52 protein-coding genes and 2 tRNA genes (2 of these 54 cut by a window edge) are annotated in these 56,885 nt (G+C 72.5%); 41 read left to right on the forward strand and 13 right to left on the reverse strand.

The genetic code is table 11. From position 1 onward, the window contains the following. A protein-coding gene (locus ACVUH9_RS04215) for an MFS transporter (RefSeq protein ID WP_475754251.1) crosses the window boundary here: on the reverse strand, positions 1 to 579 show its beginning. The gene continues 684 nt to the left of window position 1, outside the view; only the first 579 of its 1,263 coding nucleotides appear in the window; the start codon lies at positions 577 to 579; the stop codon falls past the left edge of the window. A gap of 46 nt (positions 580 to 625) precedes the next feature. On the opposite strand from ACVUH9_RS04215, the gene ACVUH9_RS04220 reads away from it, so the two are divergent. The 9 genes from ACVUH9_RS04220 to ACVUH9_RS04260 all read left to right on the forward strand — a co-directional run bounded on the left by ACVUH9_RS04220 (position 626) and on the right by ACVUH9_RS04260 (position 8,032). After that, on the forward strand, positions 626 to 955 hold the full coding sequence (locus ACVUH9_RS04220) for an ArsR/SmtB family transcription factor (RefSeq protein ID WP_475754253.1): 330 nt from the start codon (positions 626 to 628) through the stop codon (positions 953 to 955). Positions 956 to 1,043: 88 nt separating this feature from the next. Beyond that, on the forward strand, positions 1,044 to 1,604 hold the full coding sequence (efp, locus tag ACVUH9_RS04225) for an elongation factor P (protein WP_475754255.1): 561 nt from the start codon (positions 1,044 to 1,046) through the stop codon (positions 1,602 to 1,604). Positions 1,605 to 1,673: 69 nt separating this feature from the next. Then, on the forward strand, positions 1,674 to 2,075 hold the full coding sequence (gene nusB / locus ACVUH9_RS04230; RefSeq protein ID WP_475754257.1) for a transcription antitermination factor NusB: 402 nt from the start codon (positions 1,674 to 1,676) through the stop codon (positions 2,073 to 2,075). Between the two features lie 121 nt (positions 2,076 to 2,196). Next, entirely contained in the window at positions 2,197 to 2,388 is a 192-nt protein-coding gene (locus ACVUH9_RS04235) for a hypothetical protein (protein WP_475754259.1), read from the forward strand. Beyond that, a complete protein-coding gene (locus tag ACVUH9_RS04240; protein WP_475754261.1) occupies positions 2,385 to 3,326 on the forward strand; it encodes a polyprenyl synthetase family protein in 942 nt (313 codons plus the stop codon). The genes ACVUH9_RS04235 and ACVUH9_RS04240 overlap by 4 nt, the downstream gene beginning before the upstream one ends. A 3-nt stretch (positions 3,327 to 3,329) precedes the next feature. Continuing rightward, positions 3,330 to 5,306, forward strand: a complete 1,977-nt coding sequence (gene dxs / locus ACVUH9_RS04245; RefSeq protein WP_475754263.1) for a 1-deoxy-D-xylulose-5-phosphate synthase — start codon at positions 3,330 to 3,332, stop codon at positions 5,304 to 5,306. Between the two features lie 109 nt (positions 5,307 to 5,415). Continuing rightward, on the forward strand, positions 5,416 to 5,940 hold the full coding sequence (locus ACVUH9_RS04250) for a DUF4333 domain-containing protein (RefSeq protein ID WP_475754265.1): 525 nt from the start codon (positions 5,416 to 5,418) through the stop codon (positions 5,938 to 5,940). Positions 5,941 to 6,353: 413 nt separating this feature from the next. Further along, the gene (locus ACVUH9_RS04255; RefSeq protein ID WP_475754267.1) at positions 6,354 to 7,166 is read left to right on the forward strand and encodes a TlyA family RNA methyltransferase; all 813 of its coding nucleotides are present in this window, start codon (positions 6,354 to 6,356) and stop codon (positions 7,164 to 7,166) included. Positions 7,167 to 7,192: 26 nt separating this feature from the next. Further along, complete coding sequence (locus ACVUH9_RS04260; RefSeq protein ID WP_475754269.1) at positions 7,193 to 8,032, forward strand: NAD(+)/NADH kinase; 840 nt, start codon at positions 7,193 to 7,195, stop codon at positions 8,030 to 8,032. Between the two features lie 8 nt (positions 8,033 to 8,040). On the opposite strand, the gene ACVUH9_RS04265 is transcribed toward ACVUH9_RS04260, so the two are convergent. Then, positions 8,041 to 8,937: an alpha/beta fold hydrolase gene (locus ACVUH9_RS04265; protein ID WP_475754271.1), complete on the reverse strand. Its 897-nt coding sequence runs from the start codon at positions 8,935 to 8,937 to the stop codon at positions 8,041 to 8,043. Between the two features lie 194 nt (positions 8,938 to 9,131). Between ACVUH9_RS04265 and recN the strand changes: the two genes are divergently transcribed. Both recN and ACVUH9_RS04275 read left to right on the forward strand, forming a co-directional pair. Then, positions 9,132 to 10,805, forward strand: coding sequence for a DNA repair protein RecN (recN, locus tag ACVUH9_RS04270; protein WP_475754273.1), 1,674 nt, complete (start codon positions 9,132 to 9,134; stop codon positions 10,803 to 10,805). Positions 10,806 to 10,850: 45 nt separating this feature from the next. Next, positions 10,851 to 12,095, forward strand: a complete 1,245-nt coding sequence (locus tag ACVUH9_RS04275) for a GNAT family N-acetyltransferase (protein WP_475754275.1) — start codon at positions 10,851 to 10,853, stop codon at positions 12,093 to 12,095. A 66-nt stretch (positions 12,096 to 12,161) separates the two neighbouring features. Here ACVUH9_RS04275 and msrB read toward each other — a convergent pair whose 3' ends face one another. Continuing rightward, positions 12,162 to 12,596, reverse strand: a complete 435-nt coding sequence (gene msrB / locus ACVUH9_RS04280) for a peptide-methionine (R)-S-oxide reductase MsrB (RefSeq protein ID WP_475754277.1) — start codon at positions 12,594 to 12,596, stop codon at positions 12,162 to 12,164. A gap of 232 nt (positions 12,597 to 12,828) precedes the next feature. On the opposite strand from msrB, the gene ACVUH9_RS04285 reads away from it, so the two are divergent. The 6 genes from ACVUH9_RS04285 to mutM all read left to right on the forward strand — a co-directional run bounded on the left by ACVUH9_RS04285 (position 12,829) and on the right by mutM (position 19,570). Beyond that, positions 12,829 to 14,496: a CTP synthase gene (locus tag ACVUH9_RS04285; RefSeq protein WP_475754279.1), complete on the forward strand. Its 1,668-nt coding sequence runs from the start codon at positions 12,829 to 12,831 to the stop codon at positions 14,494 to 14,496. A gap of 9 nt (positions 14,497 to 14,505) precedes the next feature. After that, positions 14,506 to 15,744 (forward strand): M20/M25/M40 family metallo-hydrolase, encoded by a 1,239-nt coding sequence (locus ACVUH9_RS04290; protein ID WP_475754281.1) that lies wholly within the window; start codon positions 14,506 to 14,508, stop codon positions 15,742 to 15,744. Between the two features lie 19 nt (positions 15,745 to 15,763). Then, a complete protein-coding gene (locus tag ACVUH9_RS04295) occupies positions 15,764 to 16,315 on the forward strand; it encodes an NUDIX hydrolase (protein WP_475754282.1) in 552 nt (183 codons plus the stop codon). 105 nt (positions 16,316 to 16,420) lie between these two features. Next, entirely contained in the window at positions 16,421 to 17,386 is a 966-nt protein-coding gene (locus ACVUH9_RS04300; RefSeq protein WP_475754284.1) for a site-specific tyrosine recombinase, read from the forward strand. A gap of 3 nt (positions 17,387 to 17,389) precedes the next feature. After that, positions 17,390 to 18,577: a phosphopentomutase gene (locus ACVUH9_RS04305; RefSeq protein ID WP_475754286.1), complete on the forward strand. Its 1,188-nt coding sequence runs from the start codon at positions 17,390 to 17,392 to the stop codon at positions 18,575 to 18,577. Positions 18,578 to 18,718: 141 nt separating this feature from the next. Beyond that, on the forward strand, positions 18,719 to 19,570 hold the full coding sequence (gene mutM, locus ACVUH9_RS04310) for a bifunctional DNA-formamidopyrimidine glycosylase/DNA-(apurinic or apyrimidinic site) lyase (RefSeq protein WP_475754288.1): 852 nt from the start codon (positions 18,719 to 18,721) through the stop codon (positions 19,568 to 19,570). 21 nt (positions 19,571 to 19,591) lie between these two features. Here mutM and grxC read toward each other — a convergent pair whose 3' ends face one another. Beyond that, complete coding sequence (gene grxC / locus ACVUH9_RS04315) at positions 19,592 to 19,846, reverse strand: glutaredoxin 3 (protein ID WP_475754289.1); 255 nt, start codon at positions 19,844 to 19,846, stop codon at positions 19,592 to 19,594. 24 nt (positions 19,847 to 19,870) lie between these two features. Between grxC and recO the strand changes: the two genes are divergently transcribed. From recO to dnaG, 4 genes are all read left to right on the forward strand, one after another. Then, entirely contained in the window at positions 19,871 to 20,596 is a 726-nt protein-coding gene (gene recO, locus ACVUH9_RS04320) for a DNA repair protein RecO (protein WP_475754291.1), read from the forward strand. A gap of 59 nt (positions 20,597 to 20,655) precedes the next feature. After that, positions 20,656 to 23,331, forward strand: coding sequence for a pyruvate, phosphate dikinase (gene ppdK / locus ACVUH9_RS04325; protein ID WP_475754293.1), 2,676 nt, complete (start codon positions 20,656 to 20,658; stop codon positions 23,329 to 23,331). A gap of 191 nt (positions 23,332 to 23,522) precedes the next feature. Then, positions 23,523 to 24,644, forward strand: coding sequence for a dGTP triphosphohydrolase (dgt, locus tag ACVUH9_RS04330; protein ID WP_475754296.1), 1,122 nt, complete (start codon positions 23,523 to 23,525; stop codon positions 24,642 to 24,644). 10 nt (positions 24,645 to 24,654) lie between these two features. Beyond that, positions 24,655 to 26,652 (forward strand): DNA primase, encoded by a 1,998-nt coding sequence (dnaG, locus tag ACVUH9_RS04335; protein ID WP_475754298.1) that lies wholly within the window; start codon positions 24,655 to 24,657, stop codon positions 26,650 to 26,652. Between the two features lie 86 nt (positions 26,653 to 26,738). Here the strand turns inward: dnaG and ACVUH9_RS04340 are convergent, their stop codons facing one another. The 4 genes from ACVUH9_RS04340 to ACVUH9_RS04355 all read right to left on the reverse strand — a co-directional run bounded on the left by ACVUH9_RS04340 (position 26,739) and on the right by ACVUH9_RS04355 (position 29,737). After that, a complete protein-coding gene (locus ACVUH9_RS04340) occupies positions 26,739 to 27,089 on the reverse strand; it encodes a hypothetical protein (RefSeq protein WP_475754299.1) in 351 nt (116 codons plus the stop codon). A gap of 108 nt (positions 27,090 to 27,197) precedes the next feature. Continuing rightward, a tRNA-Asn gene (locus ACVUH9_RS04345) sits at positions 27,198 to 27,269 on the reverse strand. Between the two features lie 156 nt (positions 27,270 to 27,425). Next, positions 27,426 to 28,586, reverse strand: coding sequence for a glycosyltransferase (locus ACVUH9_RS04350; RefSeq protein ID WP_475754301.1), 1,161 nt, complete (start codon positions 28,584 to 28,586; stop codon positions 27,426 to 27,428). 107 nt (positions 28,587 to 28,693) lie between these two features. Continuing rightward, the gene (locus tag ACVUH9_RS04355; RefSeq protein WP_475754303.1) at positions 28,694 to 29,737 is read right to left on the reverse strand and encodes an LLM class F420-dependent oxidoreductase; all 1,044 of its coding nucleotides are present in this window, start codon (positions 29,735 to 29,737) and stop codon (positions 28,694 to 28,696) included. A 127-nt stretch (positions 29,738 to 29,864) separates the two neighbouring features. Between ACVUH9_RS04355 and ACVUH9_RS04360 the strand changes: the two genes are divergently transcribed. After that, positions 29,865 to 30,476, forward strand: coding sequence for a hypothetical protein (locus ACVUH9_RS04360; RefSeq protein ID WP_475754304.1), 612 nt, complete (start codon positions 29,865 to 29,867; stop codon positions 30,474 to 30,476). A 55-nt stretch (positions 30,477 to 30,531) separates the two neighbouring features. Here the strand turns inward: ACVUH9_RS04360 and ACVUH9_RS04365 are convergent, their stop codons facing one another. Then, on the reverse strand, positions 30,532 to 30,819 hold the full coding sequence (locus ACVUH9_RS04365; RefSeq protein ID WP_475754306.1) for a hypothetical protein: 288 nt from the start codon (positions 30,817 to 30,819) through the stop codon (positions 30,532 to 30,534). 320 nt (positions 30,820 to 31,139) lie between these two features. Between ACVUH9_RS04365 and ACVUH9_RS04370 the strand changes: the two genes are divergently transcribed. The 5 genes from ACVUH9_RS04370 to pdxT all read left to right on the forward strand — a co-directional run bounded on the left by ACVUH9_RS04370 (position 31,140) and on the right by pdxT (position 34,553). Continuing rightward, positions 31,140 to 31,640: a hypothetical protein gene (locus ACVUH9_RS04370; RefSeq protein ID WP_475754308.1), complete on the forward strand. Its 501-nt coding sequence runs from the start codon at positions 31,140 to 31,142 to the stop codon at positions 31,638 to 31,640. Positions 31,641 to 31,779: 139 nt separating this feature from the next. Continuing rightward, positions 31,780 to 31,852, forward strand: a tRNA-Ile gene (locus ACVUH9_RS04375). Positions 31,853 to 32,033: 181 nt separating this feature from the next. Continuing rightward, the gene (locus tag ACVUH9_RS04380) at positions 32,034 to 32,912 is read left to right on the forward strand and encodes a MurR/RpiR family transcriptional regulator (RefSeq protein ID WP_475754309.1); all 879 of its coding nucleotides are present in this window, start codon (positions 32,034 to 32,036) and stop codon (positions 32,910 to 32,912) included. 187 nt (positions 32,913 to 33,099) lie between these two features. Next, the gene (gene pdxS, locus ACVUH9_RS04385; protein WP_475754311.1) at positions 33,100 to 33,984 is read left to right on the forward strand and encodes a pyridoxal 5'-phosphate synthase lyase subunit PdxS; all 885 of its coding nucleotides are present in this window, start codon (positions 33,100 to 33,102) and stop codon (positions 33,982 to 33,984) included. Then, positions 33,978 to 34,553 (forward strand): pyridoxal 5'-phosphate synthase glutaminase subunit PdxT, encoded by a 576-nt coding sequence (pdxT, locus tag ACVUH9_RS04390; RefSeq protein ID WP_475754313.1) that lies wholly within the window; start codon positions 33,978 to 33,980, stop codon positions 34,551 to 34,553. Before pdxS ends, pdxT begins: the two co-directional genes overlap by 7 nt. A gap of 65 nt (positions 34,554 to 34,618) precedes the next feature. On the opposite strand, the gene ACVUH9_RS04395 is transcribed toward pdxT, so the two are convergent. Both ACVUH9_RS04395 and ACVUH9_RS04400 read right to left on the reverse strand, forming a co-directional pair. Then, complete coding sequence (locus tag ACVUH9_RS04395) at positions 34,619 to 35,686, reverse strand: MBL fold metallo-hydrolase (RefSeq protein ID WP_475754315.1); 1,068 nt, start codon at positions 35,684 to 35,686, stop codon at positions 34,619 to 34,621. Between the two features lie 26 nt (positions 35,687 to 35,712). Beyond that, a complete protein-coding gene (locus ACVUH9_RS04400) occupies positions 35,713 to 37,113 on the reverse strand; it encodes a phosphomannomutase/phosphoglucomutase (protein ID WP_475754317.1) in 1,401 nt (466 codons plus the stop codon). A gap of 197 nt (positions 37,114 to 37,310) precedes the next feature. Here ACVUH9_RS04400 and ACVUH9_RS04405 point away from each other — a divergent pair, with 197 nt between their 5' ends. Continuing rightward, positions 37,311 to 38,558, forward strand: coding sequence for an NADH:flavin oxidoreductase/NADH oxidase family protein (locus ACVUH9_RS04405; protein WP_475754319.1), 1,248 nt, complete (start codon positions 37,311 to 37,313; stop codon positions 38,556 to 38,558). 105 nt (positions 38,559 to 38,663) lie between these two features. Here the strand turns inward: ACVUH9_RS04405 and ACVUH9_RS04410 are convergent, their stop codons facing one another. Beyond that, positions 38,664 to 39,920, reverse strand: a complete 1,257-nt coding sequence (locus ACVUH9_RS04410; RefSeq protein WP_475754321.1) for an acyl-CoA dehydrogenase family protein — start codon at positions 39,918 to 39,920, stop codon at positions 38,664 to 38,666. 114 nt (positions 39,921 to 40,034) lie between these two features. Here ACVUH9_RS04410 and ACVUH9_RS04415 point away from each other — a divergent pair, with 114 nt between their 5' ends. The 12 genes from ACVUH9_RS04415 to ACVUH9_RS04470 all read left to right on the forward strand — a co-directional run bounded on the left by ACVUH9_RS04415 (position 40,035) and on the right by ACVUH9_RS04470 (position 54,876). Further along, positions 40,035 to 40,706: a TetR/AcrR family transcriptional regulator gene (locus tag ACVUH9_RS04415; RefSeq protein ID WP_475754323.1), complete on the forward strand. Its 672-nt coding sequence runs from the start codon at positions 40,035 to 40,037 to the stop codon at positions 40,704 to 40,706. Beyond that, a complete protein-coding gene (locus ACVUH9_RS04420) occupies positions 40,703 to 41,428 on the forward strand; it encodes an SDR family oxidoreductase (protein ID WP_475754325.1) in 726 nt (241 codons plus the stop codon). The genes ACVUH9_RS04415 and ACVUH9_RS04420 overlap by 4 nt, the downstream gene beginning before the upstream one ends. Positions 41,429 to 41,558: 130 nt before the next feature. Then, on the forward strand, positions 41,559 to 42,311 hold the full coding sequence (locus tag ACVUH9_RS04425) for a sugar phosphate nucleotidyltransferase (protein WP_475754327.1): 753 nt from the start codon (positions 41,559 to 41,561) through the stop codon (positions 42,309 to 42,311). Positions 42,312 to 42,357: 46 nt separating this feature from the next. After that, complete coding sequence (locus ACVUH9_RS04430; RefSeq protein ID WP_475754329.1) at positions 42,358 to 43,386, forward strand: NAD-dependent epimerase/dehydratase family protein; 1,029 nt, start codon at positions 42,358 to 42,360, stop codon at positions 43,384 to 43,386. 60 nt (positions 43,387 to 43,446) lie between these two features. Next, positions 43,447 to 44,196: a YebC/PmpR family DNA-binding transcriptional regulator gene (locus tag ACVUH9_RS04435; RefSeq protein ID WP_475754331.1), complete on the forward strand. Its 750-nt coding sequence runs from the start codon at positions 43,447 to 43,449 to the stop codon at positions 44,194 to 44,196. Between the two features lie 123 nt (positions 44,197 to 44,319). Continuing rightward, positions 44,320 to 44,814: a crossover junction endodeoxyribonuclease RuvC gene (gene ruvC / locus ACVUH9_RS04440; protein WP_475754333.1), complete on the forward strand. Its 495-nt coding sequence runs from the start codon at positions 44,320 to 44,322 to the stop codon at positions 44,812 to 44,814. After that, on the forward strand, positions 44,811 to 45,416 hold the full coding sequence (gene ruvA / locus ACVUH9_RS04445; RefSeq protein WP_475754335.1) for a Holliday junction branch migration protein RuvA: 606 nt from the start codon (positions 44,811 to 44,813) through the stop codon (positions 45,414 to 45,416). Before ruvC ends, ruvA begins: the two co-directional genes overlap by 4 nt. Next, positions 45,413 to 46,495, forward strand: a complete 1,083-nt coding sequence (gene ruvB, locus ACVUH9_RS04450; RefSeq protein WP_475754337.1) for a Holliday junction branch migration DNA helicase RuvB — start codon at positions 45,413 to 45,415, stop codon at positions 46,493 to 46,495. Before ruvA ends, ruvB begins: the two co-directional genes overlap by 4 nt. 119 nt (positions 46,496 to 46,614) lie before the next feature. Then, positions 46,615 to 49,626: a protein translocase subunit SecD gene (gene secD, locus ACVUH9_RS04455; protein ID WP_475754339.1), complete on the forward strand. Its 3,012-nt coding sequence runs from the start codon at positions 46,615 to 46,617 to the stop codon at positions 49,624 to 49,626. A gap of 43 nt (positions 49,627 to 49,669) precedes the next feature. Then, positions 49,670 to 49,939 (forward strand): hypothetical protein, encoded by a 270-nt coding sequence (locus ACVUH9_RS04460; RefSeq protein ID WP_475754341.1) that lies wholly within the window; start codon positions 49,670 to 49,672, stop codon positions 49,937 to 49,939. A 63-nt stretch (positions 49,940 to 50,002) separates the two neighbouring features. Then, on the forward strand, positions 50,003 to 52,432 hold the full coding sequence (gene recJ, locus ACVUH9_RS04465) for a single-stranded-DNA-specific exonuclease RecJ (protein WP_475754343.1): 2,430 nt from the start codon (positions 50,003 to 50,005) through the stop codon (positions 52,430 to 52,432). Further along, positions 52,384 to 54,876: a RelA/SpoT family protein gene (locus ACVUH9_RS04470; RefSeq protein WP_475754345.1), complete on the forward strand. Its 2,493-nt coding sequence runs from the start codon at positions 52,384 to 52,386 to the stop codon at positions 54,874 to 54,876. Before recJ ends, ACVUH9_RS04470 begins: the two co-directional genes overlap by 49 nt. A gap of 286 nt (positions 54,877 to 55,162) precedes the next feature. Here ACVUH9_RS04470 and ACVUH9_RS04475 read toward each other — a convergent pair whose 3' ends face one another. Further along, positions 55,163 to 56,152, reverse strand: a complete 990-nt coding sequence (locus ACVUH9_RS04475; RefSeq protein WP_475754347.1) for a diacylglycerol/lipid kinase family protein — start codon at positions 56,150 to 56,152, stop codon at positions 55,163 to 55,165. 48 nt (positions 56,153 to 56,200) lie between these two features. On the opposite strand from ACVUH9_RS04475, the gene ACVUH9_RS04480 reads away from it, so the two are divergent. Beyond that, positions 56,201 to 56,885: the 5' portion of a class I SAM-dependent methyltransferase gene (locus ACVUH9_RS04480; protein WP_475754349.1), read on the forward strand. 8 nt of this gene lie beyond the right edge of the window; 685 of the gene's 693 nt are visible here — the first part of the coding sequence; its start codon is at positions 56,201 to 56,203; the stop codon falls past the right edge of the window.

Consider the following 56,885-nt stretch of genomic DNA (forward strand, 5'->3'; position numbering starts at 1 on the left):
GACCGGCTCGTGCATCAGCAGTGCCCCGACCAGCAGCACGCCGAAGACCGTCATCAGGACGAGGTAGGGCAGCTTCTGCGGGATCGGCCCGTACTCGACCAGCAGCGAGGAGAGCAGCGCCCCGGTGCCCATCCCGGCGGCGCTGACGACGCCGTTGACGAGACCGGCGTTGTGGCTGTCGCGGCGGGGGTGGAGGTCGAGCAGCGCGGCGCTGGCGGCCCCGAGCGCGGTGCCGGTCGCGAGCCCCTGGAGGGCCCGGGCCGCGAACAGCCAGGGGAGCGAGTCGGCGACGAGGAACAGCGCGGTCGCGGCGAGCAGCGCGGCGAGCGCGGCGACGAGCACCGGCCGGCGTCCAACCTCGTCCGAGATCCGGCCGACCAGCAGCAGCGCCGCGAGCACGCCGAAGGCGTAGACCGCGTAGACGAGCGTGAGCACGAACGGGGAGAAGCCCCACTCGGCGCGGTAGATCTCGTACAGCGGTGACGGCGTCGCCGACGCGAACAGCGCCAGGCCGATCACGGCGGCCACCAGCACGTAGGCGGCGGTTGGGGAGAGGGCGCGTGGCGTGAGGCGGGACATCGAAAGTAGTTCCAAAGTTCTGGAACAATCGTTGTATCATAGGGTCGTGGCCGTTCAGTCCCCCCGCGACACGATCCATCACCCGCCGACGGCGAGCCTCGACCTGGCGCAGATCCTGCGGACGGTCGGCGACCCGCTGCGGCTGCAGATGGTCCGGCTGCTGAGCGAGCAGGACGAGGTGCCCTGCGGGTTCCTGGCCGCGACGCTCGGGATCCCCAAGTCGACCAGCTCGTACCACGTCCGGCTGCTGCGGGAGGCGGGTCTGACGCGGACCCGCCCCGAGGGCACCGAGCGTCACATCTCGCTGCGACGCGACGACCTCGAGGCCCGTTTTCCGGGGCTGGTCGGCGTCCTGATCGCCACGCCCGAGGCCTGAGCCCGAGGAGCGGTGGGCGGATGCCGGCCGGTCGCCGATCGGGAACGATGACGCGCGAACGCGGCGGGCCGTACACTGGTCCGCGCGCATGATCTCCACGAACCAGTTGAAGAACGGGAACCACATCGAGGTCGATGGGGTCGTCTACAAGGTCCTCGAGACGCAGCACGTCAAGCCCGGCAAGGGTGCGGCGTTCGTGCGCAGCAAGCTCCGCCGCGCGAGCGACGGCAACGTGATCGACAAGACCTTCCGCGCCGGTGAGAAGTTCCGCGCGGTCCACACCGAGGCCCGCTCGATGCAGTACCTCTACGAGGACGGCACCGACGCCCACTTCATGGACACCGCGTCCTACGAGCAGCTGGCGATCCCGGTCGAGAAGGTCGCCTCGGCGCTCCGCTTCATCCTGGCCAACGACACGGTGCCGATCCTCTTCATCGACGACCAGCCCGCGGACATCCAGCTGCCGGCGTCGGTCGAGCTCGCCGTCTCGCACACCGAGCCCGGTCTGCGCGGCGACACCGCGTCCGGTGGTGGCGACAAGCCGGCCACCCTCGAGACCGGGGCCGAGATCCGCGTCCCGCTGTTCGTCAACGTCGGGGACCGCGTCAAGGTCCAGACGGAGACGGGCGCCTACATGTCCCGCGCGTGAGCCGCACCGTGCCCTGCGTCGACGACCGGTCGCCGGTCGGCGACCCGGTCGCGTAGCCTTCCCCGCTGCATGTCTCGTCGTAGCGACCAGCGGCGCGATGCCGTCTTCACCGTCTATCAGCACGATCTGACCGGACGGCCGCTCCACGAGCTGTTCGATCGCGATGCTGCGATGTTCACCCGTTCGCTGGCTCACGCGACGACTGACCATCAGGAAGAGCTCGACGCGCTGATCAGCAAGCACTCCAAGGGCTGGGCGCTCGACCGGATCGCTCCGCTCGAACGCTCGATCATGCGGGTCGCGTTGCTGGAGATGCTGCACCCCGACGTCGTCCCGGGCGATACGCCGATCCCGCCCGAGGGCGCGATCTCCGAGGCGGTCGAGACGGCCAAGAAGTTCTGCAGCGCCGAGGCGCCGAAGTTCGTCAACGGGATCCTCGCGGCGATCCTGCGCGAGCGCACCGAGGCCTAGGTCAACCGAACGCGCGGTTGATTCCGGTCGCAGCTCGCGGCCGGCCCGGGGAACCCGGCGAGGGGCCGCGTCGCGGTCGGCCGCCGCCCCGGAGCACCGCCCGATCCTTCACACTGTCGGCATGAGTGACGCGGACGTCGGTCGCGAGTTGCAGATCCAACTCGCACGGTTGGAGCACGCGCTGGGACGCGTCGCCGACGATGCTGCCGAGCCGGACGAGCAGGTCGTCGCGGCCGAGCAGGTCGCCCAGACCGCGGCCGACGCCGGTGGCGCCTTCGACCGGATGCTGCGCGAGAGCGGGGGCGTCCAGTGAGCACCTCGACCGCGGTCTACCCCGACGACCTCCGCCTGCTGGTCGACGACTACCTCGACGGCCTCCGCTTCCCGGCCCGCAGTGCCGGTGTCGCCGGGCTGGAGGAGGCGATGCGCTACTCGCTGCTGGCCGGTGGGAAGCGGATCCGTCCGGTCCTGTCGCTGGCGACGGCGCGGGCGCTCGAGCTCGACGAGGCCGCCGTCCTGCCGCTGGCCGCCGCGGTCGAGCTGATCCACACCTACTCGCTGGTCCACGACGACCTGCCGGCGATGGACGACGACGACCTCCGCCGTGGCCGCCCGACCTCGCACGTCGCGTTCGGGGAGGACGTGGCGATCCTGGCCGGCGACGCCCTCTACGCCGAGGCCTTCCACCTGCTGCTGCGGATGCCCAGCGGCGGAGCGGGCAGCGCCGGTGCCCCGTCGTTCCCCGCCGAGCGGATCCTCGCCGCGGCGACCGAGCTGGCCGATGCGACCGGCGTCGACGGGATGGTCGGCGGCCAGTTCCTCGACGTCACTGCCGAGCGCGCCGACCCGGCCGAGCTGGACGCCCGCACCGCGGCCGACCTGCGCGTGCTCCACGAGCTGAAGACCGGCCGTCTGATCGGGGCCTCGGTCGGATGCGTGCTGCAGCTCGCCGGGCTGAGCGACGAGGAGGCGGCGCCGTTCCGCAGCTACGCGGCCGATCTCGGGGTCCTCTTCCAGATCGTCGACGACATCCTCGACGTGACGGGGACCGATCAGGACCTCGGCAAGCCGCAGGGGAGTGACCAGCGTCACGGGAAGCGGACGTACGTGACCGAGTACGGTCTAGATGGTGCACGTCGCATGGCGGCGTCCCATCACGACGCGGCCTCCGACGCCCTCCGGTCCGCCGTACCCTCAGGAGCGATGGACTTGCACACCCTCACCGCCTTCATCCACACGAGGACCAGCTGAACCGTGACCCGGCTGCTCGACAACATCGACCGTCCCCAGGATCTGCACGGCCTCTCCGAGGAGGAGCTGCAGCAGGTCGCGCAGGAGGTCCGTGAGCACATCATCGACACGGTCGGCCAGATCGGCGGCCACTTCGGTGCGAACCTCGGGACCTGCGAGATCGCGGTCGCGCTGCACTCGTTGCTCGACAGCCCACGGGACAAGATCCTCTGGGACGTCGGCCATCAGGCGTACCCGCACAAGATCCTGACCGGCCGCCGCGACGAGCTGGCGACGATCCGCAAGTACGACGGCCTCGCGCCGTTCTGCGCGATCGCCGAGTCCGAGCACGACATCATGGGTGCCGGGCACGCGTCGACCTCGATCGGCTACGGCGTCGGGCTCCGCGAGGGCATGCGCCTGCAGCAGGAGAACGATCCGAGCCATCCCGAGCCCGGCCGCGTGGTCGCGGTGATCGGCGACGGCGCGATGACCGGCGGCGTGGCCTTCGAGGCCGCCCACCAGGCCGGTGGGCTCGGGACGCCGCTGGTGGTGATCCTGAACGACAACGGGATGTCGATCTCGCCGAACGTCGGCGCGCTCTCCCGCTACTTCCAGGGCGTCCGGTTGCGCCCGAAGCTCTGGCACGGCCGCGAGAAGGTCGAGGGCGTGCTCTCCGAGCTGCCCGGCGTCGGCAGCCTGGTCGAGCGGGTCGGTCCGCCGATCAAGGGCTCGATGAAGCTGCTCAACGCCCAGGGCGAGCTGTGGGAGTCGCTCGACTGGGCCTACGTCGGCGTCGTCGACGGGCACGACGTCCACGCGCTGCGGCAGGCGCTGCGGCAGGCGTTCAACGCCGATCGCCCGGTCGTGGTCCACGTCACCACCGTCAAGGGCAAGGGCTTCGCGCCGGCCGAGGACGGCGGGCTCGAGGGCATGGAGCAGTGGCACGCGGCGAAGCCGAACAGCATCGTCGACGGCTCGCCCGCCCCGAAGGTCGCCGCCGATCCGGACGCGCCGGCCAAGCCGCCGACCTACACCCAGGTCTTCGGCGAGCAGATGATCGAGGAGGTCCGGGCCGACCGTCGCGTCGTCGGGATCACCGCCGCGATGAACTCCGGCACCGGCCTGAACCTGCTCCAGGAGGCCGAGCCGGACCACTACTTCGACGTCGGCATCGCCGAGCAGCAGGCACTGCTGTTCGCGTCCGGTCTGGCGCTCGAGGGCCTGAAGCCGGTCGCGGCGATCTACTCGACCTTCCTCCAGCGCGCCTACGACCAGATCGTCCACGACGTCTGCCTCCAGGAGCTGGACGTGGTCCTGGCGATGGACCGGGCGGGGCTGGTCGGCGACGACGGTCCGACCCACCACGGCGTCTTCGACATCGCCTACCTGCGGTCGCTGCCCAACATCGTGCTGGCCGCCCCGCGCGACGAGGCGCAGCTCGCGCACCTGCTGCACACCGGCATCGCCCATCCCGGCCCGTTCGCGCTGCGCTACCCGCGCGGCGAGGGCGCGGGAGTGCCGATGCCCCGGGCGCCCGCGACGATCGGGATCGGCAAGGGCGAGGTCCTGCGCCAGGGCGATCGGGTCGCGATCCTCGGCTACGGCTCCGGGGTCGGGGTCGGCCTCGACGCCGCCGCGCTGCTGCGCGAGGGCGGGATCGAGGCGACCGTCGCCGACGCCCGCTTCGCCAAGCCGATCGACGTCGAGCTGGTCCGTGACCTCGTCGCGCACCACGAGCTGCTCGTGACCGTCGAGGAAGGCGTCCTCCAGGGCGGATTCGGCTCCGCGGTCTGGGAGGCCGGCGAGGAGCACGGGATCGACTGGGGCAACAGCTCCGGCGGCTGCCGGATCATGCGGGTCGGCCTGCCCGACCGCTACGTCACGCACGGCAAGCCCGCGCTGCTGCACGCCGAGGTCGGGTTCACCGGCCGCGACGTCGCCGACCGGATCGCGGCCAGCCTCGGCGTCCCGCTGGTCGGGGCCCGGGCCAAGGCCTGAGCGGAGCGGAGGTCCGTTTGGCGTCGCCCGCGCGCGCCAAACGGACGTTCGGCCGAGGGGCGGTGAGGCACGACCCCGGAATGCCGTTAACCGGCTACCGTCGCCCACGATGAAATCCGCCCTGCGCCCACTCACCGCCATCACGCTCGTGGCGACCGCCGCCCTCGCCCTGTCGGCCTGCGGCACCGAAACGCTCGACACCAAGAAGGTCGAGAGCACGATCGTCAGCCAGTTCAAGGACCAGGGCATCGACCTGACCGACACGAGCTGCGAGAAGGTCGACGCGGAGGTCGGGTCCCCGGTCCGCTGCACCGCCCTGAACCCCTCGGAGACCAAGCTCTTCATCGAGGGCAAGGTCACCTCCCGCGATGGCGACAAGGCCCACTTCGAGGTCAAGGCCGTCCGCGGCGAGGCGAAGGGGACCGAGATCGCCAAGGGCGCCCGCGCCCTGCTCGAGGAGCAGGTCGGCGAGACCGCCGAGGACTTCACCTGCCCGGCGAAGGTCGTGATCCCGACCACGAAGCCCATCCGCTGCGTGATCACGGTCGACGGGGGCACGCGCTACGCCGTCGCCGTCGAGGTCGACGGGGACAGCAAGGTCAGCGCCGAGGTCGACGACAAGCCGATCAGCTAGCGAGCCCTCTGGGGTGTGCCGGGCTCGCCTGGGAGCCCGGCCCTCGCGCGCCGGGCGGCGACGCGGACGAGCGTGATCCGCGCGGAGATCGGCGGCGAGCCGCTGACCTCGGCTGACCTCGCACGCTCCCAAAGAAACGACCCGCACGAGGCGGGCCGCTTCCGAGGAGAGTGCTGCCGAAGCAGCGTTTCTGGTGTGCCACGAGTACTACGGGAAGGCGGGGGCCCGGTCGTGCTCGGACGTGGTCCGGAGCATCGGTGGGGCAGTGGCGTCGCGGCGGTGGCAACTCGCAGGGAGTGGCGTCGTCCGCTGCTGACGACAAGAGGAATGGTGCCGGTCGCAGGCCGTTCTGGGTGTGGGGTCGATCACAGGGGTGCCGGGCCGCCGGTGGCGAGCCGGTACCGTGCTCCCGGATGGCCAAAGTCCGGCTCGACACACTCCTCCACCAGCGCGGGCTCTACGGCTCGCGATCCGCGGCCGCGGCCGCGATCCTGGCCGGCTCCGTCCGGCTCGGAGGACCCAACGCGAATCCGCACGCACGGCAGCTGAAGCCGGGCCTCCAGGTCGAGGAGGACGTCGAGGTCGAGACCGCGGAGGCACCACGGTTCGTCTCCCGCGGGGGCGTCAAGCTCGCCAACGCGCTCGAGTTGCTCGAGATCCCGATCGTCGGCCGTCGTGCGCTCGACGTCGGCGCCTCGACCGGTGGCTTCACCGACTGCCTGCTCCAGGGCGGTACGGCGACGGTGATCGCCGTCGACGTCGCCTACGGCGAGCTGGCCTGGTCGGTCCGGAACGACGAGCGGGTGACCGTGATCGAGCGGCAGAACGCCCGCGAGCTGACCCCGGAGATGCTGCCCTACGCGCCGGACCTGGTCGTGGCCGACGTCTCCTTCATCTCGCTGACCAAGCTGCTGCCGGCCCTGCGGGAGGTCGTCGCCCCGCGCTTCGACGCGCTGCTGATGGTCAAGCCGCAGTTCGAGCTCGGTCGCGGGCGGGTCGGACGCGGAGGCGTCGTGAGGGAGCCGGCGCTGCGCCGTGAGGCGGTCGTGACCGTCGCCAACGCGGCCCGGGCCGTCGGCTGGTCGGTCGTCGCCGCGGCCTCGTCGGGACTGCCGGGGCCGAAGGGCAACCGCGAGACCTTCCTGCACCTCGCCGAGGGGGCGCGCGGGGGACACGAGGACATCGAGGCGCTCGCTCTGGCCGTCGAGCCGGAGACGCCCGCGTGAGGCCCTACGGCAAGGCGGCACGGACGGTGTCGGTGCTGACCCACGGTCGCCCCGGCCACTCGGCGGACGCCCTCAATGCGCTGCGGAAGGCCGCGCGCGAGGCGGGCAGCGAGCTCTGGTTCGACGTCGAGGAGACGGCCAAGCACCGTCTCAGCGCCGAGCCAGGGATCGTCGTCGACGCCCCGTGGCGGGCCGACGCGGACCTCTGCGTCGTGCTCGGGGGCGACGGGACGATCCTCAAGGGCCTGCGGCGGCAGGTCCGTACCGGCGTCCCGGTCTATGCGGTCAACCTCGGTGAGATCGGCTTCCTCGCGACGGTCGACCCGGAGGAGCAGGAGGATGGCCTGCGGCGGGCACTGAGCGGTGACTTCGAGGTCCTCGGCCTGCCCGCGCTCGAGGTCGCCCTGCCCGACGGCAGCATCCACTCGGCGATCAACGACGTCAGCGTCCACCGGCGGACCGGCGACCGGGTCGCCGCGCTGCGGTACCGGATCGACGGCGAAGAGGTCGGTCACGTCCGCTGCGACGGCCTGGTCGTCGCGACCCCCGCTGGCAGCACCGGCTACAACCTCGCCAACGGCGGCCCGGTCCTGGCCTGGGGCGTCGAGGGCTACGCCGTCTCGTTCATCGCGCCGCACACGCTCTCGGCGCGGGCGCTGGTCGTCGCCCCGGACGGCGTGCTCGAACTGCACAACGGGTCGTCGACGGCCGTCGAGCTGGGCGTCGACGGCCGTCCCCGCGGCGTCCTGGCCGACGACGGGGTCCTCCAGGTGCGCTTCCGGCGCGAGGCGGCGCTGCTGGCCCAGAGCCCGGGGACGAGCTTCTACCGCCGCCTGCGCGAGAAGTTCGGCCGGCTGGCCGGCTGAGCGGCCGCTCAGCGTCGCAGCGGGGTCAGCGGGGAGCTCCGCCAGCTGCGGCTCGCCGCCCGGGTGCCCGCGGTGTGCTCGAGCAGGGCGGGCACGAAGCGGTCCCAGAGCGGCGCGGGGAGCTCGTGGCCGGCCTCCGGCAGGGTCAGCAGCCGGGCGCCGGGGATCCGGTCGCGCAGGGCCTCTCCGTGGGCGAGCGGGAAGACCGGATCGCGCTCCCCGTGGACGACCAGGGTCGGGGCCTCGATCGCGGTCAGCATCCGTGGGTCGGGGCGGCCCATGTCGATCACGAAGTGGTTGGTCAGGCAGGCCGCGATGTCGTTCGTGCGGGCAATGTCCCGCTCGACCAGCGCGCGGGTGGCCGCCTCGTCGTAGTAGGGCGAGCCGCCGGCGTAGACCCGCATCAGGCCGGTGACGAACGCGATCACCGCGGCCGGGTCCGTCGGGTCGGGATCGCCGCTGCCGACGTAGCCGAGGAGCTCGTCCGACATCGGCGGCAACCCGGTGCCGCCGGGGGAGGTCGAGACCAGGGTCAGGGAGCGGACGCGGTCGGGACGGCCGAGCGCGGCGCGGACGGCGATCGCGCCGGCCATCGAGCGCCCGACGACATGGGCGCACTCGATCCCGAGCGCGTCGAGGATCCCGAGTGCGTCGTCGACCATGTCGGTCAGGGCGTAGCCGGGTCGTCCCGCCGGGTAGCTGATCGAGCGGCCGGTGTCGCGGTTGTCGAAGCGGATCACGTGGCGGCCGCCGGCGGCGATCCTGGTGCAGAGCTGCTCCTCCCACCACAGCATCGAGGCCGAGGCGCCGTGGATCAGCAGGATCGTCGGGTCGGCGGGATCGCCGAACGTCTCGACGCAGAGCGGTACGCCGTTGGCGGTGAGCAGTCGTTCGCCGTGAGACATCGGTGCGTCCTTCCGGGCCGGGATGGCGGTCGTGCGGCGGCCACCGTAGGGCGGTGGCGGTACGGGTGAGACGCCGGCCGAGCCCCGAACTCATCGGTCACGGAACCGCGTCGGACCGTGACGCAGGCGTGCCGTTCTCGTGCCGATCGGGACCCGCGGCGCTATCCGTCCTGTCGGGATGCGAACCTACGTTCGTGTTGCTCGAGCTGCGCGTCGAGAACCTGCTCCTGATCGAGCGGGCCGAACTGGACTTCGTCCCCGGACTGAACGTCGTGACCGGGGAGACCGGCGCGGGCAAATCGGTGCTCGCCAGTGCACTCGATCTGCTGCTCGGGGCCAAGCCCAAGAGCGGGATCGTGCGCCCGGGAGCGAGCGAGGCCTGGGTCGAGGGGGTCTTCTCGCTCGACGCCGACGGCCTCGCGGCGCTCCCGCCGGAGATCGCCGACCGGCTGCCCGCCGACGCCGAGGAGCTGGTGCTCGCCCGTCGCGTGACCGCCGAGGGGCGCTCGCGGGCGTTCCTCGCCGGCCGTTCCGCCACGGCGGCCGACCTGCGCGAGGTGGGGACCACCCTGCTCGCCTTCCACGGCCAGCACGAGGCCCGCCGGCTGCTCTCCCCGGCGGCACAGCTGGGGTTGCTGGACGGCTTCTGCGAGACGCTTCGTGCCGGTCACCTCGATCGCCGCGAGGCGCACGCAGCGGCCCACGCGGCCGAGCGCGACGCGCGCCGCCGCCTCGAGGAGCTGCGCGAGGCGGCAGGGGTCCGCGAGCGCGAGCTCGACCTGCTGCGGTTCGAGCTGGGCGAGATCGACGAGGTCGCTCCGGTCGAGACGGAGCGCGACGACCTGATCGCGATCCGCGAGCGGCTGCGGCACGTCGAGGCGCTGCGCGAGGCGACCTTCCTGGCGAGCGAGGCCCTCGGCGCCGAGGACGGCGCGGCGGGCGCCGGCCTGGCGGTCGGCGAGGCGGCGCTCGACGGGATCGCCGGGGTCGACGCCGAGCTCGACGGTCTCGCCGAGCGGCTGCGGTCGCTGCGGATCGAGACCGACGACCTGGCGGCCGAGCTGCGGCGACACCTCGACGCGCTCGACGCCGACCCGGCCGAGCTGGAGCGCGTCGACGAGCGGCTGGAGGCGATCGCCCGGCTCGAGCGCAAGCACGGCGGCACGGTCGCGGCGGTCCTGGCCCACGCCGAGACCTGCCGGACCCGCCTGGCGGAGCTGGAGGGGATCGAGGGCGCCACGGCTGAGGCCGAGGCGGACCTCGCCGACGCCGGGATCAAGCGGGCCCGGCTGGCCAAGGAGCTGGCCAGCGCGCGCCGCAAGGCCGCGCCGAAGCTGGCGAAGGCGGTCGTCGTCCGGCTGGCCGCGCTCTCGATGCCGGCCGCCCGGCTCGAGGTCCAGCTCGAGCCGCGCGATCCGGGACCGAGCGGCGAGGACCACTGCGAGCTGCTGCTGGCCCCGAACCCAGGCGTGCCGCCGGCGCCGGTCCGCGACGCCGCCTCGGGCGGCGAGCTGTCCCGCGTGATGCTGGCCCTGCTCGCCGTCTCCGGCGACGGCACCGACGCGACCCAGGTCTTCGACGAGATCGACAGCGGCGTCGGCGGCCAGACGGGTCGGTCGGTCGGGGAGCAGCTGCGGAGCCTGGCCGAGGGCGGGCAGGTCCTCTGCATCACCCACCTGCCGCAGATCGCCGCGCTCGCCGCCCGCCACTTCGCGATCGAGAAGGACACCACCGTCGAGCCGGCCCGGACGGTCGTGCGGCGACTCGACGATCCCGAGGTCGTCGGCGAGCTGGTGCGGATGCTCGGGGGCGACAGCGGCGACGAGGGCGCGCTCCGCCACGCCGAGGAGCTGCGGAGCGCCGCGTAGCCCGCCGGCAACGGGTTCGGGCCTGCGGAGCCATAGGCTGATCGGATGCTCGACGACCTGACGTTCCGGCCGGTCGCGGCGGACGAGTCGCTGGATCCGCTCTTCGCGCTCGACGAGACCACGTTCCATCAGACGGTCGCGGCCGACGAGCGGGCCAGCGCCGCCGCGCTGATCGACCGCCGGGGGAGCCTCTGCGCCTACGACGGCGCGACGCTCGTCGGGACCTCCGCGGCCTACGACCTGCGGCTCTCGGTCCCGGATGGCGACGTGCGCTGCGCGGCGATCAGCTGGGTCTCGGTGCTGCCGACGCACCGGAGGCGGGGGATCCTGCGGCGGATGATGGCCGGCCAGCTGCTGCGCGCCCGCGAAGAGGGCATGCCGGTCGCGGCGCTCTGGGCGTCGGAGGCGGGGATCTACGGCCGGTTCGGCTTCGGTCCCGCGACCGAGTCGCACGAGACCGAGGTCCGCGTCCTCGAGGCCGGTTCGCCGGCCGGTCCGGACGCGGGGGCGGACGGACTGCGGGTGCGGCTGATCGAGCGGGTCGGGGCCGAGGCGGTCGTCGCCGCGATCTACGAGCGGGCGCGAGCGGGCCGGGGCGGCATGCTCAGCCGGGACGCCGGCTGGTGGACCCACGACCCCCTGGCCGAGCCCGAGAGCCTCCGTGAGGAGCGCGGCCCGCTGCGGGTCGCGATCGTCGGCGACGGGGACGAGGATCGTGGCTACGCCCTCTATCGGACCCGCTATGACTCCGGAGCGGACGCCGACGTCGGCGGGATCCTCCAACTCGACGAGCTGGTCGCCACCAGCGCCGTCGCCGAGCGGACGCTCTGGCGGTACCTGCTCTCGATCGACCTGATCCACCGGCTGGAGGCCGAGAGCCGTCCGGTCGACGACGTGCTGCCGCTGCTGCTCGCCAACCCGCGGGCCGTCCGCCGGCGGGTCGAGGACGCGCTCTGGGTCCGGCTGGTCGACCTGCCCGCGGCGCTCGCCGCACGAACCTGGGCGGCCGACGTCGCGCTGACCGTCGAGGTCGAGGACGACCTGCTGCCCGGGAACGCCGGCCGTTGGCACCTGCACGCCGGCCCCTCCGGCTTCACCTGCGAGCGGACCGGGCGCGAGCCCGACCTGCGGCTGCCGATCGCCGCGCTCGGCAGCGCCTACCTCGGCGGCCTGCCGTTGACGCGGGCGGTGGCGGCCGGCACGGTCGAGGAACGGACGCCGGGAGCGGCAGCGGCCCTCGACCGCGGACTGCGCCCGGCGCGGGCGCCCTGGAACGTCAGCGTCTTCTAGGCCGCGGCGGCCCGTTGGGGGCCTGCGCCATCGTCGCTGGTCCGGCCTCCGACGGGTCCGCGCTCGCTACGGCTTGCGCTCGTCGAGGTCCAGCGCCGTCGAGTTGATGCACCAGCGCTGGCCGCTGGGGCCCGGGCCGTCGGGGAACACGTGGCCGAGGTGGCCGCCGCAGTTGGCGCACTTGGCCTCGATCCGGACCATCCCGTGCGAACGGTCCTCGTGCAGCTCGACCGCGTTGGCCACGACCGGATCGGTGAAGCTCGGCCAGCCGGTGCCGGAGTCGAACTTGGTGTCGCTGGCGAACAGCTCGGCGTGGCAGGCCGCGCAGCGGTAGGTGCCGTCGGCCTTGGTGTCCCAGTACTTGCCGGTGAAGGCGGGCTCGGTGCCGCACTGGCGGAGCACGGCGTACTGCTCCGGCGTGAGCTCCTGCTTCCACTGCTCGTCGTCCTTGACGGGCGGGTCGCTGGCGGGGGAGGACGGGGAAATCGGCGAGTCGGACACGGGTGCTCCTCGGTCGGAGGCGGATCGGCGGCGGCCGCGGTCCGGCCACGGCCACCACCCCGATGGTGTCACGTCGGGTCCGCGAGTCCAGCGCGAACGGCGATCGAACGGGCGGCAGGGTCGGCGTCCGCCGTACCCGGTACCGTCCTAGACGGTCATCGACGGCGTGGGGCATCCGCCCGGCCGGAGTCTCGAGGCCACGCTCCAGCGACATCAGGTGAGGATTCAGCACGTGCCAGACCGTTCCCCGACCAAGTACGTGTTCGTCACCGGGGGGGTCGTCTCGTCGCTCGGCAAGGGCATCGCCGCCGCCTCGATCGGTCGGCTGCTGGTCGCTCGCGGCCTGACCGTCGCCCTGCAGAAGCTGGATCCGTACATCAACGTCGATCCCGGGACGATGTCGCCGTACCAGCACGGCGAGGTCTTCGTGACCGAGGACGGGGCCGAGACCGACCTCGACCTCGGCCACTACGAGCGGTTCACGAACACGAACACGTCGAAGGCGTCGAACGTCACGACCGGCGGCATCTACGACACGGTGATCCGCCGTGAGCGTCGCGGCGACTACCTCGGCGGGACCGTCCAGGTCGTCCCGCACATCACCAACGAGATCAAGAACCGGATCAAGCTCGCCGGCGAGTCGAGCGACGTCGACGTCGTGATCTGCGAGATCGGCGGCACCGTCGGCGACATCGAGTCGCTGCCGTTCCTCGAGGCGATCCGCCAGTTCCCGTCCGACGTCGGACGCCGCAACTGCATGTACATCCACCTCACCCTCGTGCCGTTCATCAAGCACGCCGGTGAGCTGAAGACCAAGCCGACCCAGCACTCGGTCAACGAGCTGCGCCGGATCGGCATCCAGCCCGACATGCTGCTCTGCCGGTCGGAGGCCGTCCTCAGCAAGGACATCCGCTCGAAGATCGCCCTCTTCACCGCGCTGCCGGACGACATGGTGATCTCGGCCAAGGACGTCGGCGACGTCTACGAGATCCCGCTCTGGTACCGCGAGGAGCGGGTCGACGAGCGCGTCCTCGACCACTTCGGGATGGATGCCCCGGCCCCCGACATCAGCGACTGGGAAGAGGTCATGCGGCGCGTGCGGTCGGCGACCGGCACCACCCGGATCGCGATCGTCGGCAAGTACGTCAAGCTCGAGGACGCCTACAAGTCGGTCGTCGAGGCGCTGAAGCACGCGGGCGCCTGGGACGGCACCGACATCGAGATCGACTGGGTCGACTCCGAGCACCTCGAGTCCGAGCAGGCCGCGATCGACCGCCTCTCCGGCGCCGACGGCATCCTCGTCCCCGGCGGCTTCGGCGGCCGCGGCATCGAGGGCAAGATCCTCGCCTGCAAGGTCGCCCGCGAGCTGCGGATCCCGTACCTGGGCATCTGCCTCGGGATGCAGATCGCCGTCTCCGAGTTCGCCCGCCACGTGGCCGGCATGCCGGGTGCGAACTCGACCGAGTTCGACCCCGAGACCGAGTGGCCCGTGATCGACCTCCTGCCCGAGCAGAAGGAGGTCCGTGACCTCGGCGGCACGATGCGCCTGGGCGCGGACCCGGTCAGGCTCCAGTCCGGCACGCGGATTCGCGAGCTGTACGCGGAGGAGACCGTCTACGAGCGGCACCGTCACCGCTACGAGGTCTCGATCACGCTCCGCAAGAAGCTCGAGGGGGCCGGACTCGTCGTCGGCGGCACCTCGCCGGACGGCCGTCTGGTCGAGGCGATCGAGCTGCCGGAGCACCCGTTCTTCGTCGCGGCCCAGTACCACCCGGAGTTCAAGAGCCGGCCGGAGCGGCCTTCGCCGATCTTCCAGGGCTTCGTCAGCACTGCGCACCGTCGGGCCCTGGGCGCGGACGAGGTCAGTGCCGTGCACGAGAGCGACCGGACCCAGGTCTGAGCGGCGGCCGTGCCCGCCGCTCCGCCCCGCCGCGCCTCCGCTGAGGAGCGCGCGGACCTCCAGCGGACGTTCGGGGCGCTCTGCGCGATCCTGAGCCCGTCCGGCCACGAGCGGGCCTGCGCGGACCTCGTCGTCCAGACGCTGACCCGGCTCGGGTTCCGCGTCGACGAGGACCGGGCCGGCGCGGCCCTCGGCGGCGACGCCGGCAACCTGCTCTGCCGTCTGCCGGCCGCGGGCGGGGACGACGAGGATCCCGATCGCGGCGGAGCGGTCCCGACGGTGCTGCTCTGCGCGCACCTCGACACGGTCCCGCCGCTCGGACCGGTCATCGAGCCGGTCTGCCGCGACGGGGTCTGGAGCGACGCCCGTGGCGGTCTGATCGGCGCGGACAACAAGGCCACCGTGGCGGCGCTGCTCGCGGTCGCGGCGCGCTGGGCGCGCGAGCCCGCGGCCGCTCTCGCCGTCGAGCTGCTGTTCAGCGTCCAGGAGGAGCCGCAGCTGCGCGGCATCCACCAGTTCGACCGGACCCGGCTCCGGGCACGTTGCGGCTACGTCGTCGACCACCCGACCCCACTCGGCGGCCTCGTCGTCGGCGCTCCCGGGCACGTCCAGTTCGACGCGAGCTTCCGGGGAAGGGCGTCCCACGCCGGGATCGCGCCCGAGGAGGGACGCAGCGCGCTGCTCGCGGCCGCCCGCGCCGCCGCGCGCCTGCCGGCCGGACGGCTCGCCTCGGGGGCGACGGTCAACGTCGGCCACCTCGCGGCCGGCGCGACCGCCGACGGACCGGCCGTGACCAACGTCGTCCCGCCCTACGCGCGGCTGCTCGGCGAGGCCCGCGGACCGGACGCCACGACCCTCCAGGAGACGGTCGACGTGGTCGAGGCGATCCTGCACGACGCGGCCCACGACCCGGCGGGGCCGGTCGACCTCGACCTGCTGCTGGAGGCGCGCTTCTCGCCCTACACGCTGTCCCCGTCAGCGGTCCCGCTGCGCCACGCGACGGCGGCGCTGGAACGGCTCGGGATCGCCCCGCGGCCGTTCGCGGACGCCGGGGGCAGCGACGCCAACGTGCTCAACGCGGGCGGCCTGCCGACCGTCAACCTGGCCGGCGGCAACGAGCGCGCGCACGAAGCCGGCGAGCGGATCGCGGCCGCGGCCCTCGACGGCACGCTCGACCTGCTGCTGACGCTGCTCGACGAGCACGAGCGCTCGGCGGCGGACGACCGTGCCAGGATGGGCGACGCATGAGTCACGACCGAGGAGTTCGATGAGCACCGCCGAGGAACGCCGGTTCGAGCGGATCGGGGGCACCGTCCTCTACGACGGGCGGATCGTCCACCTGGTCGAGGACACGTTCCGCTTCGCCGACGGCAAGGAGGTCCAGCGCGAGATCATCCGGACCACCGGGGCGGTCGGGATCCTCGTCCACGACGGCACCGACCTGCTGCTGACCCGCCAGCCGCGCGAGGCGATCGGGCAGCCCAACAGCCTCGAGATCCCCGCCGGACGGCTCGACAAGCCCGGCGAGCCGGAGGTCGACTGCGCCAAGCGCGAGCTGGCCGAGGAGATCGGCTACAAGGCCGCGCACTGGCAGCCGCTGTTCACGTTCCAGCCGTCGATCGGGATCCTCGACGAGACCGTCCACCTGTTCTGCGCCTGGGACCTGTCGCCGGAGCACGCCGACAGCGGCGAGGACGAGCGGATCGAGCTGGTCCGCTGGCCGATCGCCGACCTCGACGGCGCGATCGCCGCGACCAGCGACGGCAAGTCGCTGCTCGCGCTGCTGTGGGCGAAGGCCAACGGCCTGCCCGGGACCTGAGCCTGGATCCGCCGGCGCCGCTCGCGCACGAACGCGTGCAGCGGGCGCACGGGGCGTTGCAGCGCCAAGGGTCCGGCGGCTCCGGGCGCAATCCGGTCAGCGTCCATGTACCCACTCGCCGCGCCCGCCCCGCCACGACAGATCACCGGACTGGTGCTCGACTTCCTGGCCTATCTGGAGTTCGAGCGAGGGCTCTCCCGCAACACGCTCGAGGCCTACCGGTCTGATCTGCACCAGTACGGCGCCTTCCTGGACGCGCGCGGGGTCGAGGTCCTGGGGGCCAGCGGCGAGGACGTCACGGCGTTCCTCGACGGCCTGATGGCCGGCGGCACGAAGACCGACGGCAGCCCCCGCCGTCCAGCGGCTGCCGCCACGATCCAGCGGAAGGCCGCCTGCCTCCGCAGCTTCTACCGTCACGTCCGCCGCGAGGGCCTGCTGGAAGCCGATCCCACGGCCGAGGTCCGCGGTCCCCGCAAGCGCGAGCAGCTGCCGAAGGTGCTGACCCGGGCCGAGGTCGCCAAGCTGCTGGCGATGCCGGGACGCCACGGCGACGCCGCCCCGATCACGCTCCGCGACGGGGCCATCCTCGAGCTGATGTACGCCTGCGGACTGCGCGCGAGCGAGGCGACCGGGCTCGACGTCGGCGACGTCGACCTCGAGGAGGGGATGCTGCGCGCCCGCGGCAAGGGCAGCAAGGAGCGGATGGTCCCGATCGGTCGTCGTGCGATCGACGCCGTCACCCGCTACATCCGCGACGCGCGCGCCGCGCTGGTCGGCGAGGGCAGCGAGCGCTCGCTGTTCGTCAACGCGCGCGGGGGCCGCCTCAGCCGCCAGGGGCTCTACAAGATCGTCCAGCGCCACGCGCTCAGCGCCGGCCTCGAGGGGCGGATGAGCCCGCACACGCTTCGGCACAGCTTCGCCACGCACCTGCTCGCCGGCGGCTGCGACCTGCGCACGCTCCAGGAGATGCTCGGCCACGCCGACATCGCCACCACCCAGATGTACACCCACCTCTCGGCTCAGCGGCTCCAGGACGTCTACCGCGGCGCTCACCCGCGGGCACACCACTAGGCGATGGCACGACGAGCGTTCGTCATCGTGCTCGACGCCTGCGGCGTCGGGGCGCTGCCCGACGCGGCGGCCTACGGTGACGCCGGGAGCGACACGCTCGGGCACCTGGCCGAGATCGAGGGCGGCCTGGAGCTGCCCACGCTCGCGTCCCTCGGGCTCGGCAACGTCACCCCGATCCTCGGCGTGCCGCCGACCCCCGACCCGGCGGTGCACGGCCGGCTCGCGGCGATCGGCCCCGGCAAGGACTCAATCGTCGGCCACTGGGGCCTGATGGGCCTCGTCGCCTCCGCTGCGCTGCCGACCTGGCCGGACGGGATCGGCGACGACGAACGGCGCCGGATGGGGGAGATCGCCGGCACCGTCCTCCTGGCCGGCGCGGTCAGCGACGGGCTACACGCGCTCGACCGCTGGGGCACCGAGCACCTCGCCACCGGGCACCCGATCCTCTACACCTCCGCCGTCGACTCGGTCCTCCAGGTCGCCGCCCACCAGGACCGTTGGAGCACCGGGGAGCTGCACGAGCTCTGCGCCCGGCTGCACCGCGGTCTGCCCGACGGCATGCGCCCCGCGCGGGTGATCGCGCGGCCGTTCGCGGGCGGGCCGGACGGGTTCGTGCGGACCGGCGGACGGCGGGACTTCGCGCTCGATCCGCCGGGTCCGTCGTACCTCGATGCGGTCCGGGCGACGGGCACCCGGGTCCACGGCGTCGGCAAGGTCGTCGACGTCTTCTCCGGGCAGGGCTTCGACGCCGTCCACCCGGGCGCGACCAACGACGAGGCGCTGCGCTCGACCGCGGCGCTGCTCGACGACCCCGATGCCGGTCTCGTCTTCGTCAACCTGATCGAGACCGACGAGCGTTACGGCCACCGCAAGGACACCGCCGGCTTCCACCGCGCGCTGCGGGAGATCGACGCCGCGGTCGCCGTCTGGCTGTCGCGGTTGGGGCCCGACGACCTGCTGATCCTGACCGCCGACCACGGCGTCGACCCGGCCGCGCCGCACCGCTTCCACACCCGCGAGTACGCGCCGCTGCTGGCCCGGTTCGCGGTCCCGGATCCGGCCGGCGAGCACGAGCCGGTCTGGGCGAGTGGTCGCCACGACGGCAGCCTGGCCGACGTCGGTGCCTCGGTCCTGTGGTGGCTGGCCGGGACCGAGCCGGCCCACCTGCCCGGACGCACGTTCGTGCCCTGAGGGGCGCGCGCCGCCACGTCGGACCGAAGCGTCGCCCGTGGGCCGGGAACGCGCCGGAGCTGCGGCTCGCGTTCGACGGGCGACGGCCACGGAAGCCCCTGGGAAGGCAGGCGACCCCGGCCGTCCGGCAGGCTATGGGTGATGCCCGAGCTGCCCGAGGTCGAGACCGTCACCCGCCAGCTTCGGCCGCACCTCGTCGGGCGCCAGCTCGAGGGGGCCGAGATCCTCGACCCCCGTTGGTGCCAGCCGACCCCGGCGCCCCGGACCGAGGCGGCGCTGATCGGGCGGACGATCGTGGCCCTCGAGCGCCGCGGCAAGCACATGATCTGGCGGACCGACGCCGGCACGCTGCTGCTGCATCTGCGGATGACCGGGGTCCTGCTGGTCGACGCCGACCCCTCGGCGCCGTATCAGCGCGTGATCCTGACCCTCGACGACGGGCAGACCGTCCGCTTCTGCGATCCGCGGCGGTTCGGGACCGGCCAGTGGTTCCCCGACGACCGCGAGGCCGACGCCTACCTCGACGCGCGGCTCGGGCCGGAGCCGTTGGCCGACGGGTTCGACGGACCGACGCTGCGGGCGGCGCTCCGCGAACGACGGGCGCCGATCAAGGGCCTGCTGCTCGACCAGAAGATCGTGGCCGGCGTCGGCAACATCTACGCCGACGAGGCGCTCTTCCACGCCCGGGTCCACCCGTTGCGCCCCGGGGGACGGTTGACGGGGCCGCAGTGCGCGGCGCTGGCCGACGGGATCCGGCTCGCGCTCCAGGAGGGGATCGCGGCCGGCGGGGCGACGATCGACGACTTCCGCCACGTCGACGGCTTCGAGGGCTGGTTCCAGAACGACTTCCGCGTCCACCGGCGCGCGGGACTGCCGTGCCCGGCGTGCGGGGAGCCGGTCGTCCAACGGGTGGTCGCGCAGCGCGCGACCTACAGCTGCGACCGGTGCCAGACCCTGCCGCGCGGCGTCCCCCGGGTGGCGCCGTCGCGCTGACGGACCCCGGGGCGCCGGCGATCAGGCGCTGACGAGCTCGTTCAGGCGGCCGGACTGGTCCGCTGCGGCGAGCTCGTCGAACCCGCCGACGAGCTGCTCGCCGACGAGGATCTGCGGGAACGTCATCATCCCGGTCCTCTGGGCGAGCTCGACGCGCGTCTCGGGATCGCGGCCGAGGTTGATCTCCTCGTACGCCAGCCCACGAGCGTCGAGCAGCGCCTTGGCCCGCACGCAGTACGGGCAGGCGTTCGTGGTGTAGACGGTGATCGAACTCATAACTATAAAAAGTATAGTGAGTCCGTGAGCGGGAGTCGAATCAGCACCGAGGCGATCGTGCTGCGGTCGATGCGGTACGGCGAAGCCGACCGGATCCTGCACGCGATCACCCCGGAGTACGGCCGGATCGGGGCGATCGCGCGGGGCGCCCGGCGGCCGAAGAGCAAGCTCGGCGGGCGACTCGAGCCGCTGTCGGTCGTACGGGTCGAGCTGATCCGCGGCAAGAGCGACCTCCACACGGTGGTCGGCGTCGACACCGTCGCCGTGCACCACCGGATCATCACCAGCCACGCGGCGCTCACGCACGCCCAGCGGGCCTGCCACGTCGTCGACCGGACCTGCGTCCCCGACGAGCCGGCCGAGCGGGTCCACGGGCTCCTGCGGACGATGCTCGCGCTGCTCGACGCGGCGCCGGAGCGGGCCGGGGAGGGACTCCAGCTCGGCTTCCGGCTGAAGCTGCTCTACGCGCTCGGCCTGCAACCCGCGCTCGACGCCTGCGTCCGCTGCGGGCGGACGGAGGACCTGATCGCCTTCGACGCAGCCGACGGCGGCGTCGTCTGCGCCAGCTGCCAGAGCGGGGCGGTGCTGGTCGACGCCGACGCGCTGCGCTTCATGGTCGAGGCGCTCGGGCGGCCGCTGGCCGACGCGCCGACGGTCGAGGAGCGTCCGGGCCGTCAGGTCCATCGGGCGATCGAAGCGCTCGCCGTACAGCACCTCGGGGTCGATCTCCGGACACGCGACGACTCCTGATTCGCCGCCTCGGCGCGGGGCCGTGAGCGTCTTGGACGGTCACTACCATGCGCTTCCTCATGAGCGAAGATCTCACCTGGGTATACGACTTCTCCGAAGGGTCGAAGGAGCAACGGGACCTGCTGGGCGGCAAGGGCGCGAACGTCGCCGAGATGACGCGGATCCTCGGGAGCGGACGTGTGCCGGCCGGGTTCACGATCACCACCGAGGCCTGCGTCGCCTACATGCGCGCCGAGCGGACCCACCCCGCCGGCCTCGAGGACCAGGTCCGCGGTGCGCTGGCCCGTCTGGAGCGGCTGACGGGCAAGCGGCTCGGCGACGGCAGCGATCCGCTGCTGGTGTCGGTGCGCTCGGGCGCCCGCGAGTCGATGCCGGGAATGATGGACACGGTCCTCAACCTCGGCCTGACCGACGAGTCGGTCGAGGGCCTCGCCGCCCGCACGTCGAACCCCCGGTTCGCCTGGGACTCGTACCGCCGCTTCGTCCAGATGTACGCCAACGTCGTCCGCGGCGTGCCCGGCGAGCGGATCGAGGCCGAGATCGACGCGCTCAAGCGGGAGCTCGGCGTCACGCTCGACACCGACCTCGACGAGGCCGCGCTGCGCGACCTGACCGGGCGCTTCAAGGCGATCTACGCCGACCACACCGGCGAGCCGTTCCCGCAGGACCCGGCCGTCCAGCTCGACGGCGCGATCCGGGCCGTCTTCGACTCCTGGACCGGCGATCGCGCGATCGCCTACCGACGCCTCCACCGGATCCCCGAGGACTGGGGCACCGCGGTCAACGTCCAGCAGATGGTCTTCGGCAACAAGGGCGAGACGTCCGGCTCCGGCGTCGCCTTCAGCCGTGACGAGGTCACCGGCGAGCCCGAGCCGTCCGGCGACTTCCTCGTCAACGCCCAGGGCGAGGACGTCGTCTCCGGCGTCCGCAACACCCAGGACATCGCCGACCTCCAGCGGGTGATGCCGAAGGCCTACACCGAGCTGATGGTGATCCTGCGGACCCTCGAGCGGCACTACGGGGACATGCAGGACACCGAGTTCACGATCGAGGAGGGGCGTCTGTACATGCTGCAGACGCGCAACGCCAAGCGTCCCGCCCAGGCCGCCGTCCGGTTCGCCGTCGACGCGGTCAGCGAGGGGCTGCTCGGCAAGGGCGCCGCGCTGCGGACGATCGAGGCCGACAAGCTCGACGCGCTCCTGCACCCGACCTTCGATCCGCAGGCCGACTTCGCGGTGATCGCGCGCGGCGTCAACGCCTCGCCCGGCGCGGCCAAGGGCCACGTGGTCTTCAGCGCCCACGAGGCGGTCGAGGCCGCGGGCCGCGGCGAGGCCGTGATCCTCGCCCGCCGCTTCACCGAGGCCGAGGACGTCGCCGGCTTCCACGCCGCCAAGGGGATCCTCACCAGCGAGGGCGGCAAGGCCAGCCACGCCGCGCTCGTCGCCCGCGGGATGGGCCGGCCGTGCGTCTCCGGCGTCAGCGCGCTGGAGATCGACGCCAAGGCGCGCGAGATCCGCCTCGCCACCGACGGCCCGGCCGGCGCCAAGGGCACCGTGATCGCCCGTGGTGGCGACCTGCTGGTGCTCGACGGCTCGACCGGGATCGTGACGACCGACGACGTGCCGCTGGTCGAGGCCGAGGTCGACCGCTACTTCGAGACGGTCCTCGAGTGGGCCGACGAGCTGCGCGAGCTGGGCGTCCGGACCAACGCCGATACGCCCGAGGACGCCGTCCGGGCCCGCGAGTTCGGGGCCGAGGGGATCGGCCTCTGCCGGACCGAGCACATGTTCATGGCCGAGGACCGTCAGCCGAAGATGCGGGCGATGATCATGGCCGACAACGAGGACGACCGTCGGGCGGCGCTGGCCGAGCTGCTGCCGCTCCAACAGGCGGACTTCGAGGGGCTGTTCGCGGCGATGCACGGCCTGCCCGTGACGATCCGGCTGCTCGACCCGCCGCTGCACGAGTTCCTGCCGCAGCGGATCGAGCTGGAGCGGGAGCTGATCGCCGCCCAGCACGCGGGCAAGGACACCGCGGCGCTCCAGGTCGAGATCGAACGGGTCGACCAGCTCGGTGAGGTCAACCCGATGCTCGGGACCCGCGGCGTGCGGCTCGGGATCCTCTTCCCGGAGATCTACGAGATGCAGGCGCGGGCGATCTTCGCTGCGGCCGTGGCGGTTCGCGAGGGTGGCGCCGCCGCGCCGCGCCTCGAGGTGATGATCCCGCTGGTCGACTACGAGCGCGAGCTCGAGCTGATGCGCGCGGTCGTCGAGCGGGCGGGCGAGGAGCACGGCCTGCGGGCGGGGGAGGACTACCTCGTCGGCACGATGATCGAGCTGCCGCGGGCCTGCTTCCTCGCCGACCGGATCGCCGACCATGCCGACTTCTTCAGCTTCGGCACCAACGACCTGACGCAGACCGGGCTCGGCTTCAGCCGTGACGACATCGAGGGCAAGATCCTCGACCGCTACGTCGAGGCGCAGATCTTCGATCGCTCGCCGTTCGAGACGATCGATGCTCCCGGCGTCGGCCAGATGCTGCGGATGGGCGCCTGGCTCGGCCGCTCGACCCGCCAGGACCTCAAGCTCGGGGTCTGCGGCGAGCACGGCGGCGACCCCGACTCGATCGCGTTCTTCCAGGACTCCGGGATCGACTACGTGTCGTGCTCACCGTTCCGGGTGCCGATCGCCCGGGTCGCCGCCGCGCAGGCGGCGGTCGCGAGCCCGCGGCCCTAGGGCAACGGGCGGAGGCGGGGTGGGAGTGGGCGAGGGTCCGGCCCGCGGCGCGGGCCCCGATCGCCGTAGCGCTCGGGCCCCCGCCACGCCCCGCCCCATTCGAGCGGATCCCCGACCGTTCGGTGGGTGGGCCCCGCGCCCCGCGCCCCGCGGACCTCGGCGCCCGTCCGGCGAGTGCGACAATCGAGAGGATGCCCTCCGTCGCCACGTCACTCGGTGATCCCCACGCGCGGCGGCAGGCGTTCGAGGAGACCTTCCTCGCACCGTCGGCCGCCCGCACCTGGCCGAGCAACCGGGCCGCGGAGGAGACCGAGTGCCCGCTCCGTACGCCGCTGCAACGCGACCGTGACCGCGTGGTCCACAGCAAGGCCTTCCGGCGGCTGAAGCACAAGACCCAGGTCTTCCTCGCGCCGGAGGGCGATCACTACCGCACCCGTCTGACCCACACCCTCGAGGTGACCGGGATCGCGCGGACCGTCGCCCGCGCGCTGGAGCTGAACGAGGACCTCGTCGAGGCGGTCGGGCTCGCCCACGACCTCGGCCATGCGCCGTTCGGGCACATCGGCGAGGACGCGCTCGACGCCTGCCTCCAGCCCCACGGGCGCAGCTTCCGCCACTGGGAGCACTCGATCCGGATCGTGACCGTGCTGGAGGATCCGCCGAGCGCCGTCCGCGAGGCCGGCGGCCGGGCGCTGAACCTCAGCGCGAGCGTGCTCGACGGGATCGCCGGTCACTCGGGGCGGGCGCCGATGCCGCGCACCCTCGAGGGCCGGATCGTCCGGATCGTCGACCGGATCGCCTACCTCAACCACGACATCGACGACGCGATCCGGGCCGGGGTCCTCAAGGAGCGCGACCTGCCCGGCGGGCCGATCCGGGAGCTCGGTGCGACCCCGTCACGACGGATCGACCGGCTGGTCCAGGATCTCGTCGTGACCTCGCGCGAGCGGGGCGACATCGCCCAGGGCGACGCGGCGGGGCAGGCGATGGACGAGCTGCGGACGTGGATGTTCGAGCACGTCTACCTGGCTCCGGATGCCCGCGACCAGCATCGCCGTGCGCACGACCTGGTCCGCACGCTGTTCGAGCACCACCTCGAGCACGCAGGGGACGGCGAGACCGCGGCCGACGGCGCCGTCCGGCTGCCGTTGGGGATCGACGACGGCGGCTGGGACCAGTACCACGTCCAGCGTGACGCGGATCCGCACGCCGACCCGCTGCAGCGGGCGACCGACTGGGTCGCCGGAATGACCGATCGCTACGCGCTGCGGGCCTACCGCGATCTCGTGATCCCGCGCGTCCACGCGGGCTGAGCGAGCGACCGTGGCCCGTTACGCCCGAGAGGATCTCGACCGGATCCGCGACGCCATCGACTTCGCCGGGCTCGTCGAGCAGCGCGTCGAGCTACGCCGCGCCGGCACCGGCCGGATGACCGGCCTCTGCCCGTTCCACGACGAGCGCACGCCGTCGTTCTCGGTCAACGTCGACGAGAAGCTCTTCCACTGCTTCGGCTGCGGCGAGGGCGGTGACCTCTTCAAGTACGTCGAGCTGACCGAGGGGGTCGAGTTCACCGACGCCGTGCAGCTGCTGGCCGACCGTGCCGGGATCGAGCTGAAGACCGAGGAGGAGGATCCGCAGACCGCCGAGCGGCGGAAGCGCGAACGGCGGCTGCTCGAGCTGCTGGACCGCACCAACCGCTACTACGAGCGGCAGCTGTGGGAGTCCCCGGAGGCCCAGCCCGCCCGGGACGAGCTGCAGCGTCGCGGCCTCGATCCCGCCGTCCTCCGCGAGTTCCGGGTCGGCTACGCCCCGAGCGCCTGGGACCGGGTCCTGATCGGTTCGCGGCACGCCGGCTACAGCGAGGACGAGATGCTGGCCGCGGGGATCGTGCAGCGCAAGCACGACAACCACTCCCGCGTCTTCGATCGCTTCCGGCGGCGGATCACCTTCCCGCTGGCGGACCACCGCGGCCGGATCATGGGCTTCGGCGCGCGCGCGATCGGGGCCGACCAGAAGCCGAAGTACGTCAACTCGTCCGACGGGCCCGTCTACCACAAGGGCCACCACCTGTTCGCCGCGCACATGGCGCGCAAGCACGCCGCCCGGTCCGGCGAGGTGATCCTCTGCGAGGGCTACACCGACGTGATCGCCCTGCACCAGTCCGGTCTGACCAACGCCGTGGGCCTGATGGGGACCGCGCTGACGCCGAACCAGGTCCAGGCGCTCGGGCGGTTGGCGCCCTCGGTGATCCTGGCGCTCGACGCCGACCGGGCCGGGCGTGAGGCGATGCTGCGGGCGGCGCAGCTGGCGGCCGGCAGCGGGCTCCAGCTGCGGGTGGTGCTGCTGCCGGACGGGATGGACCCGGCCGACCTGCTGATCAAGCGGGGCAGCGACGCGATCCGGTCGGCCTTCGCCGAGCCGATCGCGCTCGCCCGCTTCCATGTCGGCCACGTGCTCGACCAGGCCGACCTGTCGACGGCGGAGGGCAAGGACGAGGCGATCGACGCCCTGCGACCGGTCTTCGGCCAGACGCCGCCGGGGGTGCTGCGGATGGAGCTGCTGGCCGACGCGGCCGGTCGGCTGCGGCTGGACCCGCAAGTGCTCGGCTCGTTGATCGACCACGGCGCGACCCGCGCACCGGCGCCGGTCCGCGGCAGCAGCTCGGGTGGCGGTGGGGGACGGGGGCCGTCGTCCGGCGGCGGGGGCCGTGGAACGGGCTCCGGCTCGGGCGACGCCGGTGGTGCGGGGGGCCGGGGGTCGGGCTCCGGCGGATCGGGGAGCCAGGGCTACGGCGGTCAGGGCTTTGGCGGCGGTGGTGGCTTCGGCGGCGGCGGTGGAGGCCGTTCGGGTCCCGGGGGGCCGAACCCGGCCCCGCCGACCTTCGTGCCCTCCGCGGGCGGGATGGAGGACGTGGCGCGTGCGGAGCTGGCGTTCCTGGCCGAGTGCCAGGCGGCCGGGCCGGGGGCGGCCGCGTTGCTCGACGACGCCCAGATCGGGCGGCTGATCGCGCACGACCCGCACCGCCATGCGGCCGCGGCCCTGCGGGAGGCGCTCAGTGCCGGGCAGCCGCCGGCGCCCGCCAACGAGTCCGTCCGGATGGTCCTCGACCTGATCGGCCGCTTGGCCGCGCAGGTCGAGCACCCGTCGGTTGCCGCGGCGGAGCTGGCCGGTCTGCGACTGGAGCTGGGGACCGTGACGCAGGCGATCCGCTTCGGCCGCCCGGACGGGACCGGCGACCTGATCCGGCGCCGGCTGGACTTGCAGCGGCGCATCGACCTCGGTCTCGGTGAGCTGCTCAAGGGCCCGCGCCGGTTGTCCTAGGGTCTGCGGAACCCGGCTGGCCGCACACCGTCGCGACCCACGGCCGAGGTATCCGGGCGGGCTGCCCCGCCGACGTGACTACGGGTTCAGGCCCCGCGCAGCAGCCAGGCGCGCGCCGCCCCGCGGGAGCAGGTCTCGCGGGTCTGCTCACGGGCGGGGTGGCTGATCCGGCAGCGCCAGGTCGATCGCCCGACGCGGACCGTGAAGTGGCGGCGGTCGACGACCGTCGTCCGGCGCCACTGGATCTCGCCGATGATCGCCTTGCCGGTCTTGCAGGTGGTCCCGCGGACCGAGAGCCCGAAATAGCCGGCACCGTCGATCGGCGGCATCGGGCAGCGCAACGTCCGCGCGGCCTCGGCACCCGGCACGGCCACCAGCCCGAGCGCCGCAGCGGACCCGACGACGGCGGCGAGGATGCTGAGCGTGGGACGGCGCATCGCGGGATCGTACGCCCTGGAGCGATCGAGCCACCCGGAGCAGGGGAGGCGCCGCCGACGCCCCAGAACGACGGAAGCCCAGTCGTCGACTGGGCTTCCGTTCCTAGGCTCCGGGGGTGGGACTCGAACCCACAACCCTTCGATTAACAGTCGAATGCTCTGCCATTGAGCTACCCCGGAACGCCCCGGGCATGGTACGCGATCTGGCCTCCGCGCGACGTCTCGCACCGTCTGGTCGGCCGCAGCGCGGCTCGAGCGACGGCCTGGCCGCCGCGACGGCCAGTCCTCACGGGCGTTTCCGGGGCTCCTCGACCATCGGTCCGCTGCGCCGTCCGCTCAGCCGCGGCGCGCCTGGGCCAGCGCTTCGACGAGCGGGGCGGCACGGTCGGCACCGTCGCCCTGCGCGACCCAGTCGGCGATCTCGCGCGCCCGTTCGGCGTAGGAGGGATCGCGGACGGCCTCCATCACCGCGGCCCCGAGCGCGCGCGGGCCGGCCAACCGCCGCGGGAGCCGGATCCCGGCCCCCGACCACGCCAGCCGCGCTGCGTTCTCGAACATGTCGCCCCCGGCCGGGATCGCGATCACGGGCTTGCCGTAGGCCAGCGCGCGCAACAGGGTTCCGTGCCCGGCGTGGCAGACGATCACGTCGGCGGCGGGCATCACCTGCGAGTAGGACATCCACGGCACGAGCCGGGCGTTGTCGGGGACGTCGAGCCGGGGAAGCCGGGCGGTCGCCGCGGCACTGGTGCGGTTCTCGGCGGCGAGGACTCGGACAGGGGCGTCGGCGAGGCCGCGGAGCGCCGCGCGCAACAGGTGGCCGTCCGGATCCTGCGAGGTCGACGGCGCGACCACGACCAGCGGGTCGTCGCCGGGAGGCAGGGCCACGGGCTCGGACGGGGGCTCCCAGACGAACGGCCCGACCGTGTGGGTGTTGGGCGACCGGTGGTGCCGCGGGTAGTCCAGTTGGGGTACCGAGCCGACGAGCACGAGCTCCCGGCTGATGCCCCCGTGGTGGCCCGGCACCGGCGGTAGCCCGACGTGCGCACGGACCTCGTTCAGCTCCCGTCGCCCGATCTCGAGCGAGCGGTCGACGAGCGCGCCCATGCCCCGCCAGAGCGCCTTGCCCACGCGACTGCTGGCGGGCCGAGCGCCCGACGAGAAGGGCGGCCAGCCCGGCTCGGTCCGTGGGTCGAGGTGCGGGATCAGGGTCGCGACGGGAACTCCGCAGCGTTCGCCGGCGAGCGCGGGTCCGAGGGTCAGGATGTCGGCCACGATCGCGTCGGGACGGACCTCCTCGACCAGCGGGATCGTGTCGATCGCCGCCCGTCGGACCGCGGCGTACGGCTTCAGCGGCTCCTCGCCCAGCTGGGGGAAGGTGCGGTACTCGGGGGCGGGGGCGAAGTGCAGCCCCGCGGCCTCGACGTCATCCTGCCAGCGCGTCCAGGTCTGGACCCAGACCTCGTTGCCGCGCTCGGCGAGGCGCCGGCCGAGGGCCATGATCGGGAACGCGTGGCCGGGATCCCCGAACGCGCCGAGCAGGAGCCTCGATGACGAGGCGGAGCGGGGAGCGACGTGCGCTCCCCGTGTACCCGGACCGCCGTGGCTCACATCGCCTCGGCGGCTGCGGCCAGCTCGCGCAGCTGCGCGATCCGGCCGTCCCTGGTCACCGTCGTGGGGGTGGCGATGAGGGTGTGGACCCCGGCATCGCGGTGCGCCCGCAGCCGCTCGGTGACGTGCTCGCGGCTGCCGAAGAGCGAGACCGCGTCGAGCAGCTCGTCCGGGATCGCGGCCATCGCCTCGGCGCGCTTGCCGTCGAGGAACAGGTCCTGGATCTCCTTGGCCGCGTCGCCGAACCCGTAACGGGTGACGGCCGCGTTGTAGAAGTTCTTCTCCCGCGAGCCCATCCCGCCGACGTAGAGGGCGGTGCCTGCACGGAGCATCCCCTCGGCGGCGCCGTCCGGGTCCTCGCCGATGTGGAAGCTGACGCTCGGGCAGACCGCGACCTCGTCCCGCGAGCGTCCGGCCTTCTCGATCCCCGCGTAGAGCGACGAGAGGGCGACGTCGGCGTGCTCGGGGCTGAACATCATCGGCAGCAGGCCGTCGGCGATCTCCCCGACCAGCTCGGTGTTCTTCGGCCCGATCGCCGCCAGGTAGATCGGGATCCGCTCCTGGACCGGGGTGATCGTCAGCTTGAGGGCCTTGCCCGGGCCGTCCGGCAGCGGCAGGTCGATGGTCTCGCCGTGGAACTCGAGCCGCTCGCGAGCGAGTGCCTTCCGCACGACCGCGACGTACTCGCGGGTGCGCAGGAGCTGACGCCCGAAGCGCTGACCGTGCCAGCCCTCCGCGACCTGCGGCCCGGACGTCCCGAGGCCGAGGATGAAGCGGCCGTCGGTGAGGTTGTCGAGCGTCGCCGCGGTCATCGCCGTCATCGCCGCCGAGCGGGCGGGCAGCTGCATGATCGCCGAGCCGATCTTGATCGTCGACGTCTGGCCGGCCAGCCACCCGAGGATCGAGACCGAGTCCGACCCGTAGGCCTCGGCGCAGAAGACCGAGTCGTAGCCGAGGCGCTCGGCCTCGAGAACGATGTCGAGCTGGTCCTGGCTGGTGAGGCCAAGGCCCCAGTACCCGAGTTGGATGCCGAGCTTCATGCTGCAATCTCCCGTTCAGCGGCGCGCAGGCCGTTGTATGCCAGGGCGACAGGACCTACCGTGGGTAGTGCCGCCGTTGCGCACTCTACGCGAGCGCGCACGTTCGACCGACCCGTCGGGAACGCCCATGTCACGTAGCTCCGCCATCCACGACCTTCGCCGCACGATCGACTGCCTTCCGCTGCAGACCCGCCGAGCGATGCTCGACGGCGTGCGCAGCGAGCAGATCATCGTCGGTGCGTATACGGACGGGAGCGGCGGCGTCTGTCCGATGCTGGCCGCCCACCGACGTGGGGGGCGGACGAGCTTCCTCCAGTTCGCGCGGACCTGGGACCGCTTCACGAAGGCGCCGGCCCGTGGGTCGCGCCCGGCCAGCGGCCGTGAGCTGCGGATCCTCGAGCGACAGCTCGAGGCCAGCATCGAGGCCTCGCAGGAGGCGCTCACCGACGTCGTGCTCGCGGACGCGATCGCCGAGCACCAGCGGTTGGTCGCGCAGCGCCCGGCCCCCGCCCCGGCGGCGGAGCCGGTCGCGCCGCCTGCCCGATCGGTCCGCCGCTCGCGGCCGGCCGTCCGGATGCCGAGCTGGATGCGCCCGATCGGGTCGATCGAGGAGTACGAGCGCGCACTCGAGGAGGTCGACCGCCAGAAGGTCCGCCTCGGCCTCGTCGACGACACGGCAAGCCGGCCGCCGGCGGAGCCCGCGGTGGGCGACCGTCCGACCACCCACCTCACGCGGTAGCGCTGGCCCCGGCGTCGTCCCCGCGCGGGGACGACGCCGGTCTTCGACCCGCCCGTCATCCGGCCGGCACCGTCGCGGCGTCGTCGAGCAGTTCGTGGCAGCGGACGGTCGCACGGGTCGGCAACAGGAAGCCGCCGTGACGGTGAAGCACGCCGGCGGCGACGAGGTCGCGTACGGCGCGCCGAGCATCGTCCTGGTCGGCGAAGTCGCCATCGGTGCCGAGGACGGCGACGACGAGCTCGTCCTCGCTGTGCCAGGCGGGGTAGGTGGAGAGCAGCTGGACCAGGACGGCGCCCTGGACCTGGACGTCGAGATCGAGGGGGTCGATGAGTGCTGTGAGCATCGTGGGTGATCACCGGTCGGCGGGGGCATGAAGTCGTCCGAACATATGTTCTGGTCCGGTCGTTCAGGTCCCGATGCGGAGCTTCGTGTCTGGTCTGGTGCAGTTCTGGCACCAGGCGACGAGAGTTGGCACAAATCAGGACGAACATAGACGTTGCGTCTAGAGACGTATCGTCTATAGTCGGGTTCGTCCTTGGCCATCGGTCCGGGCGCCTTCCTTGGGCCTGGGTGTGCCTCGGTCCACGGGCGGAGACGTGGATCGACGTACGACGGGAGCCCGGCGTAGCCATCACCGACAGACAGCTCGACGACCTCTACGGCGTGGCGATCACGATCGGTGTCGTCGAGGCTCCCGCGCGGATCCGGTCGATGACCGACGACGACCTGCTGCACGAGATCCTGGCCGCCGCTTCCGCCGCCGGCGTGCGAACCAGGCCGCGCGGGGGTCGCCCGTTGGCGATCGCCGACATGGACGCGCCGGCCGCGGCGCGGCTGGTCCTCGGCGCGCGGACGGCGCGGAGCCCGGTCGAGCTGGCGACCGCGATCGCGTGGTGTCCGCCGCTGCGCGACGCCGGCGCCGGAACCTGGCACGTCGCGGTCCTGCTGGACGGGGCCCTGATGGCGATCACGCTCGCACGCGAGGGGACCCACTACGTCGTCGTCGCGCGCCACGCCGTGGGTGCCGTCCAGCGGGACTCGGCGATGACCATCGACGCCGAGACACCGGCCCATGCGCTGCGGCTCTACCTGACGCGGGCGACGCGCCGTGAGGCAGACGCGATCGCCGTCCCGGAGCCGTCGCTGGCTCGGGTCTCCCCGTAGTGGCGCGACGTCGCGGACAGGTCCGTCTCGCGGCGGTCCCGCCTGCGTGCCCCGGGCTGCTGGCCTGGCTGGCGGCGAGGGTGCCGCACGGGGTCATGCGGCTCTGGCAGGCTTCCCGACGAGGCGTCCTCACCTCAGCGGGCCGGTAGCTCAATGGTCAGAGCAGCGAACTCATAATTCGTCAGATGCGGGTTCGACCCCCGCCCGGCCTATCCGTCAACCCGGGCCGGCGCCTGGCCTCGTGGCTCAGGCGCCGCCCAGGGCGCAAGCGGCGCCCGGCCGCGAGGCGACGTTCGCCCGGGGCGCCGAACGTCCGGTAGGCGAGCCCCGCCAACGCAATCCTTCGCCGATCGGGAAGGAACAGCGCGCCCCGGGACGAACCAGTCAGCGCCCATGAAGCGCACGGCCTCCTCTTCCACGACAGCACTCGCGCCCATCGTCGATCATCAGACGCTGACGGAGTACATCCAGTCGCGTTTCGACGAGTTCTCCCGCTCGCAGAAGGATGTCGCGCAGTACATCGTCGATCATCTCGACGAGGTCGCGTTCCAGACCGCGGAGGAACTCGCCCGGCGGGCGAACACCTCGAGCTCGACGGTGGTCCGGTTCAGCCAGGCGCTGGGCTTCCACGGCTTCCCCGACCTCCAGGACGCGGCGCGCGACGAGTACCGTCGCCGCGTCGAGGCCCGCGCCTCGAGCCCGGGAACGGACCATGAGCCGCTGTTCGGCCTCGACCAGAGCCCCGGCGAGGCGACGATCGCCGCCGATCACCTGGCGGTCGAGGAGACCGCCCGCCGCCTCTCGCGCAGCGTGCTCGAGGCGGCCGTCAACGACATCGGCAAGGCCGACCGCGTGATCATCGTCGCGGCCGACCAGGTCGCGTACTTCGGCACCTACTTCCGTCACCTGCTGATGCTGCTCGGGATCCCGACCGACATCGTCGCCAGCCACGCCCAGGAGGGCCGTGCCCGGCTCGCCCGTCTGGACGAGAACGCCGTCCTGATCGGCATCACCGCCGGCCGCGCGCATCCTCTGGTCGTGCGTTCGCTGCAGCTCGCCCGGCACCGTCGCGCGAAGACGATCGCGATCACCGACGCGACCCTCTCCGAGGCGGCGAAGCTCGCACAGCACTCGCTCTTCTACTCGTCCAACAGCCCGTCGTTCGTGCGCTCCCACGTGGCGCTGCTGTCGCTGCTCCAGGCGATGGCCCAGGGCGTCTACGCCAACGACGGCGCCCGCGCCGACCGGATTCGCGCCTACCGCCTGAAGTAGGCGGCGGGTCGGGCCGGGGGAGTGGCGGCTTCCCCCTCCGACGGGCCCGAGCGCGCCAGGCGATCGCCTCGGCGAGCCGCTCATCGAGGAGCGGAGCATTTGCACACGAACCGTCGCTCGCCGCGGTCCGGGATGCGACGCTACGGCGAGGTCTCCGAGCGGGCGCCTGTGGGAGACTCGTGGCCTGATGCGCGCCGAATCCACACCCCGTGTCAAGACCGGCCTAGCGGAGATGCTCCGCGGTGGCGTGATCATGGATGTCGTCGATCCGGAGCAGGCGAAGATCGCCGAGCAGGCCGGGGCGACCGCGGTGATGGCGCTCGAGCGCGTGCCGTCGGACATCCGTCGCGACGGCGGCGTCGCCCGCATGAGCGACCCCGAGATGATCCAGGGCATCCAGGCCGCGGTCTCGATCCCGGTCATGGCCAAGGCCCGGATCGGCCACTTCGTCGAGGCGCAGATCCTCGAGGCCCTCGACGTCGACTACATCGACGAGTCGGAGGTCCTGACCCCGGCCGACGAGGCCAACCACATCGACAAGTGGGAGTTCAAGGTCCCGTTCGTCTGCGGCGCCACCAACCTGGGCGAAGCGCTGCGGCGGATCGCCGAGGGCGCCTGCATGATCCGCTCCAAGGGCGAGGCCGGGACCGGCGACGTCGTCGAGGCCGTCCGTCACATCCGTTCGATTCGCGGCGCGATCAAGCGCCTGTCGAACCTCGACGGCGGTGAGATCGCCACGGCCGCCAAGGACCACCAGGCGCCGCTCGAGCTCGTGCGCTGGGTCGCAGAGAACGGCCGTCTGCCGGTGCCGCTCTTCTCCGCCGGCGGGATCGCCACCCCGGCCGACGCCGCGCTGATGATGCAGCTCGGCGCCGAGTCCGTCTTCGTCGGCTCCGGCATCTTCAAGTCGGAGGACCCGGCCGGCCGTGCCGCCGCCGTCGTCCAGGCCACGACCCACTTCGCCGACGCGGCCAAGCTCGTCGAGGCCTCGACCGGCCTCGGCAAGGCGATGGACAGCCTCGAGGCGCGCAAGCTCGGCGAGGACCAGCTGCTCGCCGGCCGCGGGTGGTAGCGCCGCTCGTCGGGATCCTGGCCCTCCAGGGCGGCGTGCTCGAGCACGCCGCCCTCCTGCGGGCGTGTGGCGCCGACGTCCGCGAGGTGCGGACGCCGGAGGGCCTCGACGGCCTCGACGGCCTGGTCCTGCCCGGCGGCGAGAGCACGACGATGACCCTGGGCATCGCGCGCGAGGGCCTCGGCGATCCGTTGCGGCGGTTGATCGCCGACGGCCGTCCGGTGCTCGCGACCTGCGCCGGGCTGATCCTGCTCGATCGGCTGCACCTCGACGCCCTGCCGTTGCGCTGCGAGCGGAATGCGTTCGGCCGGCAGATCCACAGCTTCGAGAGCGATCTCGACGTGGCGGGGATCGAGGGCGGGCCGGTCCACGGCGTCTTCATCCGGGCGCCGAAGGTGATCGAGCTGGATCCCGCGGTCGAGATCGTCGCGCGGGTCGACGACGCGGTCGTCGGCGTGCGCCACGGCCAGGTCGAGGGCTATGCGTTCCACCCCGAGCTGACCGGCGACGACCGGATCCACCGGGGCTTCGTCGGTCGGGTGACGGCAGCTCGCCGTCAGACCGTCTGAACCTCCGCCGGCCGGCCGGCTGGCTCCACAGGGTCAGGCGGCTACCGGCGGCGGCCACCCGGCGCTCAGGCCGGCGACCAGCGTTCGACGTCGCCGTCGCGCTCGGCCGTGACCGCACCGTCATCGTGCAACAGGTCGAGGTGGCCGAGCACCTCGGAGATGCAGAGGAGCGGCTGCTTCCAGGCGGTGTCGCCCCACATCCGCAGCGCGATCTCGAAGGCGCTGCTGGGGGCGGGGGCGTCGAGCAGCCCGAGGATCTTGGCCTTGCGGCGCTCGTGCATCCGGAGCCGCTCGGCGACCAACCCGACGGCGTCGGTCACCGCCGGGCCGTGGCCGCCGAGGATCACCGCGGGAGCGAGCTCCGCGGTCGCCCGCATCCCCGCCACGTAGTGGCGGAGGGCGGCGACCCGGTCCTCGGGCGTGGGCGGCTCCGCCTGGTCGGGCGCCAGCCGGGCGGGATCGCAGGCCAGCAGCGGATTCGAGGAGACGCTCGACAGGAGATGATCGCCGCCGATCACGATTCCGTGCTCGTGGTCGACGAAGAGGGTGTCGGTGACGCTGTGTCCCGGGCGGAGGAGCAGCTCGAAGACGTACCCGCCGAGCTCGACCCGCTCGCCGCTGCGGACGGGCCGGGTGACGGTGACCGAGCCACCCGCCCAGGCGCGATGGGTGCGCTGCATGCCGGAGAGCGCGACGGCCATCTCGCGGGCGACGCCGTGGCGGACCATCGACGACGACATGAACGCGGTCTCGCGGTCGCCGTAGCCGGTCGGGTCGGAGAGTCGGCCGACCAGCGCGTCGATCGTGACGACCTCGGCCCCGGACCGCTCGACGAGGATCGAAGCGAGACCGAGGTGATCGGGGTGCTCGTGGGTCAGCGCCACGGCTTCCAGGTCCTCGATCCGGTGCCCGCGCTCGGCGAGCTGCCGCTCGACCACCGTCAGCGCCTCGGCGCTGGCGGGACCGGTGTCGATCAGGGTCAGCGGGCCGGCCTCCAGCAGCCAGGCGGTGACGGGGCCGATCGGGAACGGCGTCGGGATCGAGATCGGGTGGATCCCGGCGGCGGCAGCGAGCGGGTGCCCGAGTGGCGCCCCGGCGGTCGACTCGAGGCCGCCGGTGCGGCGCGGGCTCATCGTTCGGTGCTCAAGGTCGCGACGGCTCAGCCGCGGATCAGGCCGAGGACCTCGTCACGGCGCCGCTCCATGTCGGCGACCGAGACCAGCGACTCGAGGCAGAGCCGCAGCAGCGGCTCGGTGTTCGACTTGCGGACGTTGAAGTGCCAGTCGTCGTAGTCGACCGAGACGCCGTCGACGTGGGTGATCGTCGCGTCGGCGTAGCGCTCCTCGATCAGGGCGATCTTGGCGTCGGCGTCGTCGACGGTCGAGTTGATCTCGCCGGAGATGAAGTACTGCTCGTGGAAGCGGCCGACGAGCTCGCTGAGCTTCTTGCCGCTGACCGAGAGCAGCTCCAGCAGCAGCAGCGCCGGGAGCGTGCCGGAGTCGGCGTTGGAGAACTTCTCGAAGTAGTAGTGGCCGGAGACCTCGCCGCCGAAGATCGCGCCGGTCTGCGGCATCCGCGTCTTGAAGAAGGCGTGCCCGACGCGGTTGATCAGGGCGGTGCCGCCGGCCGCGGCGACGGTGTCGGCGACCGCCCGCGAGGCGCGGCAGTCGTAGAGGATCGTCGGGTCGTCGTTGCCCGCCGCCCGGGCCTTCTCGACCAGCGACTCGGCGAGCAGCGCGGTCAGGAAGTCGCCGTCGACGAAGCGCCCCTGGTCGTCGATGAAGAAGCAGCGGTCGGCGTCGCCGTCCCACGCGATCCCGAGATCGGCGCCCTCGGCGATCACCTTGTCGATGATGAACTGGCGGTTCTCGGGCAGCAGCGGGTTGGGCTCGTGGTCGGGGAAGTTCCCGTCCGGGGTCCAGTAGGTCGCGACGAGGTCGAGCCCGAGGCCGTCGAGGACCGGCCCGACCATCGGCCCGGCCATCCCGTTGCCGCCGTCGACGACCACCTTCAGCGGGCGGATCGCGTCGGCGTCGATGAACTCGAGCGCGGCGGCCTGGAAGGCGACGTAGACGTCCTCCTCCTCGACGCTGCCCGGACCCGAGCCGCTGGTGACCGAGAGCGGCTCGCCGAGATCGCCCTGGGCGAGGTCCCGGATGTCGCCGATCCCGCGCTCGCCGGAGAGCGCGAGCGCGCCCTTCTCGACCAGCTTGGCGCCGGTGTAGGCCTTGGGGTTGTGCGAGGCCGTGCACATCAGCCCGCCATCGAAGCCGCGCGTGCCGACGGTCCAGTAGAGCATCTCGCTCCCGACCTGGCCGATGTCGACGACCGAGGCACCCTCGAGCACGATCCCGTCGCGGTAGGCGCGGGCCAGCTCGGGGGCGGAGAGGCGCATGTCGCGGCCGACGACGACGCGGACGTCGGCGACCGGCTTCTCGGCGAGCCCGGCGATCACGCGGGCGAACGCCCGACCGATCCGGTGGGCCACCTCGGCGTCGATCTCGTCCCCGGCGATGCCGCGGATGTCGTAGGCCTTGAAGATCTGGGACGGGACCGTCATGTGCTCCGCATCCTAAGGGCCGGTACGGGAGCGGTGCTCAGTGCACGGTGCGGTAGTGGGGACCACCGGACGGGTGGTCGGGGTCGACCTGGGGGCGGGGGTGGGCTCGCGGGGTCGGATGGGCGTTCCTACGGACCAGTAGGGTCTGGCGATCGCCGGTCCTGCCGGCCCACCCGCCGTCTTCGCCGAGAGAGCAGATGTCCGACACCGTCGCCACGCCCGTCACGCTGGCCGCACCGCTCACCCTGCCGTGCGGGTCCGTCCTGCCCAACCGGGTCGCGAAGGCGGCCCTCAGCGAGCAGCTGGCCGACCGCGCGAACCGTCCGACGCCGGAGCTCGACCGGCTCTACTCCCGCTGGAGCCAGGGCGGCTCGGGCCTGGTCCTGACCGGCAACGTGATGGTCGATCGCCACCACCTCGGCGAGCCGCGCAACGTCGTCGTCGAGGACGACCGCGACCTCGACGGCCTGCGGCGTTGGGCCGACGCCGGTCACGCCGGGGCCAACGGCGCGCAGATCTGGGTCCAGGTCAACCATCCTGGCCGGCAGGCGCTCTGGTTCGCCGGTGGGTCGCGACCGGTCGCGCCGAGCGCGGTCGCCTCCAAGATCCCCGGGTACGTCTCGCCGCGGGCGCTGACGACCGCCGAGATCGAGGAGATCATCGCCCGCTTCGCGCGCACGGCGGAGATCGTCCAGCGCGCGGGCTTCGACGGGGTCCAGCTGCACGGCGCCCACGGCTACCTGATCTCGCAGTTCCTGTCGCCCCGCGCGAACCTGCGCGACGACGAGTGGGGTGGCGACGCCGAGCGCCGTCGCCGGTTCGTGATCGAGCTGGTGCGGGCGACCCGCGCGGCGGTCGGTCCGGCGTTCCCGGTCGGGATCAAGCTCAACTCGGCCGACTTCCAGCGCGGCGGGTTCAGCGAGGAGGAGTCGGCGGCGGTGCTCGAGGCGTTGGCCGGCGAGCAGATCGACCTGATCGAGATCAGCGGCGGCACCTACGAGTCGCCGGCGATGATGGACGGCGTCGCGCAGCGTGAGAGCACGCGCCAGCGCGAGGCCTACTTCCTGGAGTACGCGGAGACGGTGCGCTCGCGGGTGCCCGGCGTTCCGCTGATGGTCACCGGCGGCTTCCGCAGCGCGGCGGCGATGCGCGACGCCGTCGCGACGGGCGCCTGCGACCTGGTCGGGCTCGGTCGCCCGCTGGCGCTGGCGCCCGACGGCCCGACCGGGCTGCTCGACGGCACGCGGGCGGCGGTGCCGGCGGGGGAGAAGCGGATCGGGGTGGCCAAGCTCGACAGCGCGATCGACCTCTACTGGCACACGCGTCAGCTGCACCGGCTCGGGGCCGGGGCGGCGCCGAACCCGCGCGATCCGGCCTGGCGAGCCGCTGCGGCGCTGCTGATCGACAACGGCTGGGGCGCCCTCCGGCGTCGTCGCGGGGCCTGAGCGGGCCGAACGCGGGTCGCGGCGCCCCGCCGGGCCGTCGTTGGCCCCGGGGACCGACGCCCCCCGGGGGACCGACGCCCCCGGAGCGCGACGACGCTGTCCCGCTCAGTCGAACCCGCCGCAGGCCGACGCCGTCGAGCGCCCCTCCCGCGCGAGCCGCAGGCAGGTGCGGGCGATCGTCATCCGGTGGACCTCGCTGGCCCCGTCGTAGATCCGGGCCGCGCGGGCGTCGGTGTACCACTGGCCGATCGGGAAGTCGTCGGTGCTGATCCCGTGCGACCCGAAGACCTGGACCGCGCGGTCGACGATCCGCCCGAACGCCTCCGAGACGAAGGTCTTGACCATCGCCACCTCCTGGCGGTGGGGGAGCCCGTGCTCGACCTTCCAGGCGGCGTTGAGGACCATCAGCCGCGAGGCGTAGAGATCGATCGCGCTGTCGGCGACGAAGAACTGGAGCGCCTGGTGCTGCGAGAGGTCGACGCCGAACGCCTGCCGCTCGTCGAGACGCTTGGTGGTCAGGTCGAGCGCCCGCTGCGAGACGCCGATCCAGCGCATCGCGTGGGCGAGGCGGCCACCGGCCAGCCGCTTCTGGGCGATCACGAAGCCCTCGCCCTCGTTGCCGAGCAGGTTCGCGGCGGGGACCCGGACGTCGGTCAGGCGGATCTCGGGGTGGCCGCCGACCATGTGGGCGCCGATCAGGCCCGGGTCGCGGACGATCTCCCAGCCCGGGGTGTCGGTCGGGACGAGGATCAGCGAGTAGTTGCGGTGGCCGGCGCCGTCGGTATTGCCGGTCTTCGCGACGACGATCGCGATCGACGCGCCCTCGGCCCCGGTGATGAACCACTTGCGGCCGTTGAGGACCCACTCGTCGCCGTCGCGGACGGCGGTCGTGCGGAGGTTGGTCGGATCCGACGATGCCACGTCCGGCTCGGTCATCGCGAAGCACGACCGGATCCTGCCCTCGGCGAGCGGGCGCAGCCACTGCTCCTTCTGGGCGTCGGTCCCGGCCAGCAGCAGCGTGTGCATGTTGCCTTCGTCCGGGGCCATCGCGTTGAGCCCGAGCGAGGCGAGCGCGCTGATCCCGCATTCCTGGGAGATCAACGACATCCCGAGCACCCCGATCCCGAGGCCACCCCATTCCTCGGGCAGGGCGGGGGCGTAGATCCCGCGTTCACGGGCTCGGTCGCGGAGCCGTTCGACGACCTGCCACGAGCCGAGGATGTCGTTCGGGTCGGCGAGCTCGGCCTCGGCCGGGATCGCGTCCTCGGCGACGAAGGCGCGCACGCGGTCGAGCACGTCGCGGAGCTCGCTGGGGATCGTGAAGCCGATCCCGTCGAGCGGCGGGGTGGGGGTCGAGGTCATGCCGAAACGGTCCTTCTCGGTCGTTGGTACCAACTGGTACCAGGCGGGTCGAGTGTCGACGGTACCACGGAGTACCACGGTTCGCCGGCCGTCGGTAGGGTCGACGGGGCACCGATGACCGCCGACGCCCCCCGATCCGAGCCCGATGCCCCCGGCGGCGATGACCGCCGCGCCGACCAGCGCCGCCGGCTGCTGCGGGGCATCGGTGCGGCCGTCGCGGAGAAGGGCTACGCCGCGACCACGATCGCCGACGTCGTCGCCTACGCCCGCGTCTCGAAGCGGACGTTCTACGAGCACTTCGACGACAAGCTCGACTGCTTCCTGACCTCCTATCGCGCCGGCAGCCTCCAGCTGCTGCGCCGGATGACGGCCGGAGCGACCGGCGACGGGCCCTGGCTGGAGCGGTTGCGCTCGGCCCTCCGGGCCTACCTCGCGGTGCTCGCCGACGCCCCGCCGGCGACCCGCAGCTTCACGCTCGAGATCCAGGCCGCCGGGCCGACCGCGATCGCGCTCCGACGCGAGATGCACCGCCGCACGGCCGACACCCTGCGGGGGCTGGTCGACGAGATCCGCGTCGAGCACCCGAGCCTGCGGCCGCTCGACGAGACGATGGCCGCGGCCGTCGTCGGAGCGATGACCGAGCTGATCCTGATCACCGTCGCCGACGGCCGGACCGACGGGCTGCTCGAGCTCGACGCCCCGATCCTCAGCCTGCTCCACGCGGTCCTGACCGCCTCCGACCCGCCCATCCCAGATCGCACCACCCACGAACGGACGACCACATGACCACACGCGCCGCCCTCATCACCGGAGCCAGCAGCGGCATCGGCCTCGCCATCGCCCGGATGCTCGGCGAGGAGGGCTACGCCCTGACCCTCGCCGCCCGCCGGCCGGAGAAGCTCGAAGCGGCCGCCGCGGAGCTGCGGGCGGAGGGCTACACCGTCCTGGCCGTCGCCGCCAAGCTCCAGGAGGAGGACGAGGTCAAGCGGGTCGTCGCCGCGCACCGCGAGCAGTACGGACGGCTCGACGTGCTGATCAACAACGCCGGCGTGGGGATCGGCGCGCCGGTCGGCGACATCCAGACCAAGTTCCTCGACATGCAGATCGGCGTCAACCTGCGCTCGACGATCCTCTTCTACCGCGAGGCGATCGAGCTGCTGCGCGAGGCCGGGCGCGAGCACAAGGGCGCGTTGGTGGTCAACACCGCATCGATCACCGCCAAGTTCGGCGAGGCCTGGCTGTCGGTCTACGCGGCGACCAAGGCCGGCGTCGTCAACTGGACCGAGTCGATGCACCGCGAGCTGTCGGCGGAGGGGATCAAGAGCACCGCGCTCTGCCCCGGCTTCGTCGACACCCCGATGACCGACTTCGTCAAGGAGTCGATCGAGGCGACGTCGATGATGACTCCGGCGGACATCGCCGAGTCGGTCCGGTTCCTGCTCAAGGTCTCGCCCGCCTGCTGCGTGCCGGAGATCCAGTTCGTCCGCCCGGGCGAGCGGATGATGTGAGTGACGGGCGCGGCGCCGGAGCAGCTTCCTCGCCGCGCCCACGAGCGTCCTGACGGCCCGTCGCTCGTCGGCGGGCGGGGCCACCGACGCACGCCCTACTGGCGGTCGCGTCACCGTAGACTCCGCCGCCGTGGCGCCCGTACGGACCTCCGACCCCCTTCCCGTCGTGATCCTCTGCGGGGGTCGTGGCACCCGACTCGGTGCCGGGCAGACCCTGCCGAAGCCGCTGGTCGAGGTCGGTGGCCGGCCGATCGTCGAGCACGTCGTCTCGCTCTACGCGGCCCAGGGCCAGCGACGGTTCCTGCTCGCGGCCGGCTACAAGGCCGGGCTGCTCGCCGAGGCGGTCGCCGGGATCGCCTGGCCCGCCGGGGTCGAGGTCCACTGCGTCGACACCGGGATCGACACCGAGACCGGCGGCCGGCTCCTGCGGTTGCGCGAACGGCTGGCGGGGGAGCCGTTCCACCTGACCTACGCGGACGGCGTCGCCGACGTCGACCTGGCGGCGCTCGAGGCCGGCCACCAGGCCAGCGGTCGGACGGCGACCGTCACCGTCGTGCGGCCGGAGCTGCCGTTCGGCGTCGTCGACCTGGCCGACGACGACGCGATCACGGGGTTCCGTGAGAAGCCGCGCTCGACGCACTGGATCAACGGCGGCTTCATGCGCCTGGAGCCCGACGTCTTCGCCGTCCTCGACGAGGACTCCGTGCTCGAGCGCGAGCCGCTCGAGCAGCTGGCCGCGACCGGACGGCTGCACAGCCACCGGCACGAGGGCTTCTGGGCCTGCATGGACACCTACAAGGACGCGCGCCGGCTGAACGAGCTGTGGGCGTCCGGGGCGGCCCCGTGGGCGGGGCCCCGTCGGGGCGTCGTCGAGACGCCGTGAGCACGACGCGGGGTCGGCGACCCCGGGTCTGGAAGGATCCGCGCCGATGACGGTCTTCGGGGAGTCGATGAAGGGGCGCTCGGTGTTCGTCACCGGGGCCTACGGCATGCTCGGAGCGTGGCTCGTGCGGGCGCTGCTCGACCGTGGGGCGGCGGTCACCGTCCTCCGACGGGACCACGTGCGCGCCTCGATGCTGCGGCTGGACGGACTCGAGGAGCGCTGCTCGGTCGTCCAGGGCGACCTGATCGATCCCGGCGTCGTCGAGCGGGCGATCGGCGAGTACGAGTGCGACACGGTCTTCCACCTCGCCGCCCAGACGATCGTCGGCACCGCCAACCGCTCGCCGGTCTCGACCTTCGAGACCAACGTTCGCGGCACCTGGCTGCTGATGGACGCCTGCCGTCAGCAGGGCGTGCAACGGGTCGTCGTCGCTGCTTCGGACAAGGCCTACGGGGCCCACGAGACGCTGCCCTACCGCGAGGGCTTCGCGCTCCAGGCGCGGTACCCGTACGACGTCTCGAAGGCCTGCACCGACCTGATCGCCCGTTCCTACTGGCATACCTACGGCGTCCCGGTCGCGGTCACGCGGCTGGCGAACATCTACGGTGGTGGCGACCTCAACCGCTCGCGGCTGCTGCCGGAGGCGATCGCGGCGGTCTTGCGCGGGCGGGCTCCGGTGATCCGCTCCGACGGCTCGCCCGAGCGCGACTTCCTCTACGTCGAGGACGCGGTCGACGCCTACCTGGCGATCTGCGACCAGCTCGACGCCGACGCCGAGCGGGCGACCGCGACCCCGCCGGAGCCGCTCCGGGCCCGCGGCGAGGCCTTCAACGCCGGCGGCGACCAGCCCCACAGCGTCCGCGCGGTGATCGACGCCGTCGTCCGGGTCAGCGGGGTCGCGCTGGAGCCGGACGTGCGCGGCACCGGCACCCCCTCGGGGGAGATCGACCGGCAGTACGTCGACTCGAGCAAGCTCCGGACCGAGACCGGCTGGGCGCCGCAGGTCGGACTCGACGAGGGCATCGCCCGGACCCTCGCCTGGTACCGGCGGCATCCGGACGCGATCGCCGCCTGAGGGCGCCCCGGAGGGGGACCGACGGTCGCGGGAGCCCGTCGGCGCGCTACCCTCACGCGCATGGCCGGGCACTCCAAATGGGCGGGGATCAAGCACAAGAAGGCGATCGTCGACTCGCGTCGCGGCAAGCTCTTCACGAAGCTCGCGCGCCACATCACCGTGGCCGCGAAGGAGGGCGGGGGCGACCCCGTCGGCAACGCGTCGCTGGCCCTGGCCGTCCAGAAGGCCAAGGACGCGTCGATGCCCAAGGACAACATCCAGCGGGCGATCGACAAGGGCACCGGCGCCGGCGCCGACGCCGCGAACTTCGAGGCCGTGATGTACGAGGGCTACGGCCCCGGCGGCGTCGCGGTCCTGGTCGAGGCCCTGACCGACAACCGCAACCGCACCGGCTCCGAGGTGCGGCACATGTTCTCGAAGGCCGGCGGCAGCCTCGGCGAGCCGGGCTCGGTCGCCTACCTCTTCGACAAGAAGGGCGTGATCCTGGTCGACGGCGAGAAGCACGACGAGGACGCGCTGATGGTCGCGATCGAGGCCGGCGCCGAGGACATCGAGGAGGACGACGGCAGCTTCGAGATCATCAGCGAGCCTGCGTCGCTGACGGCGGTCCGCGAGGCGCTCGACGCCGCGGGGATCGAGTACGAGCGCGCCGAGCTGGTCTTCCGCCCGCAGGTCCGGACCCCGCTGGACGAGGAGCAGGCGACGAAGCTCGCCAAGCTGATCGACACGCTCGACGACAACGATGACGTCAGCGAGGTCCACGCCAACTTCGAGGTCGACGACGACGTCCTCGAACGGGTGTTCGGCTAGCCTGATCGCCTGTCGGTCGGCCCCCAGGTCGCCCGGCGAGTCCGAATCGCCCGTTGCGCTGGGTCGCGGGCATCGAACGGCTGTTCGTAGGAAGGCGTCCGGGGGTCCATGGAGAATCAAGGCGTGGTGACCGTTCTGGGCATCGATCCTGGCCTCGCCAACACCGGCTTCGGCGTCGTCGCCCGCAAGGGTGGCGCGATGTCAGCGCTCGACGGCGGCGTCATCACGACCCTCGCCGGCGACGAGCTGGCCGGGCGTCTGCACCACATCCACACGACCGTCGGGCAGCTGCTCGACCACTACCAGCCCGAGGCGTTGGCCATGGAATCCCTGTACTTCGGTCGCAACACCTCGAGCGCCCTGGTCGTCGGCCAGGCCCGCGGCGTCGTCCTGCTCGCCGCCGCCCAGCGGGGCGTGCCCTGCACCGACTACACCCCGCAGCAGATCAAGGGTGCCGTCTGCGGCAGCGGTGGGGCGGACAAGGCCCAGGTCCAGCGGATGGTCCAGATGCTGCTCCGGCTCGACGCGCCGCCGCGTCCCGATCACGCCGCGGATGCGTTGGCGGCGGCGATCTGCCACGCCAACCACGCGCCCCTGCGTACGGCGCTGTCCGCGTGATCGCGCTCCTCCGCGGCACCGTCCACGAACGCCGGGCCGACAGCGTCGTCCTGCTCACGGCCGGCGGTGTCGGCTACCAGGTGGGCTGCTCGGGCACCACGCTCTCGGCGCTGCCCGCGCCCGGGGGCGAGGTCGAGCTGCTCTGCCATCTCGTCGTCCGCGAGGACGCGATGACCCTCTACGGGTTCGGCAGCGAGGCCGAGCGCGATCTCTTCCACCTGCTGCTCGGGGTCCAGGCCGTCGGCCCGAAGCTCGCGCTCGCCGTGCTCACGTCCGGGCGACCGGAGGAGCTGGCCACCAGCATCGCCGGCGGCGACGTCAAGCGCCTCCAGCAGGTGCCCGGGATCGGCAAGCGCAGCGCCGAGCGGATCGTCGTCGAGCTGAAGGACAAGCTCGCCGGTGGTTCGCTGAGCCCCGGCGACCCGACCCGGCCGGGGGCCGCCGCCCGCGCGGCCGTGACCGTCACCGCAGCCGACGAGGCGCGCGACGGCCTGCTCGGCCTCGGCTTCGCCCCGGCCGAGGTCGACCAGCTGCTCACGGTCGCCGAGGGCGTCTCCGCGGCGGAGCTGATCGCCGACGCGCTGAAGCGGTCGCGGCGATGAGCGACAGCGTCCCCGATCCGCTCGGCCGACCGTTCGGCGAGGGCATCCGGACTCCCCACGACGCCGGCGCCGATCCCGGCGACGAGCGGCTGCCCGTACGCGAGACGCTGCCCGGCGAGGAGGCCGAGGACCTCTCGCTGCGCCCGCGGACGCTCGACGAGTTCGTGGGCCAGGCGCACGTCCGCGACCAGCTGCGGATCGCGATCGATGCGGCGCGGGGGCGGGGGGACGCGCTCGACCACGTGCTGCTGGCCGGCCCTCCGGGGCTCGGCAAGACCTCGCTGGCCCGGATCCTGGCCGACGAGCTCGAGGCGCCGTTCGTGCTCACCGCCGGGCCGTCGCTGGAGCGCAAGGCCGACGTCGCCGCGCTGCTGACCGCCCTGGAGCCCGGCAGCGTGTTCTTCGTCGACGAGCTGCACCGGCTGCCGCGGGCACTGGAGGAGACCCTCTACCCGGCGATGGAGGACCGCCAGCTGCCCGTCACCATCGGCCAGGGCGTCGGCGCGCGGGTCGTCACCCTCGACCTTCCGCCGTTCACGCTGGTCGGCGCGACCACCCGGGCCGGGCTGCTGTCCCGTCCGCTGCGCGATCGCTTCGGCCTCCAGCACCGGCTCGAGCCGTACCTGCTGCCGGATCTGGTCTCGATCGTCCAACGGTCGGCGGGGCTGCTCGGCCTCGACGTCGACGATGCCGGCGCGCGGATGATCGGCATGCGCGCTCGCGGGACCCCGCGTGTGGCCAACCGGCTGCTGCGGCGGGTGCGCGACTACGTCGAGGTCCGCGCGGGGGGCACGGTCACCGGCGAGGCGGCCGCGGTCGCCCTCGACCTGCTCGGCGTCGACGCGCTCGGGCTCGACCGGCTCGACCGCGAGATCCTGCGCGCGATCTGCTCGATGTTCGCCGGCGGTCCGGTCGGGCTGGCCACGCTCTCGGCCGCCGTCGGGGAGGAGGCCGACACGATCGAGGACGTCTACGAGCCCTATCTGCTCCAGCAGGGATTGCTCCAGCGGACCCCCCGTGGACGAATGGCCACCCCCTTGGCCTACGAGCACCTCGGGCTCGCAGAACCCACCGTCTGAACACACCGATCGACCCACGAGAACCTGCCGCGGCTCCCGTTCACGGGGTGTTATGAGTCGCGGGTTGGGGAGGCCGCGGCTCGGTCCGTCCGATCGACGGGTACGCTTGCGGTCGCGCCATGACCGATCGTCGCCGCAATCTCCTCGTCCTGCTTTTCGTCGCCGTCCTCGTGGCCGCCTCGGGAGTCGTCCTCTTCACCAAGCCGACCAAGCTCGGCTTGGATCTGCAGGGCGGTGTACAGCTGATCTACCAGGTCAGTCCGACCAAGGGCGAGAGTCTGACCGAGGACTCGATCCAGCGGACGATCGACGTCATGCAGGACCGGATCAACCAGTACGGCGTCGGCGAGGCCGAGATCCAGCGGTCCGGCCAGGACCAGATCGACGTCTCGCTGCCCTCGATCGACAACCCCGAGGAAGCCCGACGCCGCGTCGGCACCACGGCCCAGCTCGTCTTCTACGACTGGGAGCCGAACGTCGTCGGCCCGAACGGCGAGACCAACGCCGCGGACCCGAGCATCACCGGCGGCTCGTCCGCCGGCGAGCGGACCAACCCGGTCGCGATCTCGCAGTTCGACGCGGTCATGCGGGGCGCCAAGCTCGATCCGATCACGAACAACGGGCCCGGGCAGCTTCCGCCGGTCGCCGGCACGCAGTGGTACCTGGTCAACGAGAAGACCAAGAAGGTCGTCACCGGTCCGGAGAGCGATCTCCAGAGCATCAAGGACGACAAGCGCTTCACGAAGTACTTCGGCGCGAACAAGGAGCCGCTCAAGGGCTACAAGTTCGTCAAGGTCCCCGAGGGCTACCGCGTCATCAAGGCGGCCGACGGCACCAACCAGGCCGGGGAGATCATCCCCGCCGGCGACAAGTGGTTCCTGATCCGCGACCGGCCCTCGCTGCTCGGCGATGACATCAAGGACCCGGGGCAGAGCTTCACGTCGGGCGGCCTCCGCAAGGAGCCGAGCGTCGTCTTCTCCTTCACCTCGAAGGGCAAGCAGCGCTGGCAGGACACGACGAAGGCGATCGCCAAGCGCGGCGCCGACAACTGCCTCTTCCAGCAGGGCGAGCCGCGCCAGCAGCGGATCCAGCGCTGCTCCAACCACTTCGCGATCGTCCTCGATCAGCAGCTGATCTCGTCGCCGCTGATCGACTTCGAGCGCAACCCGGACGGCATCAGCGGCTCGACGGGCTCGGAGATCTCCGGCAGCTTCACGCTCAAGAGCGCTCAGGCCCTCGCCGACCTCCTGAAGTCCGGCTCGCTGCCGCTCAAGCTGACGATCATCTCCCAGCAGCAGGTCTCGGCGACCCTCGGCCAGGAGGCGCTCGACCAGGGGCTGCTCGCCGGCATCATCGGCTTCGGCGTCGTCGCGCTCTTCCTGATCGCCTTCTACCGCGTGCTCGGCGTGATCGCCGTGCTCGGCCTCGGCGTCTACACGATCTTCTTCATGGCGATCGTGAAGCTGATCCCGATCGTCCTGACGCTGCCGGGCATCGCCGGCCTGATCCTGACGATCGCCGTCGCCGCCGACGCCAACGTCGTCATCTTCGAACGCGTGAAGGACGAGCTCCAACAGGGGCGGTCCGTACCGCGAGCGATCAAGGACGGGTACCGCAAGGGCCTGACCGCGATCATCGACGGCAACGTCATCACGTTCCTGGTCGCCTTCATCCTCTTCCTGGTCGCGACCGCCGGGGTCAAGGGCTTCGCCTTCAACCTCGGCATCGGCGTGATCATCTCGATGTTCACGGCGATCCTCATGACCCGGGCGATCCTCGGCCTGCTCAGCCGCTCGCGGATCATCTCCCACCCGGCCGCGCTCGGCGCCCGCAAGCGCAACCCGATCTGGCACCGCTTCGACTTCGTCGGCTACTCCCGCTGGTTCTTCGCGGCCTCCGGCGTGATCCTGGCGCTCGGCGCGATCGCGATCGGCGGCAAGGGCCTGAACTTCGGCATCGACTTCGAGTCGGGCACGCAGATCAAGGCCAACGCCAAGGCCGGTACGACGGTCGAAGACGTGCGCGACGCGCTCAAGACGGTCGGTGAGGGCGACGCCAAGATCCAGCAGGTCAAGCTGTCCGGCGCCGCCAACGACAGCGGCCGGGTGACCTTCCAGATCTCGACCGAGGCGCTGTCGACGGCCAAGGAGCAGGAGGTCGGGCGCGCGCTCGGCGTGGTCGGCGTCAGCCAGGCCGACCTCAACAGCAACACGGTCGGTCCGACGTTCGGTCAGACGGTCGCCCGGATGGCGATCATCGCGATCCTCGCCTCGTTCGCCCTGATCGCGTTCGTGATCTGGTTCCGGTTCGGTCTCCAGTTCACGGTCCCGATCCTGATCGCCGTGATCCACGACCTGTTGATCACGGCCGGCATCTACGCCGCGACAGGGGCGGAGGTCACCGCATCGACGGTGGCGGCCCTGTTGACGATCATCGGCTACTCGCTCTACGACACGATCATCGTGTTCGACCGTATCCGCGAGAACCTCAAGCGACTGCCGTCGGCGGCGATCAGCCAGATCGTCAACCGCTCGATGAGCGAGGTGCTCGGCCGGTCGCTGGTGACCTCGTTCTCGACCGGTCTGCCGGTCCTGGCGCTGCTGCTCTTCGGCGGCGAGACGCTGCAGGACTTCGCGCTCGCGATGTTGATCGGCACGATCTCGGGCGCCTACTCGTCGGTCTTCATCGCGTCGCCGGTGCTGACGGCCGCGATGGAGCGCGCACCGAAGTTCCGCGCCCGCCGCAAGCGGTTGACGGAGGCGCACGGTGGTGTCCTGCCGCCCTATCCGGAGGGCAACACCGCCAAGGAGATCGACCCCGAGGGGCCGCGTCGTAGCGGCCGCCGGGTGACGAGCCCCGAAGGACCCGACCAGCCGGTCTCCAAGCAGGAGTTCCAGGAGATGGTCCAGGAGCTCGGGATCGACACGTCCCCGGGCGCGACGCTGACGGCTCCCCGTGAGCCGAGTGCGGCCAAGCCGGCGAAGAAGCGTTCTCCGGAGCAGCAGCCGGAAGCCGACCAGCCGGTCACCCGGGCCGACGACCTGTCGCCCGAAGAGGTCGAGTCGCGCTACGAGAAGCCCAGCGGCAGCAGCAAGAAGAAGTCTTCGCGCCGCCACGGGAGGCCGCGATGATGGCTCCCCGGCACGCCCCCCGAACGACGACGGAGATCTGACCGTGGCGATTCTGACCTGGGTCCTCATTTCCCTGGCCATCTGGCACTTCACCGTGTTCGTCCCCGACCACTTCGTCGGCGGGATCAACGGCGCGTTCGCCGCCTCCGCCCTCGGCGGGGTGCTGGGCGGCTACCTGCTCAGCGGGCTCGAGTTCCCGACCCGTCACGACACGACCGTCGCGACCGTCGCGCTCGGGATCCCCGGCACGCTGGTGGCGCTCGCGCTGCTGTACTTCGTGGGCAAGCGCCGCGAAGAGGCGCAGCAGTCCTGAGCCTCGGTTCCGGGCGCAGTGGGGTGGCGACGGTCGTCCGCCCCACGGCCTAGCCTGATGTCGGTGGACGTCCGGTTCGAGATCCCCCCGGCGCCGGCTGGCGCCGTCGACCGCCTGCGACAGGAGCTCGGCGTGGGGCAGGTGTGCGCGGAGATCCTGGTCCGCCGCGGCCTCGGCGATCCGACCGAGGCAGCACGGTTCCTCGCCGCCGACGAGCGCTTTCCGTTGGAGGCCTTCGACGGCCTCGCCGACGCGGCAGCGGTGCTCTTCCGCCACGCGGCAGCGGGCTCGCGGATCATCGTCCACGGTGACTACGACTGCGACGGGGTCTGCGCCACCGCGACCCTGATCCGGGCGCTCCGCCAGGTCGGGGCGGACGCCGGCTGGTTCCTGCCCCACCGCGTGGACGACGGCTACGGCCTCGCGGCGAACACGGTCCGACGGCTGGCGTCCGAGGGCGTCGACCTGATCGTCACCGTCGACTGCGGGATCACCGCGGTCGACGAGGCGGCCCTGGCCCGGGAGCTGGGCGTCGAGCTGGTGATCACCGACCACCACCGCCCGCGAGCGGACGGGGTGCTGCCCGACGCGTCGATCGTGCACCCTGGCGACGGTCGCTACCCGGCTCCGCAGCTCTGCGGTGCCGGCGTCGCCTGGCGGCTCGCCGGTGCGCTGCTGGCGGCGGCGGGGCTCGATCCGGCCGGGGCCGACGTCGATCTCGACATCGTCGCGCTGGCCACCGTCGCCGACGTGGTGCCGTTGACCGGCGAGAACCGCTGGATCGTGCGGGAGGGACTGCGCGCGATCTCCGACTCGCGACGACCGGGGCTGCGGGCGCTGCTCGACGTCTCCTCGACGTCCCCGGCCGACATCGACGCGACGGCGGTCGGCTTCCGGCTGGCACCGCGGATCAACGCCGCGGGCCGGATCGGCCACGCCGACGTCGGCGTCGAGCTGCTGCTGAGCGCGGACCGGGACGAGGCGCGCCGGCTCGCGGACCGGCTCGACAAGGCGAACCTCGATCGGCGCGAGATCGAGCGACGGATCCTGCGGGAGGCGGAGGACCAGGCGGTCGCCCAGGGCGACCAGGCGGCGTACGTGCTCGTCGGCGAGGACTGGCACCCCGGCGTGGTCGGGATCGTCGCGTCGCGCGTCGTCGATCGCTTCGGCCGTCCGGCGGTCCTGCTCGGCCGCAACGGGGAGGAGCTGACCGGCTCGGCCCGCTCGGTCCCCGGGTTCGACCTGCTCGCCGGCCTCGACGCCTGCTCCGAGCATCTGCTCCGTCACGGCGGGCACCGGGCAGCGGCGGGGCTCGCGATCGAGCCGGTGCGGGTCGAGGCCTTCCGGGCGGCGCTGCGGACCTACGCGGCGAGCCATCTCGACGCCGAGGCCCTGCGGCCGGTCGAGCGGGTCGACGCGGTGGTCGGCGGCGCGCAGCTCGGGATGGACCTCGCCGTCGAGCTGGCCACGCTCGGACCGTTCGGCGAGGCGAATCCTGAGCCGGTGCTGCTCGTTCCGTCGGGACGCGTCGAAGGGCTGCGCCCGCTGGGTGCCGCTGGCGCGCACCTGGCGTTCACGCTCCGCTCCGGGAGCGCGCGGGTCGCGGCGGTCGCGTTCGGGCGCAGCCGGCTGCCGACCGACCCGGCCCGGCACGATCCGCCGCTGGTCGGGACCTACGCCCTGGAGCGCCACTCCTTCCGCGGCTCGGTGACGCCGCGGCTGCGGGTCCGCGAGCTCGAGCTGCCCACGCCCGGCCTCGTCGATCGCCTCGACGGCGACCCCGCGGACGCGGCGCTGGCGGTGCTCGAGGCCGAGCATCCGCTCCCGCTGGCCGCGGATCTGGCCCTGGCCGCCGACTGGGCGTCGCGCTTCGAGGACCGCTCGTCGGCCGGCCCGGCGGCGGCGATCGCCGCCCTCGTCGGCACCGGCGAGCCGGTCACCGTTGTCTGCTCGGACGCGGCCCGGCGGGCGTCGGCGCTGGGGCACCTGCTCGGCGGGTTCGCCCTGACCGACTGGTGGAGCCTGGCGCGCGCACCCCGCTCGCTGGACGGCACCGCGCACCTGATCGCGCTCGATCCTCCGAGCGACCCGGCGCAGCTGATCGCCGTCGACGCGCTCGACGGGGTACGACGCTGGCGGGCCTGGGGCGAGGCTGAGCTACGATTTACCGTGGATGCGTTGCACCGAGAACACGATCTTCGGGCGGGAGCGGCACCGCTCTACCGCCGACTCCGGGACGAGGGCCCGACGGCTGTCGCCGCGCTCTGCGCTGCGGAGCACTGCGGGTGGTGGCTCGGACTCGTGCTACGGGTCCTCGAGGAATCGGGTGCGGTCGTCGTCGACCGGGCCGAGCGGATCGCCGCAGTTGCCGACGGCCCGGTCCGTCCGTTGGCCGACGGAGCGACCCACGTCGCCTGGGTCGCGCGTGGCGAGGAGCGGACACGGTGGTTGAACGGAGCCGATCCGGCAGCGATTCGGGCACCGGCGCGGTGACGCTGCCGGAGGGGCCGGCCCCGGTCGACCCGGTCGAGCGCGTCCCCGTCACCGACGAGCGCTCACGCGAGCGGCTCGGGCTGACCGCGGCCGACCTCGCCGCGGGCCATCACGTGCCGACGCATGGCGACGGTGACCCGCCGCTGAAGGACGATGCGACCCACCGCGCCGGCGAGGTCCTGACGGCCGACGAGCTCTCGCTGCGGGCTGACCTCCACGCCGTCGTCGCCGAGCACGCGGAGGAGGACCGCGCGGCGATCGACATGGAGCGCGTCGACGACGCCTTCCGCTTCTCCTGCCTGCACCACCGCGAGCAGCGCCGCAAGTCGGGCGAGCCGTTCATCGCCCACCCGGTCGAGGTCGCGAAGATCTGCGCCGGGATGCACCTCGACACCGAGGCGGTCGTGGCGGCTCTGCTCCACGACACGGTCGAGGACACCGCGGCCGAGCTCGACGAGATTCGCAGTCGCTACGGCGACACGGTCGCCCTGCTCGTCGACGGGGTCACCAAGCTCGACGGGATCCAGTTCACCAGCCGCGACGAGGCGCAGGCGGAGAACTACCGCAAGATGGTCGTGGCGATGGCGGCGGACGTCCGCGTCATCCTGATCAAGCTCGCCGACCGGCTGCACAACGCCCGCACGCTCGCGGCGCACAAGCGGCCGAAGCAGCTCGAGATCGCCAAGGAGACCCTCGAGGTCTACGCGCCGATCGCCCACCGCCTCGGTATCCACGCGATCAAGTGGGAGTTGGAGGACCTCGCCTTCGCGACCCTCCATCCGCGCAAGTACCAGGAGATCAAGGGCCTGGTCAATCAGCAGCGCGGCGAGCGTGAGACCTACGTCGCCAAGGCCGGCGAGTACCTGCGGCGGGAGCTGGAGGGCGTCGGGATCGAGGCCGAGATCTCCGGCCGGGCGAAGCACTTCTACTCGATCTACCAGAAGATGACCCGCAAGGGTCGCGAGTTCAACGAGATCTACGACCTGACCGCGATGCGTGTCGTCGTCGACTCGGTGAACGACTGCTACGGGGCGATCGGCGTCATCCACTCGCTGTGGAAGCCGCTGCCGCGACGGTTCAAGGACTTCGTCGCGATGCCGAAGGCCAACATGTACCAGTCGTTGCACACGACGGTCGTGGGCCCCGAGGGGCAGCCGCTGGAGATCCAGATCCGCACCCAGGAGATGCAGCGGACGGCCGAGTTCGGCGTCGCCGCGCACTGGATGTACAAGCAGCGCGCCGCGGCGGCCGCGTCGAAGAACGGGACCGGTCCTGCCGTCCCGGCCGAGGCCAAGGACGCCAAGAGCGACGGGGACAAGTTCACCTGGTTGCGGGCGATGCTCGACACCTCGCGGGACAACGATGACCCGCAGGAGTTCATGGACGACCTCAAGGTCGCCCTGTTCGAGGACGAGGTCTACGTCTTCACCCCGAAGGGCGACGTCAAGTCGCTCTCGCGCGGGGCGACCCCGGTCGACTTCGCCTACGAGGTCCACACCGACGTCGGCCACCGCTGCGTGGGGGCGAAGGTCAACGGCAAGATCGTCCCCCTGACCTACACGTTGCGGTCGGGCGACATCGTCGACATCCTGACCGCCAACCGCGAGCGCGGGCCGTCCCGCGACTGGCTGACGCTGGCCCAGACGAGCCGCGCGCGGAGCAAGATCAAGGCCTGGTTCAAGGCTGCCGGCCGTGAGGACTCCGAGCACCTCGGCCGCGAGCTGCTCCAGGAGCAGCTGCGCAAGGCCGGGCTGCCCGCTCAGCGGCTGGTCGGTTCGCCGCTGCTGGCCGACGTCATCCGCGAGATGGGCTACAAGAAGGGCGACGACTTCTACATCGCCCTCGGCGGCGGCAAGGTCTCGCCGCACGTCGTCGTCAACAAGGTCCTCAAGCACCTCAAGGAGGGCGAGGCTGCCGACGACGAGCCGGCAGGGCCGGTCGAGGCGCTGCTGCGGCCCGACGTCGTCCGTCGTCAGCCGACCGGGACGGCCAAGAGCTACGGCGTGACCGTCGACGGGGTCGGCGACGTGATGCTGCGGATGGCCAAGTGCTGCCGTCCCGTGCCCGGCGATCCGATCGTCGGCTACGTCTCGCTCGGTCGGGGGATCACGATCCACCGCGACGACTGTCCCAACGCCCAGCAGCTGCGCAAGGACCCGGAGCGGTTCGTGCCGGTCGACTGGGCGGGCCAGCACCAGCAGTCGTTCAAGGTCGAGATCCAGGTCGACGGCTACGACCGGCACCGGCTGCTGGAGGACCTCACCCGGGTCTTCGCCGAGGCCGGCGTCAACATCGTCAGCGCGGTCTGCTCGACCACGCCGCCGATGGTCCGCAACCGGTTCGTCGTCGAGGTCGGGGACACCAAGGCGCTGCGCACGACGATCAACCGCCTGCGCAACATCGACTCGGTCTTCGACGCCTTCCGGATCACGCCCTCCAGCTAGGCGGTCACGTCTGAGGCGGCCGTATGCCGTCGCATCTCGGTCCGCGTGGGCCTCGGCAGGCCTGGCGGCCAGCTCTCGGGTGGGCGGGCTTCGGTCCTTGCCGACCTGCTCGGCCTACGACCACCTCAGACGCAACCGCGGGCATTTCGACGGCTGTTCTTCCTGAGCCGTATGCAACCGACCCCATCGACGACGTGGTCGGCTCCATACGGCCGGGACAAACACCGTCTCGTGATGCGGTCGGGCTTCTGCGGAGCAGCAAACCGCCGCGGCTGGTCCTGCTAGATCAGGCGACGACGCGGAGGCCGCCGGGGTCGACGCCGATCGTGGCCTCGTGGATCGGGCCGATGTAGTCGCCGTCGACCTGGACCGGCAGCGGCCGCTCGTCGGCGCTGCGCAGGGTCGCGGAGGTGATCGCGGGGGCGCCGTCGACCGCGCGATGGCCCCCGATGTCGAGTCCGGTCACCAACGCCCGGACCGCGATCCCGGGCATGATCGTCGGACGCGTGTGGCGCAGCACGGCACCGCTGACGTGGCCGGAGCTCAGGTCCTCGCCCTGGAGCAGGCGGACCGGGCTGCTGGCGAAGTAGGTGAACTCGGCCGCGTTCTGGAAGACAGCCGTGGCTCCGTGCAGCTCGCGGCCGTCCGCGAGCTCGAGGGTCAGCTGCGGGGGCCGGACGACGTAGTGGCTGAGGAAGGTGCTGACGGCCGCGGTCGAGTAGTACCAGGGACCGAACCGCGCCTTCAGCCGCGGGCGCCGGTCGACCCGCTCGACCACGCTCGCGTCGAGCCCGACTCCGGCGGCGAAGGTGAAGCGCCGGTCGCCGATCCGGCCGAGGTCGACCGCGCGCGGCAGCCAGCGGTCGGCCAGCGTCAGCACGTGCTCGGTCGCGTCGACGATGTCGCGCGGCATGCCGATCAGGCGATGGAAGACGTTGGTCGCGCCGCCCGGGAGGGCGATCAGCGGGACACCGGTGCCGACGAGTCCGTTGACCGCCTCGTTGACGGTGCCGTCGCCGCCGAGGGTCACGACCGCGTCGACGCCGGTCGCGGCCGCCTCGCGGGCGAGGGCGACCGCGTGCATCGGTCCCTCGGTGTCGACGGGCTCGACGTCGTAGCGGTGCGAGAGCGCGTGGACGACGAGGCTCCGGAGCCGGGCCGAGGTCGTCGTCGCGTTCGGATTGACGATGACCGCCAGCCGTCGACGCTCGGTCGAGGTCAGGGCCGAGGCGTCGGGGGAGGGCGCGGGGGCGGGCACGAAGCTTGAGGACACCATCGGGGCCTTCACGTTACGCACCGGTGAAGGGAAGTAGCATCGCCGGTCGTGCCGCCGCTCGACGACCCCGCCCTCGAACGGATCGCCCGCTTCTGGGACGCCCGCGGTCGCGAGGATCCGCTGCGCTACTCCGTGCCGGGCGCGCCGCCCGTCGACGAGTTCTCGTTCGTGGCGTCTGGCGAGGACCTGCTCGACGCGCTCGAGGATCTGGTCGGCTTCAGCCTGGAGGGAGCCCGGGTCGCGGTCGACGTCGGCTGTGGCGCCGGTCGGGTCACCGGTGCGCTCGCTCACCGGGCCGACGCGGTGATCGCCTGCGACATCGCTCCGAGCATGCTCGCTGCGGGCCGCGAACGGCACGCGTCGCTGGAGAACGTGACCTGGCACCCGGCCCACGCCGGCGCGCTGCGTCCAGTCGCCGACGGGACCGCCGACGCGGTGCTCCTGCTCGGGCTGCTGCCGCACCTGCCGACCGTCGGCCTGATCGGCGACGTGCTGCGCGAGCTCGGCCGCGTCCTTCGGCCCGACGCGACCGCGGTCTTCGACGTCCGATCCGGGACGCCCGCCCCGCTGCTCCCGGGCGAGAGCAGCCTGCCCGAGTACGTCAGCGCCCACCCGCTCTGGCGGGGTACGGCGGTCGACCTCGAGACGCTGGCCGCGATCGCGCACCAGGAGCAGCTGATCCTGGAGCGGATCGAGGGCTCGGGCACGACCCGCTGCGTGGTGCTCGCCCGCC

The sequence above is a fragment of the Patulibacter ginsengiterrae genome (genome assembly GCF_056269115.1).

Coding starts and splice junctions, on each gene's coding strand:
- ppdK (WP_475754293.1), top strand. CDS start 20,656: ATGAGCGAAGATCTCACCTGGGTATACGACTTCTCCGAAGGGTCGAAG.
- ACVUH9_RS04305 (WP_475754286.1), top strand. CDS start 17,390: ATGGCACGACGAGCGTTCGTCATCGTGCTCGACGCCTGCGGCGTCGGG.
- ACVUH9_RS04395 (WP_475754315.1), bottom strand. CDS start 35,686: ATGAGCCCGCGCCGCACCGGCGGCCTCGAGTCGACCGCCGGGGCGCCA.
- ACVUH9_RS04350 (WP_475754301.1), bottom strand. CDS start 28,586: ATGGCCCTCGGCCGGCGCCTCGCCGAGCGCGGCAACGAGGTCTGGGTC.
- dgt (WP_475754296.1), top strand. CDS start 23,523: ATGCCCTCCGTCGCCACGTCACTCGGTGATCCCCACGCGCGGCGGCAG.
- efp (WP_475754255.1), top strand. CDS start 1,044: ATGATCTCCACGAACCAGTTGAAGAACGGGAACCACATCGAGGTCGAT.
- ACVUH9_RS04475 (WP_475754347.1), bottom strand. CDS start 56,152: ATGGTGTCCTCAAGCTTCGTGCCCGCCCCCGCGCCCTCCCCCGACGCC.
- ACVUH9_RS04295 (WP_475754282.1), top strand. CDS start 15,764: ATGAGCACCGCCGAGGAACGCCGGTTCGAGCGGATCGGGGGCACCGTC.
- ACVUH9_RS04265 (WP_475754271.1), bottom strand. CDS start 8,937: ATGTCTCACGGCGAACGACTGCTCACCGCCAACGGCGTACCGCTCTGC.
- ACVUH9_RS04420 (WP_475754325.1), top strand. CDS start 40,703: ATGACCACACGCGCCGCCCTCATCACCGGAGCCAGCAGCGGCATCGGC.
- ACVUH9_RS04415 (WP_475754323.1), top strand. CDS start 40,035: ATGACCGCCGACGCCCCCCGATCCGAGCCCGATGCCCCCGGCGGCGAT.
- ACVUH9_RS04435 (WP_475754331.1), top strand. CDS start 43,447: ATGGCCGGGCACTCCAAATGGGCGGGGATCAAGCACAAGAAGGCGATC.
- ACVUH9_RS04340 (WP_475754299.1), bottom strand. CDS start 27,089: ATGCGCCGTCCCACGCTCAGCATCCTCGCCGCCGTCGTCGGGTCCGCT.
- nusB (WP_475754257.1), top strand. CDS start 1,674: ATGTCTCGTCGTAGCGACCAGCGGCGCGATGCCGTCTTCACCGTCTAT.
- grxC (WP_475754289.1), bottom strand. CDS start 19,846: ATGAGTTCGATCACCGTCTACACCACGAACGCCTGCCCGTACTGCGTG.
- pdxS (WP_475754311.1), top strand. CDS start 33,100: ATGCGCGCCGAATCCACACCCCGTGTCAAGACCGGCCTAGCGGAGATG.
- ACVUH9_RS04355 (WP_475754303.1), bottom strand. CDS start 29,737: ATGAAGCTCGGCATCCAACTCGGGTACTGGGGCCTTGGCCTCACCAGC.
- ACVUH9_RS04360 (WP_475754304.1), top strand. CDS start 29,865: ATGTCACGTAGCTCCGCCATCCACGACCTTCGCCGCACGATCGACTGC.
- secD (WP_475754339.1), top strand. CDS start 46,615: ATGACCGATCGTCGCCGCAATCTCCTCGTCCTGCTTTTCGTCGCCGTC.
- ACVUH9_RS04410 (WP_475754321.1), bottom strand. CDS start 39,920: ATGACCTCGACCCCCACCCCGCCGCTCGACGGGATCGGCTTCACGATC.
- ACVUH9_RS04380 (WP_475754309.1), top strand. CDS start 32,034: ATGAAGCGCACGGCCTCCTCTTCCACGACAGCACTCGCGCCCATCGTC.
- ACVUH9_RS04250 (WP_475754265.1), top strand. CDS start 5,416: ATGAAATCCGCCCTGCGCCCACTCACCGCCATCACGCTCGTGGCGACC.
- ACVUH9_RS04430 (WP_475754329.1), top strand. CDS start 42,358: ATGACGGTCTTCGGGGAGTCGATGAAGGGGCGCTCGGTGTTCGTCACC.
- ACVUH9_RS04405 (WP_475754319.1), top strand. CDS start 37,311: ATGTCCGACACCGTCGCCACGCCCGTCACGCTGGCCGCACCGCTCACC.
- mutM (WP_475754288.1), top strand. CDS start 18,719: ATGCCCGAGCTGCCCGAGGTCGAGACCGTCACCCGCCAGCTTCGGCCG.
- ACVUH9_RS04400 (WP_475754317.1), bottom strand. CDS start 37,113: ATGACGGTCCCGTCCCAGATCTTCAAGGCCTACGACATCCGCGGCATC.
- ACVUH9_RS04365 (WP_475754306.1), bottom strand. CDS start 30,819: ATGCTCACAGCACTCATCGACCCCCTCGATCTCGACGTCCAGGTCCAG.
- ACVUH9_RS04235 (WP_475754259.1), top strand. CDS start 2,197: ATGAGTGACGCGGACGTCGGTCGCGAGTTGCAGATCCAACTCGCACGG.
- ACVUH9_RS04300 (WP_475754284.1), top strand. CDS start 16,421: ATGTACCCACTCGCCGCGCCCGCCCCGCCACGACAGATCACCGGACTG.
- ACVUH9_RS04275 (WP_475754275.1), top strand. CDS start 10,851: ATGCTCGACGACCTGACGTTCCGGCCGGTCGCGGCGGACGAGTCGCTG.
- ruvB (WP_475754337.1), top strand. CDS start 45,413: ATGAGCGACAGCGTCCCCGATCCGCTCGGCCGACCGTTCGGCGAGGGC.
- ACVUH9_RS04255 (WP_475754267.1), top strand. CDS start 6,354: ATGGCCAAAGTCCGGCTCGACACACTCCTCCACCAGCGCGGGCTCTAC.